This is a genomic window from Pseudoxanthomonas sp. SGT-18 (assembly GCF_003931645.1).
In the GTDB taxonomy this organism is placed as follows: domain Bacteria; phylum Pseudomonadota; class Gammaproteobacteria; order Xanthomonadales; family Xanthomonadaceae; genus Pseudoxanthomonas.
This window is the reverse complement of the sequence record NZ_RRYJ01000002.1, coordinates 274,667-330,753: the sequence shown is the minus strand read 5'-3', so window position 1 is coordinate 330,753 and position 56,087 is coordinate 274,667. Positions and strand designations below refer to the sequence as shown.

The following is a 56,087-nucleotide window of genomic DNA, read 5'->3' as shown; positions in this document are numbered from 1 at the left end:
GCCCTGCCCGGCTTCGTCGCCACGCATGGCCACGAGCCGGAGGTGCGGCGCTGGCTGGACGCGGTGGCGGTTGAAGCCGGAGGCCTGTGCCAGGACGCGATGATCGTGGAAACGCTGCAGGGCTGGATCGACCAGGACCGCAAGCACACCGCGCTCAAGGCGCTGCAGGGCATGGTCTGGGAGGCCGGCTACCGCAACGCCGACTTCACCGCGCCGATCTATCCCGACGCGGCCCAGGCGCTGCAGCGCTGGCACGACCTGGAGCTGCCGCTGTACGTGTACTCGTCCGGCTCGGTGCCGGCGCAGAAGCTGTTCTTCGGCCACAGCGACGCCGGCGACCTCACCGGCCTGTTCTCCGGCTGGTTCGACACCGAGATCGGCGGCAAGCGCGAAGCCACCAGCTACGCCAGGATCGCCGAGGCGATCGGCCTGGCGCCGCGCGAGATCCTGTTCCTGTCCGACGTGGTCGAGGAGCTGGACGCGGCCCGTGCCGCCGGCCTGCACACGGTGCTGGTGGATCGCCCGGAGGATTACCCGGAGCCGCGGCTGGAGGATGCCGCGCACGGGCACACCCGGGTCACCGGCTTCCAGGAAATCGCGCTACCGCGCTGAAGCCGGGCAGGCCCGGGCCAAGGCGGTTTTGCCGTTGCTTTCCCCTGCCGTTGGCGCGAATCGGGCACCGCGGGGCCAGTCTTCCCTTGCACGAAGCAGGCAAGGGGCAAAGGCAGCAGCGCCGTAGTCCCGGCTCAGGGCCGTGCTTCCTCCAGCCGGTAGCGCGTGGAAGCCAGCACCTCGCCCTGCCAGCGGTCGAACGCCCGCACCTCCACGGTGTGCTCGCCCGGCGCCAGGCCCGTGTCCAGCGCGCCGCGCCACAGGTGGGTGGACGCGGTCGCCTCGGGCGAGCGGTCGTAGCCGCGCAGCGACCCGGCCAGGTCGTCGGCCGCGTTCTCCACCAGCAGCCGCGGATCGGCGCGCTCGACGCGCCGCATCGGCTTCCACGGACCGCCGTCGATGCGGTATTCCACCCGGGTTTCCGCGTCGCCCATGAACACGTTGGCGAACACGCCCCAGGCCGGGTAGGCGCCCCGGCGCAGCACCTTCGGCGCGTGCAGCGCCATGGCCCGCGTGAATGCCGGATCGGCGCCATTGGCGCGCGCCGGGCGGTAGTCCAGCGCGTAGTTGCCATCGGGCTCCACGGTCAGCAGCGCGTGGCCGATCGGGGTGCCGTCGCTCATGGTCGCATCCGGGATGCCGCGCGCATCCGGCACCCCTGACCAGAAGGCGCCGCAGACCGCGCCGACGTTGTACTCGTGCAGCGGCGCCGGACCATGCCAGCCATCGGCCGGGCCATGCCAGTAGTGCTGCTGGTTATGGCTGTGCCCGCTCAGCACCAGCACCCGCGGGTGCCGGCGCAGCAGCGCGAACAGGCGCTCGCGGTCGGCGGCGCGGAAGGCGCCGCGGCCGCGGTCGAACAGCGGGATGTGCATGCCCAGCACCAGCAGGCGCTCGCGCGGCAGCTGCGCCAGGTAGGCCTCGATGAAGCGGAACTGGTCCTCGCGCAGGCCGCCGGCGTAGCCGGCGCCCTGGCCGGGCGTGGCCACCACGTCGTCCAGCAGCACGAACGCGGCCGCGCCCTCCTCCACCGCATAGGTGTCCGGTCCGTAGATGCGTTCCCAGGCACCGAGCGAGGCCTCGTCCGAGGCCGGGGCGTGGTCGAGGTCGTGGTTGCCGGGGACATGGAACCACGGCACGCCGAGCTGCGTGGTCACCGCGTTGAGCGCCGGGTAGAGGTCGGTGCGGTCGTCGACCAGGTCACCCAGGGTCACACCCAGCGCCGCGTCCGGCCGGCCCAGCGGTTGGACCACGGCACGCCGGTAGTAGTCGATGTCGCGCTCGTTCTTGACCTGGGTGTCGGTGAACACCAGGGCCTGGAACGCCCCCTCGCGCGGTGCCGCCGGCGCCAGCGCGAAGTCGGCGCGGAAGCGCGCGCCCCGGGCCGGCACCCGCGCCCAGAACGCCGGCAGGCCGTCGTCGCCGGCCAGGAAGCGGTGCCCGGCAGGCTTGACCACGAACACCGCCCTGCCCGGCCGCGCCTGCAGGCGGTAGCGGCCCTGCGCGTCGGTGCGCACGAGCTGCTCGCCGTCGGATACCAGCACGCCTGCCAGGCCGGGCTCGCCGCCGCCGCGGCCGGGACGCCCGTCCTGCTCCTGGTAGACCACGCCGGTTACCTCGACCGCGGCCCGCGCCTGGACCGCCGTGCAGCCCAGCGCGGATACGCAGGCCAGCAGCCATGCGGCGCAATGCTTGGACATCGCCCTGCCTCTTCCGGGGAAAACCGGGGATTCTAGGGCAAGGCCCGGCTCAGCCGCCGGCGCGCTGGGCGTGGCGCTCCTCCAGCACCGCCACCGCGTCGGCCAGCGAGAGGCGCCGGGCATGCAGCAGCACGGTGGTGTGGTAGACCAGGTCGGCCACCTCGCCGAGCAGCTGCTCGTCGTTCTGGGCGACACCCGCCAGTGCCGTCTCCACGCCTTCCTCGCCCACCTTCTGCGCGATCCGGCGCACGCCGGCCTCGAACAGCTTCGTGGTGTAGCTGCCTTGCGGCCGCTCGCGTTCGCGCCGGGCCACCAGCTCGTCGAGCTGGGCCAGGAAGCCGATGTCCGGTTCCAGCGTGCGCGGCGGCGGCACCGCGGCGGCATGCGGGGCCGCCTCGAAGCAGCTGGGACGCTGCAGGTGGCAGGTCGGCCCGTGCGGCCGCGCCAGCACCAGCAGCGCGTCGGCGTCGCAATCGGCCTGGATGTCGACCAGCTCCAGCACGTGGCCGGAGGTCTCGCCCTTGGTCCACAGGCGCTGCTTGCTGCGGCTGTAGAACGTGACCAGGCGGCGCGACAGGGTGGCCTGCAGCGCGTCGCGGTCCATGTAGCCGAGCATCAGCACACGCAGGTTGTCGGCGTCCTGGACGACGACCGGCAGCAGGCCGCCGGACTTGTCCCAGTCCAGGGCCTCGGGGAACACGCCGATGCGGCCTACCGCCGCGGCGCCGGGATCTTCAGACATCACGCACCTCGACCTGCCTTTGCCGCAGGTATTTCTTCAGTTCGGGAATGGCGATCGCGCCGCTGTGGAACACGCTGGCCGCCAGCGCGCCGTCCACGTCGGCACGCTCGAAGGCCTCGGCGAAGTGCTCCGGCGCACCGGCGCCGCCGGAGGCCACCAGCGGCACCCGGCACAGCGCGCGCGCCTGGCGCAGCTGGACGATGTCGTAGCCGCGGCGCACGCCGTCGCTGTCCATGCAGTTGAGCACGATCTCGCCGGCACCCAGGCGCTGGGCCTCGACGATCCAGTCCAGCGTGCGCACGCCCAGCGCCCGGGTCTTGCCGGGGTCGCCGGTGTTGGTGCGCACCCGCCACTGGCCGTCGGCCTCGCGGATGGAGTCGATGCCGACCACCACGCACTGCACGCCGAAGGCGCCGGCCAGCTCGGAGACCAGCTGCGGGCGCTCCAGCGCCGGCGAATTGACCGAGATCTTGTCGGCGCCGGCATGCAGCACCCGGCGCGCGGTCTCCACGTCGCGGATGCCGCCGGCCACGCAGAACGGGATGTCGATCAGCCGCGCCACCCGCTCGACCCAGGCGTAGTCGACCGAACGCCCTTCGGGGCTGGCGCTGATGTCGTAGAACACCAGTTCGTCGGCGCCCTGGTCGCGGTAGCGCAGGGCCAGCTCGACGATGTCGCCCATGTCGACGTGGTCGCGGAAGCGCACGCCCTTGACCACGCGGCCCTCGCGCACGTCCAGGCAGGGAATGATGCGGCGGCTCAGCATGGCACGGCCTCCTCCACCGCCAGCGCATCGGCCAGCTGCAGGCGGCCTTCCAGCAGCGCCCGGCCCAGCACCGCGCCGGCGCAACCTGCCTGGCGCGCGCCGGCCACGTCGGCCGCGTCGCGCACGCCGCCGGAAGCCTGCACCGCCACGCCCGGGGCCAGCCGTGCCAGGTGCGCGTACAGCTCCAGGTTCGGGCCGGACAGCATGCCGTCGCGGGCGATGTCGGTGCACAGCAGGTGGCGCAGCCCGGCCTCGACGAAGCGCGGCAGCAGCTGGTCCAGGGTGACGCCGGCGTCCTCGGTCCAGCCGTGCACCGGCAGCTGCCAGGTGCCGGCTTCGTCCTGGCGGGTGTCCAGGGCCACGGTGATGCGCTCGCCGCCAAACTCGGCAAGCCAGCCGATCACCGTCTCCGGCTGGCGCACCGAAAGCGAGCCGACCACTACCCGCGCGGCGCCGGCATCGAGGATCCGGGCCACGTCGTCGCGGCCGCGCACGCCGCCGCCGGTCTGCACCTGCAGGCCGGTCTCGCGCGCGATCCGCCCCAGCAGCGGCGCCAGGGTGTAACCGCCGGCCTTGGCCGCGTCCAGGTCGACCAGGTGCATCCAGCGCGCACCGGCCTGGGCGAAGGCCGCCGCGCGCGGCAGCGGATCGTCGCCGTACCGGGTCTCGCGCGCGTAGTCGCCCTGGGCCAGGCGCACGACGCGCCCGCCGCGGATGTCCAGCGCCGGATAGACGGTGAAGCCCATCAGAAGTCCATCTCCAGGAAATTGCGGAGGATGCGCGCGCCGGTGCCGGCCGAGCGCTCAGGGTGGAACTGGGCGCCGCAGCGCAGGCCGTCGTGCACGACCGCGGTGAACAGGCTGCCGTGGTCGGTGGCGGCCACCGTGGCGGCGGTGATCGGCGCGGCGTAGCTGTGCACGAAGTAGGCCTTCGCCCCCTCCGCCACCCCGTCCAGCAGCGGCGATTCGCGCAGCTTGCGCAGCCCGTTCCAGCCCATGTGCGGCACCCGGATGCAGGAGACCTGCGGCAGGTGGTGGACCACGCCAGGCAGCAGGCCCAGGCATTCCACGTCGCCCTCGTCCGAGCGTTCGTACAGCAGCTGCATGCCCAGGCAGATGCCCATCAGCGGTACCTGCAGCCGCCGCAGCGGCTCGACCAGGCCCTGCGCATGCAGGCGGCGCATGCCTTCAGGGGCGGCGCCGACGCCCGGCAGGATCACCCGGTCGGCGCGTTCCAGGCCGGCGGCGCCGTCGACCACCTGCGGTTGCATGCCCAGGCGTTCCAGCGCGTAGCAGACCGAGCCGAGGTTGGCGCCGCCGGCATCGATGACGACGACGCGTTTGCCGGCCGCGCTCACAGCACCCCCTTGGTCGACGGCAGGGCGTCGCCCTCGCGGCGGATGGCCTGGCGCAGCGCGCGCGCCAGCGCCTTGAAGCTCGCCTCGATCTTGTGGTGGTCGTTGTCGCCGCTCACGCTGATGTGCAGGTTCAGGCCCGCCGCGTCGCACAGCGAGCGGAAGAAGTGCGGCACCAGCTCGGTCGGCATGTCGCCCACCCGCTCGCGGGCGAAGCTGCCCTGGTAGACCAGGTACGGGCGCCCGCTGAAGTCCAGCGCCGCGCTGGCGTGGGTTTCGTCCATCGGCAGGGTGAAGCCATAGCGGCCGATGCCGCGCTTGTCGCCCAGCGCCTCGCGCAGCGCCTGGCCCAGGGCCAGCGCGGTGTCCTCGATGGTGTGGTGCTCGTCGATGTGCAGGTCGCCCTCGGCCTCGATCTCCAGGGCGAAGCCGCCGTGCTTGCCGATCTGCTCCAGCATGTGGTCGTAGAACGGCAGGCCGGTGTGGATCTTCGGATCGGCCGCGCGGTCCAGGTCGACCGCGACGCGGATCTTCGTTTCCCTGGTGTCGCGCTGGACCACGGCGCGCCGCGGCGCGTCGGCCAGCTCGTGGGCGATGCCGGCCCAGTCCCACTCGCCGCCGAACTGCGGGGTCTTCAACTGGAACGCACGGATGCCGAGGTTGGCGGCGAACTCGTTGTCGGTCGGGCGGTCGCCGACCATCGCCGAGCGCTTCCAGTCGATCGAGCGGTCCTGGATGTAGGGCAGCACCAGGCCGATGCCCGGCTTGCGCGTGGGCTTGTTCTCGTGCGGCCAGCTGGTGTCGATAAGCACGTCGCGGAAGCGGATGCCCTGGCTCTCGAACACCTGCATCATCAGGTTGTGCGGGCCTTCGAAGCTCTCCCGCGGATACTTGTCCGTGCCCAGGCCATCCTGGTTGGAGACCATCACGAACTGGTAGCCGGCGTCGCGCAGCTTCAGCAGGGCCGGGATCACGCCTTCGACGAAGCGCAGCTTCTCGTAGGCGTCGATCTGGAAATCTTCCGGCTCCTCGATCAGGGTGCCGTCGCGGTCGATGAAGAGGATCGGGGTCATGCAGCGGCTTCCAGTGCGGCCAGGATGGCCAGCACGCGTTGGTTCTGTTCGGGGGTGCCGACGGTGATGCGCAGGGCGTCGCCCAGCTGCGGCGCGGCACGCTGGTCGCGCACCACCACGCCGGCGGCCAGCAGGCCGTCGAACGCGGCCTGGGCGTCGTCGAAGCGCACCAGCAGGTAGTTGCCGGAGGACGGATAGACCCGGCGCACGCCCGGCGCGGAGGCCAGCGCCGCGGCCAGCCGCGTACGCTCGCTGCGCACCACCGCCACGCGCTCGGCGGTACGCGCCAGCGCCTCCGGCGACAGGCCGGCGACGGCCAGCTCGGCGCACGGCGTCGGGATCGGATATGGCGCCTGGCAGGCACGCAGCACGCGGATGAGCGAGGGATCGGCGATCAGCGTGCCGATCCGCGCGGCCGCCAGCGCATGCGCCTTGGACAGCGTGCGCAGCACGGCGATGTTGCGGTGGCCGCCCATCAGCGTGGTCGCCGAAGGCTGGTCGGAGAACTCGCCGTAGGCCTCGTCCACCACCACCAGTGCGCGCCCGGCCAGGCGCCCGGCCAGCGCGGCGATGCCTTCAAGCGGCACGTCGCCGCCGGTGGGATTGGACGGACTGCACAGGAAGACCAGCTTGGCATTGCCCTGCTCCGCCGCCGCGGCCACTGCCTCGAGGTCGACGATGAAGCCATCGGGGCCATCGACCAGCGGCACCTCGCGCAGAGGTGCGTTCTGAAGCCGGGCGCTGACCGCGTACATGCCGAACACCGGCGGCGTGGCCACCACCGCGTCGCGCTGCGGCACGCACAGCGCGCGCACCAGCAGGTCGATGGCCTCGTCGCTGCCGCGGCCCACCAGAACCTGCGACGCCTCGCAGCCGTAAAGTCGCGCCAGCGCCTGCACCAGCGCGGCCGGCTGCGGGTCGGGATAGCGGCGGCAGCTGCTGCCCGGATCGGCCGGGTTGGCCCAGGGGCTTTCGTTGGCGTTGAGCCAGATCTCGCCATCCAGCGCGTGGCTGCGCGCGGAACTGTAGCCGCCGAAGCCGCGCAGGTCTTCGCGGACCAGGGAAAGCAGGTCGTCGCTCATGCCGCCGCCCCCTCCAGGCGCAGGGCCACGGCATTGGCGTGCGCATCGAGCCGCTCGGCGCGGGCCATGGTCACCGCGCAGTCGCCGATGGCGAGGATGCCCTCGCGGCTGGCCGCCTGCACGCTGACGAAGTTCTGGAAGCTGGCCACGCTCACCCCGCTCCAGGCACGCGCGGCGCCATTGGTCGGCAGGACATGGTTGGTGCCGCTGCAGTAGTCGCCCAGTGCCTCCGGCGTCCAGTCGCCGAGGAACACCGAACCGGCGGCCTCGACCCGGTCCAGCCACTCGCGGGGCTGGCGCAGTGCAAGGATCAGGTGCTCGGGCGCATAGGTGTTGCTGATGGCGAAGGCCTGGTCAAGCGAATCGACCAGGACCAGGCGCGAGGAGGCCAGCGCCTTGCGCGCGATCTCCGCCCGCGGCAGCGCCTCCAGCTGGCTCGCAAGCTCGGCCTCGACGCGGTCGATCAGGCCGGCGCTGTCGGACAGCAGCAGCACCTGCGAGTCCGGCCCGTGCTCGGCCTGCGACAGCAGGTCCGAGGCCACGTAGGCCGGGTTGGCGCCGTCGTCGGCGATCACCAGCACCTCGGAGGGACCGGCCGGCATGTCGATCGCCGCCGCGCCGCACTGGGCGACCTGGCGCTTGGCCTCGTCCACGTAGCTGTTGCCCGGGCCGAAGATCTTGTCGACCTTGGGCACGCTGGCGGTGCCGAAGGCCAGCGCGGCAATCGCCTGGGCGCCGCCGAGCTTGAACACGCGGTCCACGCCGGCCAGCCGCGCGGCCACCAGCACCGCCGGGTCGGCCGTGCCATCGGCGCGCGGCGGCGTGCACAGCACCACCTGGCGGCAACGCGCCAGCGCGGCCGGCACGCAAAGCATCAGCGCGGTCGAAGGCAGCGGCGCGCTGCCGGCGGGAACGTACAGGCCGACGCGCGGCACCGGGCGGATGATGCGTTCGCAGACCACGCCCGGCGCGGTCTCGACGCTGTAGCCCTTGCCCATGCCGGCACGGTGGAAGGCCTCGATGCGCGAGGCGGCACCGGCCATGGCCCGGCGCAGTTCCGGCGACACGGCGGCTTCGGCCGCGGCGAATTCCTCGGCGCTGACCTCGAAACGCTCCAGTTCGACCTTGTCGAAGCGCGCGGTCAGTTCGCGCAGTGCCTCGTCGCCGCGGCTGCGCACTGACTCGAGCACGGCGGCCACGGCCTGGCGGGTGGCGTCGGCCACGACCTGCACCGGACGCGTCAGCGCGCGGGCGCGCCCGGCCTCGTCCAGCGCGGACCACTGCAGCCGGTTCCAGGCCGGCTGCGCGGGGGTGTTCTGCACGGCGCTCATGCCAGCGACCTCTCCACGCCCAGGACCATCAGCTGGCGCGCACCGGCGCGCTCGAGCTCCTCCAGCTGCTGCCAGCTGATCGTACCTTCGCACATGGCCTGCAGGGTCAGGGCGCCATTGGCCGAGGGCAGCTGCACCAGCGGGCCGGCGTCGGCCAGCAGCCGTTCCAGCGCCGGCAGCGCCTCGCGGTCGGCGTTGAACATCAGCAGCTTGCGCTCGCGCACCTGGAGCACGCCGTCCATGCGCCGCAGCAACATCTGCGCCAGCGCGGCGCGGGCGTCGTCGAAGCCACCGACCGGGCCGGCCAGCACCGCCTCGCTTTCCAGCAGGGTTTCCACCGGCTTGAGCTGGTTGGCCTTGAGGGTGGCGCCGCTGGAGACCAGGTCGCAGATCAGCTCGGCCGTGCCCAGGCGCGGGGCGATCTCGACCGAGCCGGACAGCTCCACCACCTGGGCGTCGATCTGCTGTTCCTGCAGCCAGCGCGAGAGGATGGACGGATAGCTGGTGGCGATGCGCAGGCCGCGGCCGCGCAGCTGCGCGGGGCCGGTCCAGTCCCAGTCCTCCGGCACCGCCAGCATCAGCCGGCACTGGCCAAAGCCCAGGCCGCGCAGTTCGCGGTAGGCCTGCGGCAGGCCAACCTGCGCGCGCGCGCCGGCCTGCTCGTCCAGCTCGTTGCGGCCGACCACGCCCAGATCGCAGACGCCGTCGGCGATCAGGCCGGGGATGTCGTCGTCGCGGACCAGCAGCAGGTCGACCGGGAGGGATTCGCCGTAGCAGAACAGCTTGTCGCGGCTCTCGCGCCAGCTCAGGCCGCAGGCAGCCAGCAGCTTGCGGGCCGGCTCGGCCAGGCGGCCGCTCTTCTGGATGGCGATGCGGAGGCGGTCGCGGGTGGCCGCACCCAGGGGGGGACTCATGGGGATGCTCTCTCGCTGGTGGAAGCGCGCAGGGCGACGGCCCGCGCATAACCGCCGGCACCGCGCTCCAGCGTGCGTGCGACCCGGCCGATGGTGGTGACGCTGACCCCGGTCAGCTCGTAGATCTCGCGATAAGGCACGCCTTGCTGCAGCAGCGGCACCACGTGCCAGCGGTCGGTCATGGCCTCCAGCTCCGCCGGAGTGCACAGGTCCAGCAGGAAGGCACGGACGGCCTCCGGCTCGTCCAGCCGGGCAAGGATCGCCGACAACTGCGCCAGACGCTCCTCGAACCCTTCTTCCCCGCCCTTGACCCGCCGTTTCATTCCGAACCAATGTATTAACGCGTTAGCACATTAGAACACGCAGGCCGGACCCAGGTCAAACCGCCTGGCTGGCTGCAAGTCGACCGGGGATGCGGGGAGGCGCCGCGCGCGATCCGGGGCAGGCCTCGCCCCGCCGGGAAGGCCCGGAATGCAAGGATTCCGGCAAGTCGCCCCTGCCCGCTCCCGGAAGAGCAGGAAGACCCGGGCGGCGGGGCGTGCAAGGGTCGCCGCCGGTGCGGCTCAGCCGGCCAGCGCCTCCAGCAGCGCGCCGGAAGCCACCAGCTGGACCATGGTGGCGACCTCGCCGTCCAGCGCGCGATCGCGGTCCAGGAACGGCACCGCCTCGCGGATGCGGGCATGGGCCCGGGCCACCGCCGTGCCGGGGTGGAAGGCGTCGGCCGCGGCCAGCTGCGCGCGCAGTTCCTCGACCTCGGCCAGGAAGCGCGCGCGCAGCGGCGCATCCGGCTCCGGGCCACCCTGCACCTTGGCCGCCAGTGCCTGGGCATCGGCGCGCCGGGCCAGCGCGCGGGCGGCGTTGATCATGTCCCGGCGCAGGTCCAGCGCCTGGGCCGCGGTGTACAGCTCCAGCGCCAGCACCTTGCCCAGGCCCTCGACCATGGCCAGCACGTGGCGCGCCTCGTTGGCACCCATCGACACATGGTCCTCGGCATTGGCGCTGGTCGGCACCGAGTACACCGAGGCCGGGTGGGCGCGGCTGGCCAGGTCGTTGACGATCGCCGCGGCGGTGTACTGCACGATCATGTGGCCGGATTCGGTGCCGTCCTCGTTGCCGATCAGGAACGCCGGCAGGCCGTCGTTGGTGGCCGGATCGACCAGCTTGTTCAGCCGGCGCTCGGAGATCGAAGCCAGGGTCGGGATCGCCGCCTTGAGGTAGCTGAGCGCCAGCGCCAGCGGCATGCCGTGGAAGTGGCCGGCGGAGATCACCTGCTCCTCCACGTGCGCCGCGTCGGCCTTGTCCGGGAACACCAGCGGGTTGTCGGTGACCGCGTTGAGCTCGATGTCGAGCACCCGCGCCGCCTGCGCGGCGGCATCGCGCACCGCGCCGTGCACCTGGGGGATGCAGCGCAGCGAATAGCTGTCCTGCGGCTGGTGCTTCTTGCCGCCGCGGAACGGCAGGAAGCGCTGGTAGAACTTCTCGCGCCCGTGGCGCTGGTCGGCCGGCACCCAGTCCCAGCCGATATCGAAACGCAGCCCGCGCGACTCCTCCGTGTCCCAGCTCGATGGCAGCCACGGCCGGAACTTCGGCACCAGGTGGTACGGGATGTCGGCCAGGGTCGAGCCGGAAAGCAGGCGCCGCAGGTTGGCCGCCACCTGCACCTGGCCCGGGTGCGGGCGCAGCGCGTGCACCTCCTCGGCGAACGCGCCCAGGCGCCCGGCGAAGGCGTCGATGGTCATGGCCGCGGCCAGGTCGGCCGTGTCCAGCATCAGCTCCAGCCGGTGCAGCGCCAGCACGCCCATGGCCAGCATCTGCGCGGTGCCGTTGTTCAGCGCCAGGCCTTCCTTGTACGACAGCGACACCGGCTCCAGCCCGGCGCGGCGCAGCGCCTCGGCGCCCGGCATGCGCCGCCCCTCGAAGAACGCCTCGCCGCCGCCCAGCAGGACGATGGCCAGGTGCGACAGCGGCGCCAGGTCGCCGGAGGCGCCGACCGATCCCAGCTGCGGCACCACCGGCACGATGCCGGCGTTGAGCATGGCCGCCATCGCCTCCAGGGTCTGCACCCGGATGCCGGAATGGCCCTTGAGCAGGGTGTTGAGGCGGATGCACAGCATCGCCCGCACCACGTCCGCGGCCATCGGCTCGCCGACGCACACGGCGTGGGTGACGATCAGGTTGCGCTGCAGCTCCTCGTGCAGGGAGCGCCCCGAAGGCGCCGCGCCGGGCAGTTCGTCGCGCAGCGGATGCGCGCCCAGCAGCTTGTCGGCGTTGCTGCCGAAGCCGGTGGACACGCCGTAGATCGGTTCCTCGCGGCGCACCTGCTCGGCGAGGAAGTCCGCCGCGCGCGCCACCGCCTGCAAGGCCTCCGGATCCAGCGCGACCTTCGCGCCTTGGGCCACGGCCACCAGCTGGCCGCGGGTCAGGGATTGCCCGTCGAGACGGATCGTCGTCATGCGCCTGCCTGTTGCGCTGTGCGATGAGGAAGGCGCCGGCGTGCCCGGCGCCGGGAGGCACCGGCCCGCGGCATGGCGGGCCGGGCGGATGGCTCAGCGCCCGGCCAGGGCGCGGGCCTGCTCCAGTTCGACCTTGAGGGTCTCGGCCAGCTCGGCGCGCGGCACGTCGAACTGCTGCTCGCGCACCAGGTCCTTGACCGCGACCACGCCGCGCGCCAGTTCGTCCGGGCCGGCCAGCACCACGAAGCGGATGCCGGCGCGCGAGGCGTACTGGAACTGCTTGCCGATCTTGCGCGGCTCCATCTGCACCTCGGTGTTGATGCCGCCCAGGCGCAGGTGGCGGGCGATGTCCAGGGCGTCGGCCAGCTGGTTCTCGTCCATCAGCGCGACCATGGCCTGCACGCTGCTCTCGGCGATGCCCTCGATCAGCCCGGCCTCGCGCAGCTGCCAGAACAGGCGGGTCAGGCCGATGGAGATGCCCACGCCCGGCAGCTTCGACTTGGTGTAGTGGCTGGCCAGGTCCTCGTAGCGGCCGCCGGAGCAGATCGAGCCGATGCCCGGGTGCTCGACCAGCTGGGTCTCGTAGACGGTACCGGTGTAGTAGTCCAGGCCCCGGGCGATGGAGAAATTCAGGCAGTACGCCGACTCCGGCACGCCCATCGCGCGCACCAGCTCCAGCACCTCGCGCAGTTCGGCGGCGCCGGCGCGCAGCACCTCGCTGGCGCCCTCGCCGGCCTCGGCCAGCACCGCTTCGATCTTCGCCAGTGCGTCGGCGTGCGAGTCCGAACGCACCTCGACGAACGCCAGGATCCGGTCCACGGCCGCGGCCGGCAGGCCGAAGTCCGGGCCGGTCAGGGTCTGGCGCACGTACTCGGGGCCGCGCTTGTCCAGCTTGTCGACCTCGCGCAGGACCAGCGCCTGCTGCTGCGGGTCGGCCACGCCCTGGGCCTCGAAGAAGCCGCGCATCAGCTTGCGGTTGTTGAGCTGCACGCGGAACGCGCCGATCCCCAGCTCGGAAAACACGGCGTGGATCACCGCCAGCACCTCGGCGTCGTAGCGGATGCTCAGCGTGTCCTTGCCGATGACGTCGATGTCGCACTGGTAGAACTCGCGGAAGCGCCCGCGCTGGGCGCGTTCGCCGCGGTACACGCGCTGCATCTGGTAGCGGCGGAACGGGAAGCTCAGCTCGTGCTCGTGCTCGGCCACGTAGCGCGCCAGCGGCACGGTCAGGTCGAAGCGCAGCGCCATCTCCGGCAGCCCGGCCGCCGCGCCCTCGGCCGCGGCGTTGGCCAGCGCGCCGGTGGACTGGACGAAATACACCTGCCGCTCGGTCTCGCCACCGGACTTGGTGAGCAGCACGTCGGACAGTTCGAACACCGGCGTCTCCACCGGCAGGAAGCCGAAGCGTTCATAGTTGCGGCGGATGACGTCGAGCATGCGCTGGAAGGCGATCTGCTCGCGCGGCAGCAGCTCCATGACGCCGGCCGGGGTACGGGGCCTGATCAAGCGGAAAAACTCCTGTGCCAGGGCACGGACGGGATTTGCGATTCTACCGTGTCGGCGGTGCCTGCTGGCGGCGCGTGGATCGCCCCGGCGGGGTACAATGGCGCGCACCCTGTCCTGCGTGCCCGTAATGGCCTGGCCTCCGTTTGATAGCCCCTGCCTCACCCCGCCTCCCGACGAGGCAGGACCGCTGGGCCCCTGCGCGCACTGCCAGGTGCGCCACCTCGCCGTGTGCTCGGTCCTCACCCACGAGGAGATGCACGCGCTGGACGCGGAGGCCAGCAGCCAGCTGCTGGGCCCTGGCGCGGTGCTGGCCCGGCAGGGCGATCCGCGCCGGCACGTGTTCACCGTGGTCCGCGGCGCGCTGCGCATGGTGCGGCTGGCCGCCGACGGCCGCCGCCAGGTGGCCGGCTTCGCCCTGCCGGGCGATTTCGTCGGCCTCAGCGGTTCGCCGACCTACCGCCACGACGTGGAGGCGCTGGGCGAGACCGAGCTGTGCCGCTTCGGCATCGACGCGATGCGGCGCCTGGGCGAGCGCTATCCGCAGCTGCGCGAGAAGCTGTTCGAGCGCGCCTGCGTGGAGCTGGACTCGGCCCGCGACCAGATGATGGCCCTGGCGCGCATGAACCCGATCGAGCGCATGGCCGACTTCCTGCTCAAGCTGGCCGCGCGCGAGGCGCGCGCCGGCAACCCCGGCCCGATGGTAGCGCTGCCGATGCCGCGCGCCGACATCGCCGACCACCTGGGCCTGACCGTGGAAACGGTCAGCCGCTGCCTTACCACCCTGCGCGGCAAGGGCCTGATCGCGGTGCCGGAGACCTACCGCATCGAGATCCTGGATTTCGCCGGGCTCGAGTCCCTGCGCGCGGCCTGATCCGGCGCCGCGCAACCCGCGCTACACCTCCTGCAAGCGCCCCTGCTCCAGCCGCAGCCGCCGCCACGGCAGCGCGGCCGGCACCGGCGCGTGCGAGACCAGCAGCAGGCTGCGCCGCCCCAGCGCCCGCTCCAGGTCCAGCAGCAGGGCTTCGGCGGCGTCCACGTCCAGGCCTTCCAGCGGTTCGTCCAGCAGCAGCAGCGGCCCGGGCCTGAGCAGGGCGCGGGCCAGCGCCAGCCGCCGCGCCTCGCCGCCGGACAACAGCGCCCCACCCTCGCCGGCCTCGCAGTCCAGCCCGCCGGCGGCGCGCACCCGTGCGTCCAGGCGCAGGGCTTCGAGCGCGCGCCACATCGCCGCCTCGCCGGCCTGCGGATCGCCCATCCGCAGGTTGGCGCGCACGCTGCCGGCGAACACCGGCGCGTCCTGCGGCGCCCAGGCCAGGCGCGCATGCCAGTCGGCCTGGTGGAACCGGCGCAGGTCGATCCCGGCCCAGGCGATACGCCCGGCCTGCGGCTCGAGCACGCGCAATACCAGGGCCAGTAGGGTGCTCTTGCCGCTGCCGCTGTCGCCGGCCACCACCACCCGCTCCCCGGGGCGCAGGCGCAGGTCCAGCCCGTCCAGCAGGGCGCGCCCGTCCGGATGGGCGAAACACACCTCTTCCAGGTGCAGCGCGCCGCGCTCCGGCACTGGCACCGGCCGCGGCGGATCGCCCACCGGCGGCGGCTGCGCGACCAGCGCGTGCAGGCGGCGCGCCGAGGCCTGCCCGGCCAGCAACGCCTGCCAGGCCAGGCCGGCACCGGCCCAGGTTTCCAGCAGGGCCAGGGTGGCGAAGCCCAGGGCGGCCGCCTCGACCGCCCCGATCCGCCCCGCGTGCGCGGCCTGCAGCGACAGCGCGAGCATCGCCAGCAAGGTGGCCGCGCCAACCAGCGACATGCCCATTGCGGCGGCGGAAACGCGACGCTGGCGCTGGCGTCCGGCCCGTGCCAGGCGCGCGGCCGCCGCGTCCACCCGCGCCGCCCAGGCCCGGGTGGCGCCCATCGCAGCCAGGTCCGCGGCCCCCTCGATGCCCTCGTGCACCCGCACCCGCAGGCGCTCCTGCAGGCGCACGTCGCGCGCCTCGCGGCGCAACCCGTCCCAGGCCACCGGCAGGGCCGAAGCCGGCCCCAGCAGCAGCATCGCCGCGGCCAGCACCAGGCCGGCTTCCGGCAGGGTCCAGGCCGCCCAGGCGACCGCCGCCAGGCCGAGGCCGAGCATTGCCAGCAGCGGCCCCAGCGCGCGTACCAGCCGCCCTTCCACCTGCGCGATGTCGTCCAGCAACCGCGCCATCAGCGCGCCGGTACGCATCCGTCCCAGCCGCGCAGGGGCCAGCGGCAGGGCGCGGCGGAAGAACCAGCTGCGCAGGTCGCGCGCCAGGCGCAGCATGGCGTCGTGGCCGAGCAGCTTCTCGAAGTACCGCGAGGCGATGCGGGCGAAGGTCAGCGCGCGGATCCCGGCCGAGGGCGAGAAGAAGTTGAAGCCGCTGGCGGCCCCCGCGGCCAGCGCGCAGGCGGTGATGAAGCCGCCGGCCAGGCCCAGCAGCGCGGTGCCGGCCAGCATGGTCGCCAGCAGCACGGCGACCACCGCGGCCATGCGCGCCCGCCGCCCCGGTGGGAACGGCTGCAGCGGGTCCTCGTGCCGGCTCATGGCGCCACCCCCAGCGCCGGGCGGATGCGCCCGGACGGCAGATCCAGCACGCGCCCGGCCCAGCGCATCACCCGCGGGCTGTGGGTGGCCACCAGCACCGCGCAGCCGGGCGCATGGCACGCCAGCGCTTCCAGCAGGGCCGCTTCGGTGCCCGGATCGAGGAACGCGGTCGGTTCGTCCAGCAACAGCAGTTGCGGCCGCCGCAGCAGCGCCCGCGCCAGGGCCACGCGCCGCGCCTCGCCGCCGGACAGGCCGTAGCCGCGCTCGCCGACCGGCGTGTCCAGCCCGCGCGGCAACTGCCGGGCAAAGCGCAGCACCTGGGCAGCCTCGGCCGCGGCGTGCAGGTCGCCCGCATCCTGCGCAGCGGCCAGGCGCAGGTTGCCGGCCAGGCTGTCCTGGAACAGCCAGGGTCGCTGCCCGGCATGGCCGCAACGCACGCCCCCGGCGATCGCGATGCGGCCCTCCAGCGGCGCGACCCAGCCGGCGATGGCCTCCAGCAGCAGGCTCTTGCCGCAGCCGCTGGGCCCGGCGAGGGCCAGCCGTTCGCCGGGCCGCAGCTCGAATTCCAGACCCTCGAACAGCGGCCTGGCCCCGGGCTCGGGTGCCAGGGCCAACGCATGCACCCGCAACAGCGGCGCTGGCCGGGCGCCGGTCGCTGGAGGCTCCGGCGCCGGTTCCGGCGCGTGCGCAGGGGCGGCCACGCCCGGCAACCGGCCAAGCACGTCCTCCACTTCCGCCGCCGCGGCCAGGGCGGCGGCGCGATCGTGGTAATGCGTGCCCAGCCGGCGCATCGGGGCGAAGAAATCCGGCGCCAGCAGCAGGCAGAACAGGCCGGTGCGCAGGTCCGGGGCCAGCTCCAGCGGCAACATGCCCAGGTAGCCGAGGCCGAAATACAGCGCCACCATCGCCACGCTCAGCGAGGCGAAGAATTCCAGCACCGCCGAGGACAGGAAGACGATGCGCAGCACGCGCATGCTGCGCTCGCGCAGGCCCTCCGCCGCGGCGGCGATTCCGGCCAGTTCCGCCTCGCCGCGGCCGTACAGCCGGATCAGGCCCAGCCCGCGCAGGCGGTCGGCGAAATGCCCGCCCATCCGTGCCAGCTCGGCCAGCTGCGCGCGGCTGGCGGATTCGGCGCCCCACCCGACCAGCGCCATCGAGACCGGCAGCAGCGGCGCGGCGAACAGCAGCAGCAGGCCCGGCACGAGGTCGGCGGCGGCCACCGCCAGCAGCAGGACCGGCGGCACCCACGCGACCTCGGCGCGTGCCAGGCGGTACCCGGCGTGGTAGTCGCCGGCCGCCTCGGCATGCGACAGCACCAGTTCGGCCAGCGCCCCGCTGCGCTGGCGGCGCAACCAGCGCGGGCCGCGCGCATGCAGCGCCGCCCATGCGCGCCGGCGCAGTTCTTGGCGCACGCCTTCGGCCAGGTCGCCGGCGGCAATGCCGGCGCGCCAGGCCAGCACCGCGCGCGTAGCCAGGCAGCCCCCCAGCAGCAGGAACAGCGGCAGCGTCCCGTCCAGGCCCCGGCCCCGCGCCAGCACCGCATCCAGCAGCACGGCGATCGCCCAGGCCTGCGGCAACAGCAGCCAGCCGCCGGCCACGGTGCAGGCCACCGCCAGCCGCCGCGCGCCGCGAGCGGCGTCGCCCAGTCCGTCCAGCCAGCGCTCGCGCCGGACGCGGGCGTCCTGGTCGTCGGTTGCGGCTGGATCGGCGGTCACGGCCAACGGCGGTCCCTCGCTCCCGGAATTCCGGCAGTCTAGGGCCGATGGCGTGACCGCAAACGCAAAGAGCGGGCCGTAGCCCGCTCCTTGCGCGTATCCGGCGATGTGGCGGCGCTTACTGCGCCACGCCCTCGCCTTCCTCGACGGCCTTGATCGACAGGCGGATGCGGCCCTGCTTGTCGACTTCCAGCACCTTGACCTTGACCACGTCGCCTTCCTTGAGCTTGTCGGAGACCTTCTCCACGCGCTCGCTGGAGATCTGCGAGACGTGCACCAGGCCGTCCTTGCCCGGCAGGATGGTCACGAACGCGCCGAAGTCCATGATCTTGGCGACCTTGCCCTCGTAGATCCGGCCCGGCTCCACGTCCGAGGTGATCTGCTCGATGCGGGCCTTGGCGGCCTGGGCGGCGGCGGCGTTGACCGAGGCGATGACGATGGTGCCGTCGTCCTGGATGTCGATCTGGGTGCCGGTCTCCTTGGTGATGCCCTGGATGGTGGCGCCCCCCTTGCCGATCACCTCGCGGATCTTGTCCGGGTGGATCTTGATGGTCAGCAGGCGCGGCGCGAACTCCGACAGCTCGGCGCGCGGCGCGGTGATGGCCTTGGCCATCTCGCCGAGGATGTGCAGGCGGCCGGCCTTGGCCTGCTCCAGGGCCTGCTTCATGATCTCCTCGGTGATGCCCTCGATCTTGATGTCCATCTGCAGGGCGGACACGCCGTCGGCGGTGCCGGCGACCTTGAAGTCCATGTCGCCCAGGTGGTCCTCGTCGCCGAGGATGTCCGACAGCACCACGAAGCGGTCGCCTTCCTTCACCAGGCCCATGGCGATGCCCGCCACCGGGGCCTTCACCGGCACGCCGGCGTCCATCAGCGCCAGCGAGCTGCCGCAGACCGAGGCCATGGACGAGGAACCGTTGGACTCGGTGATCTCCGAGACCACGCGCACGGTGTACGGGAACTCCTCGAGGGTCGGCATCACCGCCAGCACGCCGCGCTTGGCCAGGCGGCCGTGGCCGATCTCGCGGCGCTTGGGCGCGCCGAAGCGGCCGCACTCGCCCACCGAGTACGGCGGGAAGTTGTAGTGGAACAGGAAGTTCTCGCGGTACTCGCCGCTGACGGCGTCGATGATCTGGCCGTCGCGGGCGGTGCCCAGGGTGGTGACCACGATGGCCTGGGTCTCGCCGCGGGTGAACATGGCCGAGCCGTGGGTACGCGGCAGCACGCCGGTCTTCACGGTGATCGGGCGCACGGTGTCCAGGGCGCGGCCGTCGATGCGGACCTTGGTCTCCAGGACCGCGTCGCGCATGGTGCGGTACTCCAGCTCGCCGAACTCCTTGGCCACCTCGGCCGGGTCCCAGCCCTCGGCCGCCACGCGCTCGGCCAGCTGCTCGCTGACATCCTTCTTGATCGCGGCGATGGCGTCGCGGCGCTCCAGCTTGTCGCGGATCTTGAAGGCCTCGGCCAGGCGGTTGCCGACGGCCTGCTTCAGCGCGGCGACCAGCGCCTCGTTCTTCGCCGGCGGCACCCAGTCGCTGGGCTTGACGCCGGCCTCGGCGACCAGCTCGTTGATCGCGTTGATGACCTTCTGCATCTCGCGGTGGCCGAAGGTGACCGCGCCGAGCATCACTTCCTCGCTCAGCAGCTGGGCCTCGGACTCGACCATCAGCACGGCGTTGGCGGTGCCGGCGACGACCAGCTCCAGCTTGGACTCGGCCAGCTCGGAGGTGGTCGGGTTGAGGATGTACTGGCCGTCCTTGTAGCCGACCTTGGCGGCGCCGATCGGGCCCTTGAACGGGGTGCCGGCCAGCGACAGCGCCGCGGAGGCGCCGATCAGGGCCGGGATGTCGCCGTCGATCTCCGGGTTCAGCGACATCACCGTGGCGATGATCTGGACCTCGTTCTTGTATTCCTCGGGGAACAGCGGGCGGATCGGGCGGTCGATCAGGCGCGAAACCAGCGTTTCCTTCTCGGTCGGACGGCCTTCGCGCTTGAAGAAGCCGCCGGGGATGCGGCCGCCGGCGTAGAACTTCTCCTGGTAGTCAACGGTGAGCGGGAAGAAGTCCTGGCCTTCACGCGCGCTCTTGGCGGCGACGGCGGTGACCAGCAGTACGGTGTCGTCCATCTTGACGATGACGGCGCCACTGGCCTGGCGGGCGACCTCGCCCGTTTCCAGGGTCACGGTGTGTTTGCCGTACTGGAAGGTTTTGGTGATTTTTGCCACGTCGGTTCCTTGGGGAATCTGCTTGCGATTGACCGGTGACGGCCCTTGCCGGCAACGGGTGGCCGGAGAAGCCCGGCCGCTTGCGGGTGTTGCGCCCCGGTGGTCCCGGGGACGGGCGCCCGCGGTGCTTTGCCGGCGCCCAAATGCAAACCGCGGCGCATCTCTGCGCCGCGGCGGGAAGGTACGTCAGCGACGCAGGCCGAGCTTCTCGATCAGGGCCTTGTAGCGCTCGTTGTCCTTGCGCTTGAGGTAGTCGAGCAGGCTGCGGCGGCGGTTGACCAGCTGCAGCAGGCCACGGCGGCTGTGGTGGTCCTTCTTGTGGATCTTGAAGTGCTCGGTCAGCTGCTCGATGCGGGCGGTCAGCAGGGCGACCTGGACTTCCGGGGAGCCGGTGTCGTTGGCGCCGCGCGCGTTGTCGGCGATGATCTTCTGGGTGTCGATGGACATGGTTTCTCTCTTGGATGCGAGGCTGGCAGGAACGCGCTGGTGCGCACCGCCTGGCCCGCCGCTTGCTTGAAGGCCGCCCTTGGAACCGGCGGGAATGATTGCCTGGGAAAAAAGGCGCGCGAATTGTAACCCCCCGCCGGGGGCCGAACAAGGCAAAACCGGTGCCGCCGGGCGGCCGCCTCAGGCCCCGGCGGTGTTCCTGAACAGCCGTTGCGGCGCCAGCAGCCCGCCCGGCTCCACCCGTCCCAGCCCCAGCGCCTTGCCGTCGGGGCCATGGACCGCCACCGGGTCGGCCGCGGCCCAGGGCCCGCGCAGGCGCTGGCCCTGGCCCAGGCGCGCGGCCTGGGCGGCATCCAGGTCGACCCGCGGGAAGCCCGCCAGGCCCGCCTCCAGCGGCAGCAGGCAGGCCTCGAGCGCGGCTTCGCCGCCCTCCTCCGCGAGCTGCTGCAGCTGCTCCAGGGTGAACATGGCCGGCGCGGTGAAGGGCTCCACCCACAGCCGGCGCAGGCTGGCGATGTGCGCGCCGCAGCCCAGGACCTCGCCCAGGTCGCGGGCCAGGCTGCGGATGTAGGTGCCCGTGCCGCAGGTCACGCGCAGGCGCAGGAAGGCCGGCTGCATCTCCAGCAGCTCGATGGCGTGGACCTGCACCTGGCGCACCGGGGCCTCGATCACCTCGCCGCGGCGGGCGCGGGCGTACAGCGGCTCGCCGCCCTGCTTGAGCGCCGAGTACACCGGGGCGCGCTGCTGCAGGGTGCCGACGAAGCCGGCCAGCGCGCCCACGACCGCGGCATGGTCCAGCCCGGGGACCGGCCGCTGGCGCAGCACCTGGCCGTCGGCATCGTCGGTGTCGGTGGTGGTGCCGAGCACGATCCCGGCCTCGTAGGCCTTGTCCGAGCCCAGCAGCAGGCCGGCCAGCTTGGTGGCCTCGCCGAAGCACAGCGGCAGCAGGCCGGTGGCCAGCGGGTCGAGGCTGCCGGTATGGCCGCCCTTCTCGGCACGGAACAGGCGGCGGGCCGCCTGCAGGGCGGCGTTGGAACTCATCCCCGCGGGCTTGTCCAGCAGCAGGATGCCGTCGAGCGGACGGAACTTGGTCTTGGTGCGGGTCATCGGGCAACGTCCTGGCGGCCGGGTGGCCGGCCCGGGAGGCCGGCGCCGGCCGGGACGGCGTGGAACCTTACTCTTCGGCCGGGGCCGGCGGGTTTTCCTTCAGCAGGATCTCGATGCGCTCGCCGCGGTCGACCGAATCGTCGTAATGGAAGTGCAGCTCCGGCACGTGGCGCAGCTTGACCCGGCGGGCCAGTTCCATGCGCAGCTCGCGCGCCATCTCCTTGAGCGCCTTGACCGCCTCGGCCGAACGGTCCGGCAGCAGCGCGGTGACGAACACCTTGGCATGGGCCAGGTCGCGGGTGACTTCCACGTCGGACACGCTCACCGACGGCAGCCCGTGCTCGCGCACGGCCTCGTGCACCAGGGTGCCCAGTTCGCGGCGCAGCTGCGCCGAGACGCGGTCGGTTCGATGGAAGGATTTGGTCGGCATCTGCGGACTCCTTGCCGGGCGCGGCGCCCGGTCTTGCCTGCGGGCCGGCGGCCCGCCACTGCAGGCCGCCAGGTGGCGGCCCGGAAACGGCGGGACGGCCGCGAGGGCCGTCCCGTCGTCGCGGGCGCCGGCACGGCCTCCATGGCCGCCGGCGCCGCGCAGGTCACAGCGTGCGCTGGACCTCGATGCGCTCGAAGCACTCGATCTGGTCGCCCGGCTTGACGTCGTTGTACTCCTTCACGCCGATGCCGCACTCGGTGCCGCTGCGCACCTCGTCCACGTTCTCCTTGAAGCGGCGCAGCGATTCCAGCTCGCCCTCGAAGATGACCGTGTTGTCGCGCAGCACGCGGATCGGCTTGTTCCGCTTGACCACGCCCTCCACGACCATGCAGCCGGCGACCGCGCCGAACTTGGAGCTGCGGAAGACCTCGCGCACCTCGGCGATGCCGATGATCTCCTCGCGGATCTCCACGCCCAGCAGGCCCGAAGCCACCTGCTTCACCTGGTCGATCACGTCGTAGATGATCGAGAAGTAGCGCAGGTCCACGCCGTTGGCCTCGATGATCTTGCGGGCCGAGGCGTCGGCGCGGACGTTGAAGCCGATCACGGTGGCCTTGGTGGTCACGGCGATGTTGGCGTCGGACTCGGTGATGCCGCCCACGCCGGAGCTGATCACGTTGATCCGGATCTCGTCGTTGGACAGCGCGGTGAGCGACTGCTTGAGCGCCTCCACCGAGCCCTGGACATCGGCCTTGACCAGCAGGTTGAGGACCTGCTGGCCCTCGCCCTTGCCCATCTGCGCCATGATGTCTTCCATGCGGTTGCCCGCGGCCTGGACCAGGCGCGATTCGCGGCGCTTGGCGTCGCGCTGCTGCGCCACGTCCTTGGCCAGGCGCTCGTCCTTGACCACCACGAAGTCGTCGCCGGCGTCCGGCACGCCGGACAGGCCCAGGACCTGCACCGGGATCGACGGGCCGGCCGAGTTCGGCTGGCCGCCGGTCTCGTCGAACAGGGCGCGGACGCGGCCGTAGTGCACGCCGCACACCAGGTAGTCGCCCTTCTTCAGCTGGCCCTGCTGGACCAGCACGGTGGCGACCGGGCCGCGGCCCTTGTCCAGCGCCGACTCGATGACCACGCCGCTGGCGTTGCCGTCCGGCACCGCCTTCAGCTCCAGCAGTTCGGCCTGCAGCGAGATGGCGTCGAGCAGGTCGTCCACGCCCATGCCGGTCTTGGCCGACAGCTCCACCATCTGGGTGTCGCCACCGAAGTCCTCGGCCACGACCTGCTCGTTGAGCAGTTCGTTCTTGACCCGCATCGGGTCGGCCGTGGACTTGTCGATCTTGTTGATCGCCACGATCAGCGGCACGCCGGCCGCCTTCGCGTGCTGGATCGCCTCCTTGGTCTGCGGCATGACGCCGTCGTCGGCCGCGACCACCAGGACCACGATGTCGGTGATCTTGGCGCCGCGCGCGCGCATCGAGGTGAATGCGGCGTGGCCCGGGGTATCCAGGAAGCTGATCACGCCCTTGGGCGTTTCGACGTGGTAGGCGCCGATGTGCTGGGTGATGCCGCCGGCCTCGCCCGAGGCGACCTTGGTGCGGCGGATGTAGTCCAGCAGCGAGGTCTTGCCGTGGTCGACGTGGCCCATGATGGTGACCACCGGCGGACGCGGCGCCGGCTCGCCCTGGGCGCGCTCGACCTGCGCCAGCAGCTCGGTCTCGGCGTCGTCGGTCTCGGCGCGCACGGCCTTGTGGCCCAGCTCTTCGGTGACCAGCACCGCGGTGTCATGGTCGATGGACTGGTTGATGGTGGCCATCACGCCCATCTTGAACAGCGCCTTGACCACGTCGCCGCCCTTCATGGCCAGCTTCTGCGCCAGGTCGGCCACGGTGATCGAGTCGCCGATGGCGACCTCGCGCACCACCGGCGCGGTCGGGCGTTCGAAGCCGCCCACGCCGCCGCCGTTGCCGCCGCCGCGGCTGTCCTGGCGGCGCTGCGGTTTGCCGCCGCGCCCGCCCGGGCGGGCGGTGGAACGGCGTGCGCGGTCGGCGGCCGACAGGTGCAGCTGGCCGGCGAAGCGCGCCGGGGTGTCGTCGTCGTCGGCGATGGCGTGCCCGCCGCGGCCCTTGTGCTTGGGCGCGGCACGGCTGTCCTCGGCCGCGCGCGGCGCCGGGCGCGCCGGACGGGCCGGCGCCGGCTCGGCCGGCTCCGGCTCGGGCGCGGCCTCGCGCTCCTGCTGCCGGGCCGCCTCCTCGGCTGCCTTGCGCTCCTCTTCCTGGCGCTTGCGCTCGGCCTCTTCCTCCTGGCGCTTGCGCTCGGCTTCCTCGGCGCGCTGGCGGTCCAGCTCGGCCAGGCGCTGCTGCTCGGCGAGGTTGCGCTGGCGGGATTCCTCCAGCTTGCGCAGCACCTCGGCGCGCTCGTCGTCCACCGGCGCCTCGGGGGGAGCCGCCTCGGTGGCCTTGATGTAGGTGCGCTTCTGGCGGACCTCGACGGCGACGGTGGTCTTGCTGCGGCCGCCGCCGACGGTCAGTTCCTGCACCTTGCGCCGGGCCAGGGTGATCTTCTTCGGCGCAGCGATCTCTTCGGCCGGAGCCGCCGAGCCCTTGCCGTGGGTACGGCGCAGGAAGCCGAGCAGCTTGATCTTCTCGGCACTGGTCACGACCTGGTCGGGACCGCTGAACTTCATGCCGGCCTCGGCCAGCTGCTCCAGCAGCTTCTCGACCGGGGTGTTGACCAGCTCGGCGAGCTTGCGAATGGTGGTTTGCTGCGACATTCGGATCCTATGCTCTGTTTGGCGCCCCCTCGCCAGAAAGAGCAAGGGAAACGCGGATTCTAAGCCCTGGCGGGTGCAGGGCGGTGTTCATCGCCGGCTCATGCGCCATGCTCCGGGTGCCTGGCGGGGGCGCCGGTGGGGCGTCCCGGCCGTGCCAGCGACATGCTCATGCGCCACGCTCCAGGCGGGCGATCTCCTCGGCGCGGGCCGCCAGGATCAACGCCGCGGCGCGCTCCTCGTCCAGGCCCTCGATGCCGAACTCGACCACCTCGTCGGCGGCCAGGTCGGACAGGTCCTCGGCGGTGCGCACGCCATGGGCGGCCAGGGCGAAGGCGGTGTCCTCGTCCATGCCCTCCAGCGCCAGCAGGTCCTCGGCCGGGGCGTCCCCGGCCTCCTGCTCCTCCACCGCCAGGGCTTCGTTGAGCAGGGCGTCGCGGGCGCGGGCGCGCAGTTCCTCGACGATGTCCTCGTCGAAGCCCTCCACCGCCAGCAGCTCGCCGACCGGGACGTAGGCGATCTCCTCGACCGTGCTGAAGCCCTCGGCCACCAGGATGCCGGCGATCTCCTCGTCGACCTCCAGCTTGTCCATGAACAGCTGGCGGGCCACGGCCTGCTCGGCCTCGCTCTTGGCCTGCACCTGCTCGGCGGTCATCACGTTGAGCTGCCAGCCGGTGAGGCGGCTGGCCAGGCGCACGTTCTGGCCACCCTTGCCGATGGCCTGGGCCAGGCGGTCCTCGGCCACGGCCAGGTCCATCGAGTGCTTCTCTTCGTCGACGATGATCGACTGCACCTCGGCCGGCGCCATCGCGTTGATGACGAAGTTGGCCGGGTTCTCGTTCCACAGCACGATGTCCACGCGCTCGCCGTTGAGCTCGTTGGACACGGCCTGCACGCGCGAGCCGCGCATGCCGATGCACGCGCCGATCGGATCGGTGCGGTTGTCGTGGGCGATCACCGCGATCTTGGCGCGGTCGCCCGGGTCGCGGGCGCAGGCCTTGATCTCGACCAGGCCCTGGCCGACTTCCGGCACCTCGAGCTTGAACAGCTCGATCATGAACTCCGGCGCGGCGCGGCTGATGAACAGCTGCGGGCCGCGGGGCTCGCTGCGGACCTCGTACAGGTAGCCGCGGACGCGGTCGCCGGCGCGCAGCACGTCGCGCGGGATGCCCTTGTCCTTCGGGATGAAGCCCTCGGCGTTGCCGCCCAGGTCGACGTAGACGTTGCCGCGCTCCACGCGCTTGACCACGCCGGTCACCAGCTCGCCGACGCGGTCCTTCCAGGCGTCCACGACCTGCTGGCGCTCGGCCTCGCGCACGCGCTGCACGATCACCTGCTTGGCGGCCTGCGCGGCGATGCGGCCGAACTCGGGGTTCTCGATCTGCTCCTCGATGTAGTCGCCGACCTCGACGCCGTCGGCCTCGTCGACCGCGTCCATCAGGCGGATCTGCCGGTCCGGCGACTCCATCACCACGTCGTCGGCCACCACTTCCCAGCGGCGGAAGGTCTCGTAGCTGCCGTCCTTGCGGTCGATCGAAACGCGGGTCAGCACGTCCTGGTCGACGTAGCGCTTCTTGGCGGCCGAAGCCAGGGCCGCCTCGAGCGCCTCGAAGATCACTTCGCGCGGCACGCCCTTTTCGTTGGCGACCGCGTCAACTACCAGCAGAAGTTCCTTGCTCATCTGTTTACTCCGCGTGCGGCTTGCCGGCCGCCGGCTTGTTGGAATGCTTGCCCGAATTGCCGCCCTTGCCGGGCTTCTTGCCTGGCGCCAGGCCCAGCGCCTCCCAGTCGGGCACCAGGCGGGCCTTGTCGATGTTGTCCAGCTCCACCACGAACTCCGCGCCGTCCAGGGCGAAGGCCACCTGGCCATTTTCCACCCTCAGGATCGTGCCTTGCAGCCTGCGGCGGCCTTCCTGCGGCAGCTTCAGCCCGACCTTGGCCTGCTGGCCGGCGAAACGGGCGAAATGCGCGGCGGTGAACAGCGGCCGGTCCATGCCCGGCGAGGACACCTCGAGGGTGTAGTTGCCGGAGATCGGGTCGGCCACGTCCAGCTGCGCGGACACCTCGCGGCTGACCGCCTCGCAGTCGTCGATGGTGACGGTGCGCTCCGGCTCGCCGCCGTCGGCGGCCGGCACGTCGATGTACAGGCGCAGGGTCGCGCCGCCCGGTGCCGGGAGGTATTCGACGCCCAGCAGCTCCAGCCCGAGCGACTCCACGGTCGGGGCGAGCAACTGGACGATTTCGCTGGTCTTTTCGCTCATCTTCGGCGGCAACTCCAACGCGGTGGGACGGGGCACGGCCTGCCGGCCGCATAAACGACAAGAGGCCCTTGCGGGCCTCTTGTGCTCGAGAGCCCTGTCGGGCTTCTCATCCGATGGTGCTGGAATCGGCGCAACGGCGGGAACATGCGCCGTTGCAAGCCCAGTCTTGAGGATCCCGCAGCCCTGGAAACCCAGGAACACCGCACAACCTCGAAACATGGTAGCGGGGGCAGGATTTGAACCTGCGACCTTCGGGTTATGAGCCCGACGAGCTGCCAGACTGCTCCACCCCGCATCAGAAGCGGAATTATGCCGGCTATCGCGCCTTGATGCAAGGCCCTTGCCGCATCTTCCGGAGCCTGCCCCGTGCCGGCGGCCTGCTCCCCGGAGCCGGCCGCGCGGCCGTCCCGGAACGCGGAGATTATACATGAACGAGCCGCGCGGATGGCCAGTCCGCGCACCCGGAAGACGCGGCGCGGCATCGCGCCCGCCTGCCCTGCAACGCAAAAGCCCCCGGGAAACCGGGGGCTTTTGCGTGTTCCGCGCGGAGCGGCGCGTCCTCACATGAAGGCGCGCTGGCACCACACCATGATCGGATCCCAGGCCAGGCCGAGGGCGAACAGGCCCACCGCGTTGACGCCCAGCACCACGCCAAGCACGCGGTCGTTGTGCGCCGCCAGCGGGGCGCCGGCCGGCTCGTCGAAGAACATGACCTTGATCACGCGCAGGTAGTAGTACGCGCCGACCACCGCCGCGACCACGCCGAGGATGGCCAGCCACAGCATGCCGCCCTGCAGCGCCGCGCGCAGCACGGCCAGCTTGGTCCAGAAGCCCAGCAGCGGCGGCACGCCGGCCAGCGAGGCCATCACCAGCAGCATCAGCAGCGCCATCCACGGGCTGCGCGCGGCCAGGCCCTTGAAGTCGTCGATGTTGTCCGCCTCGAAGCCCTTGCGCGACAGCGCGATGATCACGCCGAAGGCCGCGGCCGACATGATCGCGTAGCCGATGGTGTAGAACAGCGCCGCGGTGTAGCCGACCTGGTCGCCGCCGGCCAGGCCCATCAGCAGGTAGCCGATGTGCGAGACCGTCGAATAGGCCAGCATGCGCTTGATGTTGGTCTGGGCCAGCGCCATCAGGTTGCCGACCACCAGCGACACCGCCGACAGGCCGGCCAGCAGCCACTTCCATTCCGGCGCCAGCGGGCCCACGCCCATCTCCAGCAGGCGCCAGGCCATGCCGAAGGCGGCCAGCTTGGGCGCGGTGCTGACGAACAGCGCGACCGGGGCGGTGGCGCCCTGGTAGACGTCCGGCAGCCACATGTGGAACGGGGCGGCGCCCAGCTTGAAGGCCACGCCGGCGACCATGAACGCGGTGCCGGTCAGCAGCAGCGTGCGCTCGTCGCTGCCCTCGATCGAGGCGCGGATGGCGTCCAGGTGCAGGGTGCCGGTGGCGCCGTAGACCAGCGACATGCCGTACAGCAGCAGGCCGGAGGCCAGCGAGCCGAGCACGATGTACTTCATCGCCGCCTCGGTGGCGCGGCCGTTGTCGCGGTCGGCGGCGACCAGGGCGTACGAGCTCAGCGCCAGCAGCTCCAGGCCCAGGTAGACGACCACCAGGCTGCCGGCCGAGACCAGCATCATCATGCCGGCGGTGGCGAACAGCACCAGCACCGGCAGCTCGCCCTGGTACAGGTTGCGCTCGCGCAGGTAGCTCCAGCCGTAGACCAGGGTCAGGCCGCTCATCAGCACGATGGCGAGCTTCATGACGTCGGCGGCGGTGTCGCGCACGAACATGCCGGACATCACTTCGCCCTGCCCGCCCACGCCGGTGGCCAGCATCGCCAGCACCACGGCCAGCACCAGCACCGACAGGAAGTGCGTCCACACCTTGTGGCGCGCGTTGATGAACAGGTCGACGATCAACAGGGCGAAGGCACCGCCGATCAGCACCAGCTCGGGCAGCAACGGCACCAGCTCGGCGGCGGACGGCATCGCGAGGGACGTGGTCATCTTCGAAGAATCCTTACAGCTTGCTGGTGGCGATCTGGGTCGCCAGGTGCGCGATCGACGGTTCCATCAGGTCGGTCAGCGGCTTGGGCCACAGGCCGAACAGCAGGGTGCCGGCGGCGAACACGCCCAGCACCAGCACTTCGCGTGCGTTGATGTCCTTCAGCTCGGCCACGTGCGCATTGGCGACCTCGCCGAAGAACACGCGGCGGTACAGCCACAGGGTGTAGGCGGCCGCGGTGATCAGGGTCGTGGCCGCCAGCAGCGCCACCACCGGGTGCTTCTGGAAGCTGGCCAGCACCACCATGAACTCGCCGACGAAGCCGCTGGTGCCCGGCAGGCCCGCGTTGGCCATGAAGAACAGCATGGCGAAGGTGGCGAACCACGGCATCACGTTGGCCACGCCGCCGTAGTCGGCGATGCGGCGGGTGTGCATGCGGTCGTACAGCACGCCGATGCAGGAGAACATCGCGCCGGAGACGAAGCCGTGCGAGATCATCTGCATCATCGCGCCCTGCAGGCCCAGGCGGGCGGCGTCGACCGAGCCGAAGTCGCGCACCAGGGTGAAGGCGATGAAGCTGCCCAGGGTGACGAAGCCCATGTGCGCCACGGAGGAGTACGCCACCAGCTTCTTCATGTCGTCCTGGACCAGGGCGACCAGGCCGACGTAGATCACCGCGATCAGCGACAGGGCGATGATCAGCCAGGCCCACTCGTGGCCGGCGTCCGGGGTGATCGGCAGGTTGAAGCGCAGGAAACCGTAGCCGCCGATCTTCAGCGCGATCGCGGCCAGGATCACCGAACCGGCGGTCGGCGCCTCCACGTGCGCGTCCGGCAGCCAGGTGTGCACCGGGAACATCGGCACCTTCACCGCGAAGGCGATGGCGAAGGCGAAGAAGATCCAGGTCTGCTCCTTCGCGCTCAGCGGCAGCGCGTACAGGTCGGCCAGCTGGAAGCTGCCGCCCTTGATGTACAGGTAGATCAGCGCCACCAGCATCAGCACCGAGCCGAGGAAGGTGTACAGGAAGAACTTCATCGCCGCGTAGATGCGGCGCGGACCACCCCAGACGCCGATGATCAGGAACATCGGGATCAGCATGGCCTCGAAGAACACGTAGAACAGGATCGCGTCGGTGGCGGCGAAGATGCCGACCGTCACGCCCTCCAGGATCAGGAACGAGGCCACGTACTGGTTGACCCGCTTCTGGATCGACTCCCAGGCACCGATCAGCGCCAGCGGGGTGACGATGGTCGTCAGCAGGATCAGGGCGACGGCGATGCCGTCGGCGCCCAGGTTGTAGTGGATGTCGTAGGCCGGGATCCAGGCATGGCTCTCGACGAACTGCAGCCCGGGGGCGGCATAGTCGAACCCGGTCACCAGGCCCACGCTCAGGACCAGGGTCAGCAGGGCCACGCCCAGCGCGGACCAGCGTGCGGCCGCGGGCCGGTCGCCCAGCGCCAGCACCAGCGCACCGCCGATGATCGGCAGCCAGATCAGGACACTCAACAGGTGGTTCGCCACGTCGTGTTCTTCCGTGCAGTCAGTTCATTGCCAGTAACGCATGAGCACGGCCAGCAGTGCGATGAGGCCGATGATCATGGCGAAGGCATAGTGGTAGAGGTAACCGGACTGGGTGCGGCGCAGCAGCGCGGCGGCCAGGCCGATCACGCGGGCGCTGCCGTTGACGAACAGGCCGTCCACGATCTTGCTGTCGATCCAGCGCGACACGCGGCCCAGCGCCAGGCCGCCGCCGGCGAAGCCCTTGATCCACAGGTGGTCGAAGCCGTACTTCTCCTCCAGCACGCGCACCAGCGGGTGCAGCGAGCGGCGCAGGCGGCCCGGGACGTCCGGCTTCCACAGGTACAGCACCGCGGCGAGCACGAAGCCGGCGACGGTCAGCCAGAAGGCCGGCATCAGCATGCCGTGCAGCGCGTAGGCCACCGGGCCGTGCCAGTACTCGCGGCCGACCGCGGCGACGGTGTCGCGCGCCGGATCCAGGAAGTCGATCACGCCGGTGAAGAAGTTCACGGCCTGGCCCGGGACCAGCGCCTCGGCGTGGTGGCCGCGCCAGTCGGTGCCGAACAGCATCGGGCCGATGGTGAAGAAGCCGATCAGGATCGACGGGATCGCCAGCAGGACCAGCGGCACGGTCACCACCCACGGCGACTCGTGCGGCTCGTGCGCGCCGTGGTGGCCGTGGTCGTCGTGGCCATGGCCGTCGGCACGCGCGTCGTGGCCGCCCTGGGCCTCGGCGTCGGCGTGCGCGGCCGCGCCATGGGCGTGCTCGTCGTGGTGGGCGACGGCGTCGCGGAAGCGCTCCGGGCCATGGAAGGTCAGGAACAGCAGGCGGAAGCTGTAGAAGCTGGTGACGACCACGCCGCCGATCACCGCCCAGTAGCCGTAGGTGGCCACCCAGGAGCCGGCCTCGTGGGCGTGGTGCGCCGCGGCCTCGATGATGGTGTCCTTGGAGTAGAAGCCCGAGAAGAACGGGGTACCGACCAGGGCCAGGGTGCCGATCACGCTGGTCCAGTAGGTGACGGGCATGTACTTGCGCAGGCCGCCCATCTTGCGCATGTCCTGCTCGTGGTGCATGCCGATGATCACCGAGCCGGCGGCCAGGAACAGCAGCGCCTTGAAGAAGGCGTGGGTCATCAGGTGGAACACCGCCGCCGAGTAGGCCGACACGCCCAGGGCGACGGTCATGTAGCCCAGCTGCGACAGGGTCGAGTACGCGACCACGCGCTTGATGTCGTTCTGCACGATGCCGATCAGGCCGGTGAAGAACGCGGTGGTGGCGCCCACGAACAGGACGAAGTCCAGGGTCGCCTGCGACAGCTCGAACAGCGGCGACATGCGCGCCACCATGAAGATGCCGGCGGTCACCATGGTCGCGGCGTGGATCAGCGCCGAGATCGGGGTCGGGCCTTCCATCGAGTCCGGCAGCCACACGTGCAGCGGCACCTGCGCCGACTTGCCCATGGCGCCGATGAACAGGCACACGCAGATGATGGTGGCCACGCCCCAGGAATGGCCCTCGATGACCTGCACTTCCATGCCCTGCAGCATCGGCGCGCGGGCGAACACGGTGGCGTAGTCCAGGGTGCCGAACCACCACAGGATCGCGGCGATGCCCAGCAGGAAGCCGAAGTCGCCGACGCGGTTGACGATGAACGCCTTCATGTTGGCGAACACCGCGCTCGGGCGCTTGAACCAGAAGCCGATCAGCAGGTACGAGACCAGGCCCACCGCTTCCCAGCCGAAGAACAGCTGCAGGAAGTTGTTGCCCATGACCAGCATGAGCATCGAGAAGGTGAACAGCGAGATGTAGCTGAAGAAGCGCTGGTAGCCGGGGTCGTCGGCCATGTAGCCGATGGTGTACACGTGCACCAGCAGCGAGACGAAGGTGACGACCACCATCATCATCGCGGTCAGGCGGTCGACCATGAAGCCGACGTGGGCCGAGTAGCCGCCGACGTCGAAGAAGGTGTAGACGTTCTCGTTGAACGGCGCGGCGCCGCCGGCGACCAGCTGGTACAGGACCCAGCACGAGAGCGCGCAGCTGACCGCCACGCCCAGGATGGTCGCCGACTGCGCGCCCCTGCGGCCGACCTGGCGCCCGAACAGACCCGCGATGATGCTGCCCAGCAACGGGGCCAGGACGATCAGCAGCAGGTGGGTTTTGGAGATGATCATGGTTGCCGTCTAAGTTCCAGTACGTGCCGTTCGTGCCGTGATGCCGGTGGATCGAGCCGCCGGCCGCGCATGCCGCCACTTCCAATTCCGCCCGGCCTGGGCCGGGTCGGGCGCCGCCGGGGCGGCGCCCTTCGTCTTTGTCGCCCGCCGCTTTCGCGGCGTCCCTACCCGCCCCGGGGCGTCAGCCCTTGAGCGAATCCACCTCGGCGACGTTGATGGTGCCGCGGGTACGGAACAGCGCCACCAGGATCGCCAGGCCGATCGCCGCTTCCGCGGCCGCGACCGTCAGGATGAAGAACACGAAGAGCTGCCCCGCCGCATCGCCCAGCTCGCGCGAGAACGCGATGAAGTTGATGTTGACCGACAGCAGCATCAGCTCGATCGACATCAGCAGGACGATGATGTTCTTGCGGTTGAGGAAGATGCCCGCGAGGCTGATGCAGAACAGCACCGCGCCCAGCGCCAGCATGTGTCCGAGGGTGATCATGCCTGGCCCTCCCCTTCGGCCTTGGGTGCAAGCGGCGCCGGCTTCTCCGCCGGCATGGACACCATGCGCAGGCGGTCGGCGGCCCGGACCCGCGACTGCTCGGAGGCGTTCTGGGTCTTGATGCCGGTGCGCTTGCGCAGGGTGATCATCACCGCCGCGATCACCGCCACGGTCAGGATCACCGCGGCGAACTCGAACGGCAGGATGTACTCGGTGAACAGGGTCTCGGCCAGCCAGCGGGTGTTGGACGTCTCGGCCGCCAGCGCCGCGGCGTTGTCCGCCGGGAACGGGCTGGCCGAGCGGGCCTTGACGCCGATCAGCGCCAGCACCTGCACCAGCATCACCACCGCGACCACCAGGCCGACCGGCAGGAACCGGACCCAGCCCTCCCGGATCGCGGCGACGTCGATGTCCAGCATCATCACCACGAACAGGAACAGCACCATCACCGCGCCGACGTACACCAGGATCAGGGCCACGCCGAGGAACTCGGCACCGACCAGCAGCCAGGTGCAGGCCACGGAGAAGAAGGTGAGGATCAGGCACAGCACCGCGTTGACCGGGTTGCGCACGCTGATCACGGCGCCGGCCGAGGCCACGGCCACGGCGGCGAAGGCATAGAAAGCGATCTTGATCCAGTCCATCGTGGCCTCAGCGGTAGGCGGCGTCGGCGGCGCGACGCTCGGCGATCTCCGCCTCGAGGCGGTCGCCGATGGCGAGCAGCTGCGGCTTGGTGACGATGTTCTCGCCGCGCTTCTCGAAGTGGTATTCCATCACGTGCGTCTCCACGATCGAATCCACCGGGCAGCTTTCCTCGCAGAAGCCGCAGTAGATGCACTTGAACAGGTCGATGTCGTAGCGCGTGGTGCGGCGGGTGCCGTCCTCGCGCCGCGCGGAGTCGATGGTGATGGCCAGCGCCGGGCACACCGCCTCGCACAGCTTGCAGGCGATGCAGCGCTCCTCGCCGTTCGGGTAGCGCCGCAGCGCGTGCAGGCCGCGGAAGCGCGGCGACTGCGGGAACTTCTCCATCGGGTACATCATCGTGTACTTGGGACGGAACAGGTACCGCAGGGTCAGCCCCAGGCCCTGGATCAGCTCCAGCAGCAGCAGGCTCTTGAAGTAGTGGACGACTTTGTTCATCGGATCAGGCGCCCTTCTCGAACACGCCAAAGAACACCAGCAGAGCGGTCACCGCGATCCAGAAGATCGTCAACGGGATGAAGACCTTCCAGCCCAGACGCATGATCTGGTCGTAGCGGTAGCGCGGGAAGCTGGCGCGGAACCAGATGTATGCGCTGGCGAAGAACACCACCTTGGCCAGCAGCCACGGCCAGCCGCCCTTCCAGACCCAGTCGATCCACGGCGAAACGTCCGCCGTGACCCAGCCCTGGATCGGGCTCAGCCAGCCGCCGAGGAAGAAGATCGAGATCAGGAAGCTGACCAGGATCATGTTGGCGTACTCGGCCAGGAAGAACAGCGCGAACGCCGAACCGGAGTACTCCACCATGTGGCCGGCCACGATCTCCGACTCGCCCTCGACCACGTCGAACGGCGCGCGGTTGGTCTCGGCCACGCCGGACACCCAGTACACGACGAACAGCGGCAGCAGCGGCAGCCAGAACCACTCGAAGAAGCCGGCGTTGCCCGACTGCGCCATGACGATGTCGGTCAGGTTGAGGCTGCCGGCGGCGATCAGCACGCCCACCAGGGCGAAGCCCATGGCGATCTCGTAGCTGACCACCTGGGCGGCCGAGCGCATCGCGCCGAGGAAGGCGTACTTCGAGTTGGAGGCCCAGCCGGCGATGATGATGCCGTACACGCCCATCGAGGTCATCGCCAGCAGGTACAGCAGGCCGGCGTTGGCGTTGGACAGGACCAGCTGGTAGTCGAACGGCACCACCGCCCAGGCGGCGAAGGCCGGCGCCAGTACGATCAACGGCGCGATGACGTACATCACCTTGTGCGCGTTGGCCGGACGGATGACCTCCTTGAACAGCAGCTTGAAGACGTCCGCGAACGCCTGGAAGATGCCCATGCCCACGTACATGGGCCCGTGGCGCACGTGCATCCAGCCGATTAGCTTGCGCTCCCAGACCACGTAGAACGCCACGGCGATGATCACCGGCATGGCGATGGTCAGGACCTTCAGCACGATCCACAGCGCCGGGCCCAGTTCGCCCAGGCCGTAGAACCACTCGCGCAGCGGACCGACCGCGTTGATCAGCAGCTCGTTCATGCCTTCACCACCTCGACCCGGCCAGCGCCCAGCGGCGCGGTGGCGCCGTGGCCACCTTCAATCCATGCCGCACCCGCGGCCACCCGCGCATCGACCACGGCCGGCAGGGTGGCCGTGCCATGCGCGCCCTTGACCTTGACCACCGCGCCGGACTCGATGCCGGCGGCGTCCGCCGGGTTGAGCACGATGCGCGGGGCGACGTTGAGCGGATGCGCCTGCAGCGCGGCCGCGCGGCGCACCACCGCGTCGGTGCGGTAGATCGCCGGGACCAGGGCCAGCTCCAAGGCGCCCTCGCCCGCCGCGCCGGCCGAGCCGGCGCGCACCTGCACCTGGCGGCCGCCTTCCAGCATCGCGCGTGCGCCGGCCAGGTCGGTGAACTCGAAGCCGGCCAGCCCCAGCTCGCCGCCGAGCGCGCGCAGCACGCGCCAGCCCTCGCGGGCCTGGCCCGGCAGGCGGCCGGCCGCGTGCGCGGACTGCTCGACGCCGTTGAGGTTGGTCAGCGTGGCCTCGATCTCCGGCAGCAGGCCGATCGGCAGGATCACGTCGGCCACCGCGCGGGTGGACTCGCAGGCGAAGTGGCTGAAGGCCACGACCTTTGCAGCGTTCAGCGCCTTCAGCCCGGAGGCGGTGTCGGCGAAGTCCAGGCCCGGCTCGATGCCGTACAGCACGTAGGCGCGGCGCGGCTCGGCGAACATGCCGGCGACGTCGCGGGCGGCCGGCAGCACGCCGGCGCGGGCCAGGCCCACGGCGTTGGCGCCCTGCGGGATGCGGCACAGCGCCGCGCCGGTGGCGGCGGCGAAGTCGCGCGCGGCGGCGCGGATCGCGGCGGCCTGCGGGTGGTTCTCGGCGATGGCGCCGACGATCACCACCGGGCGGGTCGCGCCCTGCAGCGCGCCGCGCAGCTCGGCCCCGCCCAGCACCTCGGCGATGCGCGACGGCGGCACGATGTGCTTGCCGGCGGCGGCGAAGGTGAAGTCGAAGTCGACCGGGTTGACCACGTGGATGCGCGCACCGCGCTTGGTCTGTGCCTTGCGCAGGCGGGCGTGCAGCAGCGGCAGCTCGTGGCGGATGTTGGAACCGACCACGACGACCACGTCGGCCTGCTCGATCTCGGCGACCGGCAGGGCGAACGGCTCGGCGACCGCGGCGTCGGAGAAGTCGCGGTTGGCGATGCGGTGGTCGATGTTGGCGGTGCCCAGGCCGGCCGCCAGCGCGGCCAGCAGGCCGCCCTCCTCGTTCGAGGTCGCCGGGTGCACCAGCACGCCCAGGTCGTCGCCCTTGTTCTCGCGCAGGATCGCGGCGGCGGCGGACAGGGCCTCGGCCCAGGTCGCCTCCTTCCACTCCCCGCCCTGCTTGACCAGCGGCACGGTGGCGCGGTCGGCGGCGTTCAGGCCCTGGTGCGAATAGCGGTCGCGGTCGGACAGCCAGCACTCGTTGACCAGCTCGTTCTCGCGCGGCACGGCGCGCAGCACCTCGCCGCGGCGGCTGTGCAGGAACAGGTTCGAGCCCAGCGCGTCGTGGTAGCCCAGCGACTCCTTGGCGATCAGCTCCCACGGACGGGCGCGGAACTGGAACACCTTGTTGGTCAGCGCGCCGACCGGGCACACGTCGATGACGTTGCCGGACAGCTCGGTGGTCAGCGGCTTGCCGTCGTAGGTGCCGATCTGCAGGTTCTCGCCGCGGTACATGCCGCCCAGCTCGTACGTACCGGCGATCTCGCCGGTGAAGCGCACGCAGCGGGTGCACTGGATGCAGCGGGTCATCTCGGTGGCGACCAGCGGGCCGATGTCCTCGTCCGGCACCACGCGCTTGCGCTCGACGAAACGGCTGACCGAGCGGCCATAGCCCAGCGACAGGTCCTGCAGCTCGCACTCGCCGCCCTGGTCGCAGACCGGGCAGTCCAGCGGGTGGTTGATCAGCAGGAACTCCAGCACGTTGCGCTGCGACTTGAGGGCCTTCTCGTTGCGGGTGAAGACCTTCATGCCGTCCATCACCGGCGTGGCGCAGGCCGGCGACGGCTTCGGCGCGGCGCGGCCGCCGACCTCGGTGTCGACCAGGCACATGCGGCAGTTGGCGGCGATGGCCAGCTTGTCGTGGTAGCAGAAACGCGGGATCGGGATGCCGGCCTTGTCGGCAACCTGGATGATCATCGACCCCTTGGGCGCGGCCAGCTCGACGCCGTCGATGAAGACGGTGACGTGGTCCGGCGGAAGGTTCGGGTTGACGGGCTGCGCACTCACGCGGCCACCTCCACGTTGGAGCGGACGACCGTGCCGTTGCGCTCGTCGTCGACGAGGAAGCGCTTGTTCACGATCGCGTATTCGAATTCATGCCAGAAGTGGCGCAGGAAGCCCTGCACCGGCCACGCGGCGGCCTCGCCGAACGCGCAGATGGTGTGGCCCTCGATCTGCCCCGCCGCGGTGCGCAGCATGTGCAGGTCGTCCAGCGTCGCCTCCAGGTTGGCGATGCGGGTCAGCATGCGGTACATCCAGCCGGTGCCCTCGCGGCACGGCGTGCACTGGCCGCAGCTCTCCTTGTAGTAGAAGCGGGCGATGCGCTGGCAGGCGCGCACCATGCAGGTGGTGTGGTCCATGACGATGACCGCGCCCGAACCCAGGCCGGAACCGGCCTTCTGGATCGAGTCGTAGTCCATGGTCAGGCCCATCATCACCTCGCCCGGCAACACCGGCATCGACGAGCCGCCCGGGATCACCGCCTTGATGCGGTTGCCGTTGCGGATGCCGCCGGCCATCTCCAGCAGCTCGGTGAACGGGGTGCCGAGGCGGATCTCGTAGTTGCCCGGGCGCGCGACGTGGCCGGAGACCGAGAAGATCTTGCAGCCGCCGTTGTTCGGCTTGCCCAGGCCCATGAACCACTCCGGGCCGTTGCGGATGATCGCCGGCACCGAGGCGTAGGTCTCGGTGTTGTTGATCGTGGTCGGCTTGCCGTACAGGCCGAAGTTGGCCGGGAACGGCGGCTTGAAGCGCGGCTGGCCCTTCTTGCCCTCCAGCGACTCCATCAGCGCGGTTTCCTCGCCGCAGATGTAGGCGCCGGCGCCGAGGGCGTTGTAGATGTCGATGTCCACGCCCGAGCCGAGGATGTCCTTGCCCAGCCAGCCGTGCTTGTAGGCCTCGGCCAGGGCTTCCTCAAGGTGCTCGAACGGCTCGTGGTGGAACTCGCCGCGCAGGTAGTTGTAGCCCACGGTCGCGCCGGTCGCGTAGCAGGCGATGGCCATGCCCTCGATCACCGCGTGCGGGTTGAAGCGCAGGATGTCGCGGTCCTTGCAGGTGCCCGGCTCGGACTCGTCCGAGTTGCAGAGGATGTACTTCTGCATGTCGCCCTTGGGCATGAAGCTCCACTTCAGGCCGGTCGGGAAGCCAGCGCCGCCGCGGCCGCGCAGGCCGGACTGCTTGACCATCTCGATGATGTCGGCCGGCGGGATCTTCTCGGTCAGGATCTTGCGCAGCGCCTGGTAGCCGCCGGTCTTGAGGTAGTTCTCGTACGACCAGGGCTTGTCGAAGTGCAGCGTCGTGTAGACCGCCTGGTGCTCCTTCGGCGCGGGGCCGACCGGGCCGTAGCCCTCGGAAATCTTCGGGTGATGTGCCATCTGCGCCGGCCTCACTTCAGTCCGTCGAGCAGCTCGTCCACCTTCTCGGGGGTGAGCTTCTCGTGGTAATGGCCGTTGATCACGACCACCGGGGCGCCGCAGCACGCGGCCACGCACTCTTCCTCGCGCTTGAGGTAGACGCGGCCGTCGGCGGTGGATTCGCCCAGCTTGCAGCCCAGCTTCTTCTCGGCGTGCTCGACCAGCTCCTGCGCGCCGTTGAGCCAGCAGCTGATGTTGGTGCAGAACGCAACGTTGTTGCGGCCCACCGGCTGGGTCTCGAACATCGAGTAGAAGGTGGCGACCTCGTAGGCCCACACCGGCGGGATGTCCAGGTACTTGGCGACGGCGGCGATCAGTTCGTCGCTCAGCCAGCCCCCGTTCTGTTCCTGGGCCGCGTGCAGGCCCTGCAGCACCGCCGACCGCTTGCGGTCCGGCGGGAACTTGGTCAGCCAGTGGTCGATGTGCGCGCGCGTCGCGTCGCTCAGCACGACCATCGGGTCGACGTTGCGCGCGTTCTCGAAGTTACCGGTGGCCTTCATCGATCCACCTCACCAAACACAAGGTCATAAGTACCGATCATGGCCACGACGTCGGCCAGCATGTGGCCGCGCACGATCTCGTCCATGGACGACAGGTGCGCGAAGCCCGGGGCGCGCAGGTGCACGCGGAACGGCTTGTTGGCGCCGTCGGAGACCAGGTAGCAGCCGAACTCGCCCTTCGGCGCCTCGACCGCGGCGTAGGTCTCGCCGGCCGGCACGCAGTAGCCCTCGGAGAACAGCTTGAAGTGGTGGATCAGGGCTTCCATGTCGTCCTTCATCTCCTCCCGCTTGGGAGGGGCGACCTTGTAGTTCCTGACCATCACCGGGCCCGGGTTTTCCTTCAGCCACTTCACGCACTGGGCGATGATGCGGTTGGACTGGCGCATCTCGGCGATGCGGACCAGGTAGCGGTCGTAGCAGTCGCCGTTGACGCCCACCGGGATGTCGAAGTCCACCGCGTCGTACTTGGCGTACGGCTGCTTCTTGCGCAGGTCCCAGGCGATGCCCGAGCCGCGCAGCATCACGCCGGTCATGCCCCAGGCATAGGCCTGCTCCGGGGTGACCACGCCGATGCCGACGGTACGCTGCTTCCAGATGCGGTTGTCGGTCAGCAGCGTCTCGTACTCGTCGACGCGCTTGGGGAACTCGCGGGTGAAGTGCTCGAGGTAGTCCAGGAGCGAACCCTCGCGGGCCTCGTTGAAGCGCTTGAGCTTGGCGCCCTTGTGCCAGGGCGACTCCTTGTACTTCGGCATCCGGTCCGGCAGGTCGCGGTAGACGCCGCCGGGACGGTAGTAGGCCGCGTGCATGCGCGCGCCGCTGACCGCCTCGTAGACGTCCATCAGCTCCTCGCGCTCGCGGAACGCGTACAGGAACACCGCCATCGCGCCCAGGTCCAGCGCGTTGGAGCCGACCCACATCAGGTGGTTCAGGATGCGGGTGATCTCGTCGAACATGGTGCGGATGTACTGGGCGCGCTCGGGCGCCTCGATCCCCAGCAGGGTCTCGATCGCGCGCACGTAGGCGTGCTCGTTGCACATCATCGACACGTAGTCCAGCCGGTCCATGTACGGGATCGACTGGTTGAACGGCTTGGACTCGGCCAGCTTCTCGGTGCCGCGGTGGAGCAGGCCCACGTGCGGGTCGGCGCGGACGATGGTCTCGCCGTCCATTTCCAGGATCAGGCGCAGCACGCCGTGCGCGGCCGGGTGCTGCGGGCCGAAGTTCATCGTGTAGTTGCGGATCTCCTGCCGCAGCGCGGAGGAGTCGCCGGCCGGCGCCTGGCCGGGCTGGCTGTGGCTGTCGGTAAGCATCTGGGCGCTCACTTGGCGGCCTCCCGTTGTGCGGCCTCGCCTGCGGCGGTCTGGTAGCGGGCGTCGTCGCGGATCACGCGCGGCACGCCGACGCGCGGCTCGACCGAGGTCACCGGCTCGTAGACCACGCGCTTGCGCTGCTCGTCGTAGCGGACCTCGACGTTGCCGATCAGCGGGAAGTCCTTGCGGAACGGATGGCCGACGAAACCGTAGTCCGTCATGATCCGGCGCAGGTCCGGATGGCCTTCGAAGACGATGCCGTACAGGTCGAACGCCTCGCGCTCGAACCAGTTGGCGCCGCGCCACACCGGGGTCAGCGACGGCACCACCGGCAGCGAGTCGTCCTCGGCGAAGCAGCGCACGCGCAGGCGGCAGTTGTTGGCGTAGGACAGCAGGTGGGCGACCGCGGCGAAGCGGCGCTCCGGCGCCAGCACCGGCAGCGAGCCGGCCGGGCCCTGCTCCATGGGCTTCTCGCCCCAGCCGAAGCGGCCCGGGCCCTTGCCCTCGACGCCGCGGCTGAAGCCGGTGGAGGACACGTCCTCGGTATCCCACTCGTCGCTGCCGTAGCCCATGTAGTCGACGCCACACAGGTCGGTGAGCTGCTCGAAGCCGAACTCGTCGCGCAGGGCGTGGCAGGTGGCCAGCAGGTCCTGGGCGGAAACCTCGAGGGTGACTTCACCACGGGGCTCGGCCACGGTGACCGTGGCGCCGGGGAATCGGTCGCGCAGTCGCTGGGCGAAGGTGGCAGCTGGCTCGGCCATGGGGCTTGGCGTTTCCGTCGTTCGTGCGCGCCGGGGCGCGCGGTGGATCAGGTAGGAGGGTCAGCGGGCGATGGTGTTGTTCTTGTTCGCCGCCACCGTCTGGGTGCGCCAGATCTTCTTCTGCAGCTGCAGGATGCCGTAGACCAGCGCCTCGGCGGTCGGCGGGCAGCCGGGCACGTAGATGTCCACCGGCACGATGCGGTCGCAGCCGCGCACCACGGAGTAGGAGTAGTGGTAGTAGCCGCCGCCGTTGGCGCAGCTGCCCATGGAGATGACCCACTTCGGGTCGGGCATCTGGTCGTAGACCTTGCGCAGCGCCGGGGCCATCTTGTTGACCAGGGTGCCGGCCACGATCATCACGTCGGACTGGCGCGGCGACGGGCGGAACACCACGCCGTAACGGTCCAGGTCCAGGCGCGCGGCGCCGGCGTGCATCATCTCGACCGCGCAGCAGGCCAGGCCGAAGGTCATCGGCCACATCGAGCCGGTGCGGGCCCAGTTGACCAGGGCGTCGACGCTGGTGGTGACGTAGCCCTTCTCCAGCAGCGGGTTCTCGCCGGCGGGCCGCAGGATGTCCTCGACCCGGCCCTCGGGCATCGGGTTGGTCATCAGGCGGTCGATGGTTTGGATCACTCCCATTCGAGCGCTCCCTTCTTCCAGACGTAGACGAAGCCGAGGAAGAGCATCCCCACGAACAGGGCCATGGTGACCAGCGCGCGCGGCCCCAGGTCCTGGAACACGAGGGTCCACGGCACGATGAAGATGATTTCCAGGTCGAAGACGATGAACTGGATCGCGATGAGGTAGTAGCGCACGTCGAACTTCATGCGCGCGTCCTCGAAGGCCTCGAAGCCGCACTCGTACGGCGACAGCTTCTCGGCGTCCGGACGGCGCGGTCCGAGCACGCGGCCAACGATGATCAGCGCGATGCCGATCCCGGTGGCCACGATCAGGAACAGCAGGGTCGGCAGGTATTGGGCCAGCACGTGTGGTTCTCTCTTGCCTCTGCCCTGGAGCGGGCTTGGGTGGGCGGTGGCGGCCGCGTCAGCGGCTCCCCTCGCCTGTCCTGCCGCGGCCTGGCCGCGGAACTTGCCAATGCGCCGCGCGGCACGGGAGACCCCGGCCGCGCGGTTGTGCATAGCAGCGGGATTGTAGCGTCCGCGGCGATAAGGGTAAACGCTTTGGACGTTTGTCGCCGCCTCCGCAACTTTCCCGCGGAAACAAAGAAGCCCGCCGAAGCGGGCCGTCTTCGCCCGGCGCACGCGCCGGGACCATGTAGTTGGTGCCCAAGAGGGGACTCGAACCCCTACGACTCTCGTCGCTACCACCTCAAGGTAGTGCGTCTACCAATTCCGCCACCTGGGCCTGAAACCTTCACCGCGCCGCCTGGCGCGGTGGCGCATTGTACGCGTTACTGCTGCGGCTGCGTAGCCGTTCCGGCGGCATTTTCTTCCTGCGCCGGGGCCGGGACCTCGCCCGCCGCCGGCGTGGCGGCCGGGACCTCGGAAGCAGCCGGCGGGGCCGGCAGCTCGCCCGGGGCCGCGACGGGCGCCGCCGGGACCTCGAGCTGGCCCATCACGCCCAGGTCCTGCTGCACCACCGGGCGGGCGCTGTGGGTGGCGTACCAGGCCATGAACAGGCTGATGCCGAAGAACACCACGGCCAGCCACTTGGTGCTCTTGGACAGGAAGTTGGACGCGCCGCGCGCGCCGAACACGGTGCCGGAGGCGCCCGCGCCGAAGCCGGAGCCGGCGGCCGCGCCGGCGCCGCGCTGCAGCAGGATCAGCACGATCATGGCGATCGCCACCAGCACGTACACCACGTTGAGGATCAGCATCAGCATTGTCAGGGTCTCGCTTACCGCGCCGCCGCAGCGGCCCGGGCAATGGCCAGGAAATCGGCGGCCACCAGGGAGGCGCCGCCGATCAGCCCGCCGTCCACGTCCGGCTGCGCGCACAGCGCGCCGGCGTTGTCGGGCTTCACGCTGCCCCCGTACAGGATGGGCAGCGAATCGGCGATTCTAGCATCGTGCGCGGCGATCTGGCGACGGATGAAGGCGTGCATCTCCTGGGCCTGCTCCGGGCTGGCGGTGCGGCCGGTGCCGATCGCCCAGCACGGCTCGTAGGCGACCACCGCCGATTCGAAGCCCCCCACCCCGACCAGGTCCAGCACAGGCTGCAGCTGGGCGGCGATGACGTCCTGGGCGCGGCCGGCCTCGCGGTCCTCCAGGTGCTCGCCCATGCACAGCACCGGCACCAGCCCGGCCTGCAGGCAGGCCTGGAACTTGCGCGCGACCAGCTCGCTGCTCTCGGCGTGGTAGCGGCGGCGCTCGGAATGGCCGCACAGCGCGTAGCGGGCGCCCACGTCGGCCACCATCCGCGCCGAGACCTCGCCGGTGTAGGCGCCTTCCATGTTGGGGCTCACGTCCTGGGCGCCGAACACCAGGGCCGAGCCCTCGAAGTCCTCGATCAGGTCGCCCAGGTAGGGCATCGGCGGCATGACCACCAGTTCCACGCCCGGGACCGGGGCCTGCGCGGCGACCTCGGCCACCAGCGAGGTCGCGAAGTCCCGCGTTCCATAGAGCTTCCAGTTGCCGGCGACGATCCTGCGACGCATGCCTGCTCCCGAATCAGCGGTTGGGGCGCGGAAGAATACCCTGCGGTACGGAAAAGCGCCCCCTGACAACGCTGGACAGGGGGCGCTTCCACCCAGGTGGTGCTTACTTGAGCTTGATCTCGCGCAGGCGCTGCTCGAGGAAGCCCTGGGCGGTGATCGGCTCCGGATAGCGGCTGGGGTTGTCCGCGCTCACGCAGGACGGCAGCACGTCGATCAGGAAATCCGGGTTCGGGTGCAGGAAGAACGGCACCGAGTAGCGCGGCTTGCGCGCCTCCTCGCCCGGGGGGTTGACCACGCGGTGGATGGTCGACGGGTACACGTGGTTGGTCAGGCGCTCGAGCATGTCGCCGATGTTGACCACGATGGTGTCGCCCTCGGAGGTGAACGGCACCCACTCACCCTCGTGCGAGCGCACTTCCAGGCCCGCGGCGCTGGCGCCGACCAGCAGGGTGATGAAGTTGATGTCGCCGTGGGCGCCGGCGCGCACGTTGGGGATGTCGTCGGCGGTGATCGGCGGGTAGTGGATCGGGCGCAGGATCGAGTTGCCGAAGTTGGTCTTGTCGGCGAAGAAGTCCTCCGGCAGGCCGATGTGCAGCGCCAGCGCGCTCAGCACGCGCGAGCCCAGCGAATCCAGCGCCTGGTACAGGGCGTAGCCGTACTCGCGGAACTCCGGCACCTCCTCCGGCCACAGGTTCGGCGGCATGTACTGGCGGTACTTGGAGTCGTCCGGGATCTCGCGGCCGATGTGCCAGAACTCCTTGAGGTCGTAGTGCTGGCTGCCCTTGGCGGTTTCCACGCCGAACGGGGTGTAGCCGCGCGCGCCGCCGCCGCCGGGCACGTGGTACTTCTTCTTCACCTCCTCCGGGAGGGCGAAGAACTTCTTGAAGGCGGCGTAGGCGTTGTCGATCAGTTCCGGCGGGATGCCGTGGTTGCTGATGCCGGCAAAGCCCCACTCGCGGTAGGCCGCACCGAGCTCGGCGACGAAGGCCTCGCGGTCGGTGTCGTAGCGGGTGATGTCGAAGGTGGGGATACGGGCGGACATTAAGGGGAATACTCCGGGGTGGTGCGGCGCCGGCCACCCGGCCGGCGCCTTGGGGATCTGCCGGCTCAGCCGGCCGCCTGGCGCACGGCCGAGGCAAGGGTGTCGAGGGTGGCCTGCATCAGCGCGGCGTCGTCGGCTTCCACCGTGACCCGCACCACCGGCTCGGTGCCGGAGGGACGCAGGAAGGCGCGGCCGCGGCCCTGCACCGCCGCCTGGGCCTGCTCCAGCGCCTGGCGCACGCCCGGCGCGGCGACCACGTCGGCCGCCCTGGCGCCGTCCAGGCGCACGTTGACCGTGGCCTGCGGCACCACCGACAGGCCTTCCAGGGCCTGGTCCAGGCGCTTGCCGGCGCGGCGCAGGGCGTCGAGCACCTGCAGCGCGCTGACGATGGCGTCGCCGGTGGTGGCGCGGTCCAGGCACAGCAGGTGGCCGGAGGCCTCGCCGCCGAGCACGCCGCCGCCCTCGACCAGGGCCTGGTGCACGTAGCGGTCGCCGACCTTGGCGCGCAGGAACGGGATGCCGGCCTGCGCCAGCGCCTTCTCCAGGCCGTAGTTGGTCATCAGCGTGCCGACCACCGGGCCGCGCAGGCGGCCGCTGGCCTGCCAGTCGCGCGCCAGCACGTACAGCAGGCCGTCGCCGTCGACCGTGCGGCCGGCGGCGTCGACCATCAGCACGCGGTCGCCGTCGCCGTCGAAGGCGATGCCCAGGTCGGCACCGGCCTCCACGACCTTGGCCGCGAGGTTGCCGATGTGCATCGAGCCGACGCCGTCGTTGATGTTGATGCCGTCCGGGGCGGCGCCGATGGCGGTCACCTCCGCGCCCAGCTCGCGGAACATCAGCGGGGCGATGTGGTACGTGGCGCCGTGGGCGCAGTCGAGCACCACCTTCAGCCCGCGCAGGTCGAAGCCGCGCGGCACCGAGGCCTTGCAGAACTCGATGTAGCGGCCGACCGCGTCGCGCGCGCGCGCCACCTTGCCCAGCTGCCCGGACTCGACCGTGGCGAACGGCGCGTCCAGCGCGGCCTCGATCGCCAGCTCGGTGGCGTCGTCCAGCTTCTCGCCCTCGGCGGAGAAGAACTTGATGCCGTTGTCGTAGTGCGGGTTGTGCGAGGCGCTGATGACGATGCCGGCGTCCGCGCCCAGGGTACGGGTCAGGAACGCCACCGCCGGGGTCGGCATCGGCCCCAGCATCTGCACGTTGACCCCGGCCGCGACCAGGCCGGCCTCCAGGGCCGACTCGAACATGTAGCCGGAGATACGGGTGTCCTTGCCGATCACCACGGTCGGGCGGGCCTGGCCGCCGGCGGCCAGCACCCGGCCAAGGGCATTGCCCAGGCGCAGGACGAAGTCGGCGGAAATCGGCCCCTGCCCGACCCGGCCGCGAATGCCGTCGGTCCCGAAATAGCGGCGGGAACTGCTCATGCTGCGTCCAGCGCCCCGTCGTCGGGCTTGGGCTGGCGCATCAGCATGGCCAGCAGGGTGGCCAGGCGGTCGCGCAGCTCGCGGCGGTCGCAGATCTGGTCGATGGCGCCGTGCTCGAGCAGGAACTCCGAGCGCTGGAAGCCCTCGGGCAGCTTCTCGCGCACGGTCTGCTCGATCACGCGCGGGCCGGCGAAGCCGATCAGCGCCTCCGGCTCGGCGATGTTGAGGTCGCCCAGCATCGCGAACGAGGCCGACACGCCGCCGGTGGTCGGATGGGTCAGCACCGAGATGTAGGGGATGCCGGCCGCGCGCAGGCGGCCCAGGGCCGCCGAGGTCTTGGCCATCTGCATCAGCGAGAACAGGCTTTCCTGCATGCGCGCGCCGCCGGAGGCGGAGAAGTTGACGAACGGGGCGCCGATCTCCAGCGCGCGCTCGGCGGCCAGGGTGAACTTCTCGCCCACCACCGAGCCCATCGAGCCGCCCATGTAGGCGAAGTCGAACGAGCTGGCCACCAGCGGCCGGCCCTTGAGGCGGCCCTCCATGGCGACCAGGGCGTCGTACTCGCCGGTGGCCTTCTGGGTGGCCTTGATGCGGTCGGCGTAGCGCTTCTGGTCGCGGAACTTGAGCACGTCGGTCGGCGCCAGGTTGGGGGCGATCTCGGTGGTGCTACCGGGGTCGAACAGCGAGGCCAGGCGCGCGCGGGCACGGATGGGCATGTGGAAGGCGCACTTGGGGCACACCTCCAGGTTCTCCTCCAGCTCCGGGCGGTAGAGCGCGGCGCCGCAGCGGTCGCACTTCTCCCACAGGCCCTCGGGGACGCTGCGCTTGCGGGTGGAGGCGCTTTCGGTGCGGATGCCGGAGGGCATCAGTTTGCTGAGCCAGCTCATGCGGGGCGGTCGTTTCCGTTCAGCGGCCGGGGCGGCCGGTAAAGGCGGACAGTCTAGCCCAGCACCCCCTCCCCCCGCGCATGAAACCATTTCCGTACCAATACGTATGGTACGCTCCTGCCCCCGCCCCCGATCCATGTTCCCACCGCAATGACGCCCGCGCTGATGCGCCACGGCATGAACCTGTGGCCCCCGTTCCTGTTCACCGGCATCCACGTCGCCGAGCTGGCGCCGGACTGGCGCCATGCCCGGGTCGAGCTGCGCCTGCGCCCCTGGAACCGCAACTACGTCGGCACCCACTTCGGCGGCAGCCTGTTCGCCATGACCGACCCGTTCTGGATGCTGTTGCTGATGCACTGCCTGGGCCGGGACTACTACGTGTGGGACCGCGAGGGCCGGATTGAATTCCTGCGCCCGGGGCGCAGCACCGTCTCCACCGAATTCCGCATCGACGACGCGGTGCTGGAGCAGATCCGGGCCGCCACCGCCGGCGGCGACAAGTACCTGCACTGGTTCGCCAACGACGTGGTCGACACCGAGGGCCAGGTCGTGGCCCGGGTGCACAAGCAGGTCTACGTGCGGCGCAAGCCCGACCGGCGCCCGGCCCCGGGCGGCTGAAGCGGCCGACCGGCGACGGCATCCTCCACGCCGCCACCGCCGCGGCCAGCAGCCTGCCGGCTTCCGGGTCCGGGGGCGGTCCCCGACCCGCCCGGACCATGCGGGTGGCGCTATACAATCCGCGCCATGACCCCCGCCGCCCCTGCGCCGTCGCGCGCCTCGCTGCAACGCCTGTTCCTCACCGGACTGCTGACCCTGTTGCCGCTGTGGCTGACCTGGGTGGTGATCAAGTTCGTGTTCGTGCTGCTGTCCGGGATCAGCAGCCCCTGGGTGGGGCCGCTGTCGCGGCGCATCGCCGCCTCCTTCCCCGGCTACCTGGACTGGGTCCAGGTGGTGTGGGTGCAGAACACCATCGCCATGCTCGCCACCCTGCTGGTGATCCTGGGGGTGGGCGTGCTGGCCCGGCGCGTGGTCGGCCAGCGCCTGCTGCGCTGGTTCGAGGCGCTGATCGCGCGGGTGCCGCTGGCCAACGTGATCTACACCAGCGCGCGCAAGCTGCTGGACATCCTGCAGACCAAGCCCGGCAGCACCCAGCGCGTGGTCCTGATCGACTTCCCGCACCGGGAGATGAAGTCCATCGGCCTGGTCACCCGGGTGCTGCGCGAGGAAGGCACCGGGCGCGAGCTGGCCGCGGTGTACGTGCCGACCACGCCCAACCCCACCTCCGGCTACCTGGAGGTGGTGCCGGTGGAACTGCTCACGCCCACCGACTGGACCGTGGACCAGGCCATGAGCTTCATCATCTCCGGCGGCGCGGTGGCCCCGGAAAGCATGCCCTTCACCCGCGCGGGGGAGCGCTGATGGAAGCGGCCGTGTTCGCCCGTCCGCTGCAGGACCGCGCGGTGCGGCTGTTCATCGTGCTGGCCGCGTTCTTCTGCGCCAACGCGGTGCTGGCCGAGTTCATCGGGGTCAAGATCTTCGCCCTGGAGGACACCCTCGGCCTGGCCCCGTTCGAATGGAACCTGTTCGGCCAGAGCGGCTCGCTGAGCTTCACCGCCGGCACCCTGCTGTGGCCGGTGGTGTTCGTGATGACCGACACCATCAACGAGTTCTTCGGCCGCCGCGGGGTGCGCTTCATTTCCTGGCTGGCGGCCGCGCTGATCGGCTACGGCTTCCTGTTCGCCTTCGCCGCGATCTGGCTGGCCCCGGCCGGCTGGTGGCGCGAGGCCGCGGTGGCCCAGGGCGTGCCGGACTACCAGGCCGCGTTCGCCGCGGTGTTCGGCCAGGGCCTGTGGACCATTGCCGGCTCGCTGACCGCGTTCATGGTCGGCCAGCTGGTCGACGTGGCCGTGTTCCATCGCATCCGCCGCGCCACCGGCGAGCGCCACGTATGGCTGCGCGCCACCGGCTCGACCGCGGTCTCGCAGCTGGTGGACAGCTTCGTGGTGATCTGGATCGCCTTCGTGCTTGGCCCGCAGAAGTGGCCGACCTCGCTGTTCCTGGCGGTCAGCACCCTCAACTACGCCTACAAGATGCTGTGCGCGATCGCCCTGATCCCGCTGCTGTACCTGATGCGGCGGGCGATCATCGCCTACCTGGGCGCCGAGCGCGCCCGCCAGCTGCGCGAGCAGGCGGCGGCCTGACCCCCGCCTTCCGGCATATCCCGGGGCCGCCCCGGGCACGCTAGGCTGCAGCCAGTCCCTGGACTGGAGCCGCGCCGATGCTGCGACTGTTGCCCTTGCTGATGCTTGCCGGCACCCCGGCCGCGCAGGACGTGCACGACGTGCCGGAGCAGGTGCAGGCGCTGCTGCGCGACTACCAGGGCCAGGTGCCCGGCGCCTCGGTGCTGGTGCTGCGCGACGGCGAGCCGCTGCTGCGCGCCGCCTGGGGCATGGCCGACCTGGAGGCCGGGGTGCCGGCCACCCCGCGCAGCTGCTACCGCCTGGCCTCGCTGACCAAGCAGTTCACCGCCGCGGCGATCCTGCTGCTGGCCCAGGACGGGCGGCTGTCGCTGCACGATCCGGCCAGGCGCTGGCTGCCCTCGCTGCCGCCGGCGGCCGCGGCGGTCACCCTGCACCACCTGCTGTCGCACACCTCCGGCCTGGTCGACTACGAGGACGTGCTGCCGGCGGGCCTCGACCGCCAGGTGCACGACGCCGACGTGCTGGCCATCCTCGGAGGCCAGGACCGCACCTACTTCCCGCCCGGCAGCGCCTACCGCTACAGCAACAGCGGCTACGCCCTGCTGGCGCTGGTGGTCGAGCGCGCCTCGGGGCAGGACTTCCCGGCGTTCCTGCGCGAACGCATCTTCGCGCCGTTGGGCATGGCCACCGCCGTGGCCCATCGCGAAGGCCACGACACCGTCGCCCACCGCGCCTGGGGCTACAGCCAGGCCGGCGGCGCCTGGGTGCGCACCGACCAGAGCCCGACCAGCGCGGTGCTGGGCGACGGCGGCATCTACGCCTCGGTCGACGACCTGGCGCGCTGGGAGGCGGCGCTGCACGACGACCGCCTGCTGCGCCAGCCCTGGCGCGGGCTGATGTTCGCCCCGCACACGGCCACCGACGAGCCCGACGTGCCGCACTACGGCTATGGCTGGCGCCTCAACGGCGACAGCACCTGGCACAGCGGCGAGAGCATCGGCTTCCGCAACGCCATCGTGCGCTGGCCGCGGCAGCGCCTGGCGGTGGTCGTGCTGAGCAACCGCGACGAACCCGGCCCCTATCCGCTGGCGCTGGCCCTGGGCCGCCTGTACGGCGCGCCCGCGGCCGGCGCCGGGCCCTGACTCGGATTTTCCCGCCCCCGGCACCCGCCATCCGCCGATGGCGCCGCCGGCCGACCGGTCCGCATCATCCAGGAGTTCCAACGGAGGAGACGAATTCTGTAGATCCGCTCGCTGTCCAAGACCTACGCCAACGGCGTACAGGCACTGAAGGACGTGTCGCTGGACATCCCCAGGGGCATGTTCGGCCTGCTGGGCCCCAACGGCGCCGGCAAATCCACCCTGATGCGCACCATCGCCACCCTGCAGGAGCCGGACAGCGGCAGCATCACCCTCGACGGCCTGGACGTGCTCGCCAACAAGGAACAGGCGCGCAAGCGCCTGGGCTACCTGCCGCAGGACTTCGGCGTGTACCCGAAGGTCTCGGCCGAGGCGATGCTGGACCACTTCGCCGTGCTCAAGGGCGTGACCGCGCGCGGCGAGCGCAGGGAGCTGGTGCAGGCGCTGCTGCAGCAGGTCAACCTGTGGAACGTGCGCAAGCGCAAGCTCGGCACCTTCTCCGGCGGCATGCGCCAGCGCTTCGGCATCGCCCAGGCGCTGATCGGCCAACCCTCGCTGGTGATCGTCGACGAACCCACCGCCGGCCTGGACCCGGAGGAGCGCAACCGCTTCCTCAACCTGCTGGCGGAGATCGGCGAGAACACGGTGGTGATCCTGTCCACCCACATCGTCGAGGACGTGACCGACCTGTGCCCGCGCATGGCCATCATCGCCGCCGGCCAGGTACGCCTGGCCGGCGAGCCGCGCGAGGCGATCCGTTCGCTGGAAGGCCGGATCTGGCGCAAGCGGGTGGAGAAGGAGGAGCTGGACCGCCTGGCGCACGAGCACGCGGTGCTGTCCTCGCGCCTGGTCGCCGGCAAGCCGGTGGTGCACGTGCTCGCCGACAGCGACCCCGGCGACGGCTTCGCCGCGGTCCCGGCCAGCCTGGAAGACGTCTACTTCGGCGAGCTGCGCCAGGTCGCGCTGGCTTCCGCCCCGGCAAAGGCGGCCTGAGCCATGTTGCGCCACATCCTGTCCTTCGAAGGGCGCCTGCTGCTGCGCAACGGCGTGTTCTGGATCGTGCTTGCGGTGTTCGGCCTGTTCGGCTTCGCCAGCATGGCCTCGGACAACGTCAGCTTCGGCGGCGGCGTCGGCAACATCATGCGCAACGCGCCGGCGGTGGTGGTCAGCCTGCTGTGCGCCTTCAGCGTGCTGAGCGTGCTGCTGTCGACCATCTTCGTGGCCGGCATCGCCCTGCGCGACTTCGAGCAGCGCACCGCGGAGCTGTTCTTCGCCACCCCTCTGCGCAAGCGCGACTACCTGCTCGGCCGCTTCGGCGGTGGTTTCCTCGCCAGCCTGGCGATCATGCTGGTCATCGCCTTCGGGCTTTGGCTGGGCAGCCTGATGCCGTGGCTGGACCCGGAGCGCCTCGGCCCCACGCCCTGGTCCGCCTACGCCTGGGCGTTCGCGGTGCTGGTGGTGCCCAACCTGCTGTTCCTGTCGGCGCTGCTGTTCCTGCTGGCCACGCTGACCCGCTCGATGCTCTACACCTACATCGGCGCGATCGCCTTCATCGTGCTGTGGACGGTCTCCAGCTCGCTGACCTCGGACCTGGACACGCGCTGGATCGCGGCGCTGGTCGATCCGTCCGGTGGCGCGGCCGTGGACGAGCACATCCGCTACTGGTCCAGCGCCCAGTACAACACCCAGCTGCCGCAGCTGGGCGGCCTGCTGCTGGGCAACCGCCTCCTGTGGCTGGGCGTGAGCGCGCTGCTGCTGGCTGCCGCCTTCCGCCTGTTCCGCGCCGACCGCGAAGGCCTGGTCCTGCGCCGACGCAAGGGCGCGGCCGCGGCTGCGACGGCGCCGGCCGCGCCTGCCGGCCGTGGGCCTGCGCGAGGGCCTGGCCGCGCGCTGGACCCAGTACCGCAGGCTGGCCGCGTTCGACCTGCGCGCCTCGCTGCTGGGCGCGCCGTTCCTGGTCATGCTGCTGCTGGGCCTGCTGGTGATCCTGGTCGCCCTGATGTTCGGCGACAACATCTACGGCACCGAGCTGTACCCGGTGACCCGGCAGATGCTCGGCACCATCCGCGGCAGCATGAGCCTGTTCCTGGTCGTCGTGGTGACGTTCTACGCCGGCGAGCTGGTCTGGCGCGAACGCGGCGCGCGCGTGGCCGAGGCCACCGATGCCTACGCCCTGCCCGACTGGATCCCGCTGGCCTCGAAGCTGACGGCGCTGGCCGGTCTGGTGCTGGCCATGTACCTGGGCGGCGCGCTGTTCACCCTCGCCTGGCAGCTGGGCCACGGCATCACCGCGATCGAGCCGCTGCTGTACCTGAAGGGCATCGCCCTGGACGCCCTCGGCTTCATGCTGATGGCGGCGCTGGCGGTGTTCCTGCAGGCGGTGTCGGGCAACAAGTTCATCGGCTACCTGCTGATGATCGTGTTCCTGGTCGCGCAGGCGGCGAAGGGCATGCTGCACTTCGACCACCTGCTGTACAGTTACAACGCCACCACCCCGCTGCCGTATTCGGACATGAACGGCTACGGCCACTTCCTGGGCGCGCACCTGACCGTGCGTGCCTACTGGGCCGCCCTGGCCGTGGCCCTGCTGGCCGTGGCCCTGCTGTTCTGGCCGCGCGGCACCTCGCTGCACTGGCGCGACCGCCTGCGCCAGGCGCGGGCGCGGCTGCGCGCGCCGGTGGCGGCCACCCTGGCGGCCTCGCTGCTGGCCTTCGCCGGGCTCGGCGGCTGGATCTTCTACAACACCAACATCCGCAACGAGTACGTGCCCGGCGACCTGGCCAAGGAGCGCGCGGCCGACTACGAGAAGCGCTACCGCCAGTACAACCCTCACCGTGCAGGCGGAGAAGGTCTCCACCGACGGCAAGGGCAAGGAAACCCAGGAACCGGTGGACGTGATGGTCGACATCGGCGTGTTCGCCCGTCCGCCGGGCGGCAGCGAGGCCGACGAGAAGGTGCTGTACCTGGCCAAGCACCGCCTCACCCAGGCGGAAACCACGCTGGAGCTGGTGGTCGACGAACTGCCCTACGAGGCCGGCGTGGACCCGTACAACAAGCTGATCGACCGCGCTTCCGGCGACAACCGCAAGAAGGTCACCGTGGTGCAGTGAGCCAAGGTTCCCGGCCCCGCATGGCGCGGGGCCGGAACCCATCCGGCTTGCGCGGCCCGCCTGCCGCGCGGCGGGCGCCGCCTCAGCGCAGGTCGCCGATCACCACCTGGGCGGCGTTGTGGCCCGGCGCGCCGGTCACGCCGCCGCCGGGATGGGTGCCGGAGCCGCACAGGTACAGGCCCGGGATGGCCCCGCGGTAGTGCGCCTGGCCCAGCATCGGCCGCGCCGAGAACAGCTGGTTGAGGCTCAGCGCACCATGGAAGATGTCGCCGCCGACCAGGCCGAACTCGCGTTCCAGGTCCAGCGGCGAAAGTACCTGCCGGCCCAGCACCGAGGCGGCGAAGCCCGGCGCGTAGCGGTCCACGGTGGCGATCATCAGGTCGGCCACTTCGTCGCGGTGGTCGTCCCAGCTGCGGCCGCCGGGAAGTTCCGGCGCCACGTGCTGGCAGAACAGGCTGGCCACGTGCATTCCCGGCGGCGCCAGCGAATCGTCCAGGCTCGAGGGCACCAGCATCTCGACGATGGGCTCGCGCGACCAGCCGTGCTCGCGGGCGTCGCGCCAGGCGCGGTCCATGTAGTCCAGGCTGGGCGCCAGGATGATGCCGGCGGTCAGGTGCTCGCCCTCTCCCGGCAACGCAAGGAAGTCGGGGGCCCGCGACAGCGCCACGTTCATGCGGAACGTGCCTGAGCCGCAGCGCCAGTTGCGCATGCGCTCGGCGGTGGCCGGCGGTACCGCGCCGGCCGGCAGCAGGCGCTGGTACAGCAGCTTCGGGTTGACGTTGGCCACCACCGCGCGGGCGCGCAAGGTCTCGCCCGCCGCGGTGACCACGCCGGTGGCGCGCCCGCCCTCGACCAGGATCCGCTCCACGCCCTGGCCGGTGTGGATTTCCGCGCCGGCCGCCTCGGCCGCGCGCGCCATCGCCCGGGTGATGGCGCCCATGCCACCGATGGCGTGGCCCCAGGCGCCCTTGACCCCGTTGGCCTGGCCGAACACGTGGTGCAGCAGCACGTAGGCGGTGCCCGGGGCGTACGGGCTGGCGTAGTTGCCGACGATGCCGTCGAAGCCGAACAGGGCCTTGATCGGCCCGCTCTCGAACCAGCGGTCCAGGTATTCGGCGGCGGAAATGGTGAACAGGTCCAGCAGGTCCTGGCGCAGCGCCGGCTCCAGCGCATGCAACTGCCGGCCCAGCCGTGCGGTGCGCAGCAGCTCCGGCAGCGCCTGCAGCCAGCCACCGTCGGTGACGTTGGGCGGCGGCTGCAGCGCCAGCGCGCGCAGCACGTCGGCCATCGCCTCCAGCCGCGCCTCGTAGGCCGGCAATGCCTCGGCGTCGTGGCGGGAGAACTTCGCGACCTCTTCGGCCGTGCGCCCGCCGCCGGTGAGCAGGTAGCGGCCGTCGGGCAGCGGCAGGAAGTTGTTGCGCCGGCGCAGGACGATGCGCAGGCCGTGGCCGTGCAGGTCCAGGTCCTCGATCACCTTCGGCTGCAGCAGCGAGACCGTGTACGAGGCCACCGAGTTGCGGAAGCCGGGATGGAACTCCTCGGTGACCGCCGCGCCGCCGACCACGCCGCGGCGCTCGAGCACGGTCACCTTCAGCCCGGCCCGGGCCAGGTAGGCGGCGCAGACCAGGCCGTTGTGGCCGCCGCCGACCAGGAGCACGTCACGCCGCGCGTCTTCGTTCCGCATGCGCGCAGGTATACCACCGGCCACCGGAGCCGCGCCTCAGACCGCCAGGCGGGTACCGGGCCGTGGCAGTTCCACCCGCGCCCCGAAGCGGCGGCCGAGTTCGCCGGCCAGTGCCTGGCGCGCGGGGTCCTCGCCGTGCACCAGGGCCACCGGCGGGGTGCCGCGGAACTGGCCGTACCACTGCAGCAGCCCGCGCTGGTCGGTATGGGCCGACAGGCCGCCGACGGTGTGTACCTGCGCCGCCACCCGCAGCTCCTGGCCGTGGATGCGCACCCAGGGCGCGCGCTCGACCAGGCGCCGGCCGAG

At 71.0% G+C, this 56,087-nt stretch carries 52 protein-coding genes and 2 tRNA genes (2 of these 54 running past the window's edge); 8 read left to right on the top strand and 46 right to left on the bottom strand.

From position 1 onward, the window contains the following. Positions 1-612 carry the 3' portion of an acireductone synthase gene (mtnC, locus tag EIM47_RS04565; RefSeq protein WP_019399718.1) on the top strand. 87 nt of this gene lie to the left of the window's left edge, so the window shows 612 of its 699 coding nt (coding positions 88-699); its start codon lies beyond the left edge, outside the window; the stop codon is at positions 610-612. A gap of 134 nt (positions 613-746) precedes the next feature. Here mtnC and EIM47_RS04560 read toward each other — a convergent pair whose 3' ends face one another. The 12 genes from EIM47_RS04560 to hisS all read right to left on the bottom strand — a co-directional run bounded on the left by EIM47_RS04560 (position 747) and on the right by hisS (position 13,533). Next, positions 747-2,312 (bottom strand): calcineurin-like phosphoesterase family protein, encoded by a 1,566-nt coding sequence (locus EIM47_RS04560; RefSeq protein WP_019399717.1) that lies wholly within the window; start codon positions 2,310-2,312, stop codon positions 747-749. Between the two features lie 49 nt (positions 2,313-2,361). Continuing rightward, on the bottom strand, positions 2,362-3,054 hold the full coding sequence (gene hisIE / locus EIM47_RS04555) for a bifunctional phosphoribosyl-AMP cyclohydrolase/phosphoribosyl-ATP diphosphatase HisIE (protein WP_051403638.1): 693 nt from the start codon (positions 3,052-3,054) through the stop codon (positions 2,362-2,364). After that, positions 3,047-3,820 carry an imidazole glycerol phosphate synthase subunit HisF gene (gene hisF, locus EIM47_RS04550; RefSeq protein ID WP_125076256.1) on the bottom strand — a complete coding sequence of 258 codons (774 nt, stop codon included), beginning with the start codon at positions 3,818-3,820 and terminating at the stop codon, positions 3,047-3,049. The genes hisIE and hisF overlap by 8 nt, the downstream gene beginning before the upstream one ends. Then, positions 3,814-4,566, bottom strand: a complete 753-nt coding sequence (hisA, locus tag EIM47_RS04545; protein ID WP_028914698.1) for a 1-(5-phosphoribosyl)-5-[(5-phosphoribosylamino)methylideneamino]imidazole-4-carboxamide isomerase — start codon at positions 4,564-4,566, stop codon at positions 3,814-3,816. The genes hisF and hisA overlap by 7 nt, the downstream gene beginning before the upstream one ends. Further along, positions 4,566-5,177, bottom strand: a complete 612-nt coding sequence (hisH, locus tag EIM47_RS04540) for an imidazole glycerol phosphate synthase subunit HisH (RefSeq protein ID WP_028914699.1) — start codon at positions 5,175-5,177, stop codon at positions 4,566-4,568. The genes hisA and hisH overlap by 1 nt, the downstream gene beginning before the upstream one ends. Further along, positions 5,174-6,247 carry a bifunctional histidinol-phosphatase/imidazoleglycerol-phosphate dehydratase HisB gene (gene hisB / locus EIM47_RS04535; RefSeq protein WP_019399712.1) on the bottom strand — a complete coding sequence of 358 codons (1,074 nt, stop codon included), beginning with the start codon at positions 6,245-6,247 and terminating at the stop codon, positions 5,174-5,176. The genes hisH and hisB overlap by 4 nt, the downstream gene beginning before the upstream one ends. Then, positions 6,244-7,329 carry a histidinol-phosphate transaminase gene (hisC, locus tag EIM47_RS04530; protein WP_125076255.1) on the bottom strand — a complete coding sequence of 362 codons (1,086 nt, stop codon included), beginning with the start codon at positions 7,327-7,329 and terminating at the stop codon, positions 6,244-6,246. Before hisC ends, hisB begins: the two co-directional genes overlap by 4 nt. Continuing rightward, positions 7,326-8,660 carry a histidinol dehydrogenase gene (gene hisD / locus EIM47_RS04525; RefSeq protein WP_125076254.1) on the bottom strand — a complete coding sequence of 445 codons (1,335 nt, stop codon included), beginning with the start codon at positions 8,658-8,660 and terminating at the stop codon, positions 7,326-7,328. Before hisD ends, hisC begins: the two co-directional genes overlap by 4 nt. Further along, positions 8,657-9,574, bottom strand: coding sequence for an ATP phosphoribosyltransferase (hisG, locus tag EIM47_RS04520; RefSeq protein ID WP_019399709.1), 918 nt, complete (start codon positions 9,572-9,574; stop codon positions 8,657-8,659). Before hisG ends, hisD begins: the two co-directional genes overlap by 4 nt. Continuing rightward, the gene (locus EIM47_RS04515) at positions 9,571-9,897 is read right to left on the bottom strand and encodes a YerC/YecD family TrpR-related protein (RefSeq protein ID WP_028914702.1); all 327 of its coding nucleotides are present in this window, start codon (positions 9,895-9,897) and stop codon (positions 9,571-9,573) included. Before EIM47_RS04515 ends, hisG begins: the two co-directional genes overlap by 4 nt. A 240-nt stretch (positions 9,898-10,137) precedes the next feature. Further along, positions 10,138-12,027, bottom strand: coding sequence for an aromatic amino acid lyase (locus EIM47_RS04510; RefSeq protein WP_125076253.1), 1,890 nt, complete (start codon positions 12,025-12,027; stop codon positions 10,138-10,140). A 93-nt stretch (positions 12,028-12,120) separates the two neighbouring features. Continuing rightward, the gene (hisS, locus tag EIM47_RS04505) at positions 12,121-13,533 is read right to left on the bottom strand and encodes a histidine--tRNA ligase (protein WP_125076252.1); all 1,413 of its coding nucleotides are present in this window, start codon (positions 13,531-13,533) and stop codon (positions 12,121-12,123) included. Positions 13,534-13,744: 211 nt separating this feature from the next. On the opposite strand from hisS, the gene EIM47_RS04500 reads away from it, so the two are divergent. Then, on the top strand, positions 13,745-14,404 hold the full coding sequence (locus EIM47_RS04500; RefSeq protein WP_019399705.1) for a helix-turn-helix domain-containing protein: 660 nt from the start codon (positions 13,745-13,747) through the stop codon (positions 14,402-14,404). 21 nt (positions 14,405-14,425) lie between these two features. On the opposite strand, the gene cydC is transcribed toward EIM47_RS04500, so the two are convergent. The 30 genes from cydC to accD all read right to left on the bottom strand — a co-directional run bounded on the left by cydC (position 14,426) and on the right by accD (position 47,647). Beyond that, on the bottom strand, positions 14,426-16,087 hold the full coding sequence (gene cydC / locus EIM47_RS04495) for a thiol reductant ABC exporter subunit CydC (protein WP_125076251.1): 1,662 nt from the start codon (positions 16,085-16,087) through the stop codon (positions 14,426-14,428). Then, the gene (cydD, locus tag EIM47_RS04490; protein ID WP_125076250.1) at positions 16,084-17,808 is read right to left on the bottom strand and encodes a thiol reductant ABC exporter subunit CydD; all 1,725 of its coding nucleotides are present in this window, start codon (positions 17,806-17,808) and stop codon (positions 16,084-16,086) included. Before cydD ends, cydC begins: the two co-directional genes overlap by 4 nt. A gap of 112 nt (positions 17,809-17,920) precedes the next feature. Further along, positions 17,921-20,026: a polyribonucleotide nucleotidyltransferase gene (pnp, locus tag EIM47_RS04485; protein ID WP_019399702.1), complete on the bottom strand. Its 2,106-nt coding sequence runs from the start codon at positions 20,024-20,026 to the stop codon at positions 17,921-17,923. A 186-nt stretch (positions 20,027-20,212) separates the two neighbouring features. After that, a complete protein-coding gene (rpsO, locus tag EIM47_RS04480; protein ID WP_019399701.1) occupies positions 20,213-20,473 on the bottom strand; it encodes a 30S ribosomal protein S15 in 261 nt (86 codons plus the stop codon). 180 nt (positions 20,474-20,653) lie between these two features. Further along, a complete protein-coding gene (truB, locus tag EIM47_RS04475) occupies positions 20,654-21,580 on the bottom strand; it encodes a tRNA pseudouridine(55) synthase TruB (RefSeq protein ID WP_019399700.1) in 927 nt (308 codons plus the stop codon). A gap of 67 nt (positions 21,581-21,647) precedes the next feature. Beyond that, positions 21,648-22,010 (bottom strand): 30S ribosome-binding factor RbfA, encoded by a 363-nt coding sequence (rbfA, locus tag EIM47_RS04470; protein ID WP_125076249.1) that lies wholly within the window; start codon positions 22,008-22,010, stop codon positions 21,648-21,650. Positions 22,011-22,173: 163 nt separating this feature from the next. Then, positions 22,174-24,783, bottom strand: a complete 2,610-nt coding sequence (gene infB / locus EIM47_RS04465; protein WP_125076248.1) for a translation initiation factor IF-2 — start codon at positions 24,781-24,783, stop codon at positions 22,174-22,176. A 166-nt stretch (positions 24,784-24,949) separates the two neighbouring features. Continuing rightward, entirely contained in the window at positions 24,950-26,461 is a 1,512-nt protein-coding gene (nusA, locus tag EIM47_RS04460; RefSeq protein ID WP_019398054.1) for a transcription termination factor NusA, read from the bottom strand. Between the two features lie 4 nt (positions 26,462-26,465). Then, positions 26,466-27,041, bottom strand: coding sequence for a ribosome maturation factor RimP (gene rimP / locus EIM47_RS04455; protein WP_158675197.1), 576 nt, complete (start codon positions 27,039-27,041; stop codon positions 26,466-26,468). A gap of 218 nt (positions 27,042-27,259) precedes the next feature. Further along, positions 27,260-27,336: transfer RNA gene (locus EIM47_RS04450), tRNA-Met, on the bottom strand. 265 nt (positions 27,337-27,601) lie between these two features. Next, entirely contained in the window at positions 27,602-29,050 is a 1,449-nt protein-coding gene (gene nuoN, locus EIM47_RS04445) for an NADH-quinone oxidoreductase subunit NuoN (protein ID WP_026010401.1), read from the bottom strand. Positions 29,051-29,063: 13 nt separating this feature from the next. Next, positions 29,064-30,569 (bottom strand): NADH-quinone oxidoreductase subunit M, encoded by a 1,506-nt coding sequence (locus EIM47_RS04440; RefSeq protein WP_019398057.1) that lies wholly within the window; start codon positions 30,567-30,569, stop codon positions 29,064-29,066. 24 nt (positions 30,570-30,593) lie between these two features. Beyond that, a complete protein-coding gene (gene nuoL / locus EIM47_RS04435; RefSeq protein ID WP_019398058.1) occupies positions 30,594-32,741 on the bottom strand; it encodes an NADH-quinone oxidoreductase subunit L in 2,148 nt (715 codons plus the stop codon). Positions 32,742-32,922: 181 nt separating this feature from the next. Then, on the bottom strand, positions 32,923-33,228 hold the full coding sequence (gene nuoK / locus EIM47_RS04430) for an NADH-quinone oxidoreductase subunit NuoK (protein WP_028914711.1): 306 nt from the start codon (positions 33,226-33,228) through the stop codon (positions 32,923-32,925). Beyond that, the gene (locus EIM47_RS04425; RefSeq protein WP_019398060.1) at positions 33,225-33,872 is read right to left on the bottom strand and encodes an NADH-quinone oxidoreductase subunit J; all 648 of its coding nucleotides are present in this window, start codon (positions 33,870-33,872) and stop codon (positions 33,225-33,227) included. The genes nuoK and EIM47_RS04425 overlap by 4 nt, the downstream gene beginning before the upstream one ends. 7 nt (positions 33,873-33,879) lie before the next feature. Beyond that, complete coding sequence (gene nuoI, locus EIM47_RS04420; protein ID WP_028914712.1) at positions 33,880-34,368, bottom strand: NADH-quinone oxidoreductase subunit NuoI; 489 nt, start codon at positions 34,366-34,368, stop codon at positions 33,880-33,882. 4 nt (positions 34,369-34,372) lie between these two features. Continuing rightward, positions 34,373-35,464: an NADH-quinone oxidoreductase subunit NuoH gene (gene nuoH / locus EIM47_RS04415; RefSeq protein WP_019398062.1), complete on the bottom strand. Its 1,092-nt coding sequence runs from the start codon at positions 35,462-35,464 to the stop codon at positions 34,373-34,375. After that, positions 35,461-37,704, bottom strand: coding sequence for an NADH-quinone oxidoreductase subunit NuoG (gene nuoG, locus EIM47_RS04410; RefSeq protein WP_028914713.1), 2,244 nt, complete (start codon positions 37,702-37,704; stop codon positions 35,461-35,463). Before nuoG ends, nuoH begins: the two co-directional genes overlap by 4 nt. Beyond that, entirely contained in the window at positions 37,701-39,071 is a 1,371-nt protein-coding gene (nuoF, locus tag EIM47_RS04405; protein ID WP_019398064.1) for an NADH-quinone oxidoreductase subunit NuoF, read from the bottom strand. The genes nuoG and nuoF overlap by 4 nt, the downstream gene beginning before the upstream one ends. Before the next feature lie 11 nt (positions 39,072-39,082). After that, positions 39,083-39,610 carry an NADH-quinone oxidoreductase subunit NuoE gene (nuoE, locus tag EIM47_RS04400; RefSeq protein WP_019398065.1) on the bottom strand — a complete coding sequence of 176 codons (528 nt, stop codon included), beginning with the start codon at positions 39,608-39,610 and terminating at the stop codon, positions 39,083-39,085. Next, positions 39,607-40,920: an NADH-quinone oxidoreductase subunit D gene (locus EIM47_RS04395; RefSeq protein ID WP_050992146.1), complete on the bottom strand. Its 1,314-nt coding sequence runs from the start codon at positions 40,918-40,920 to the stop codon at positions 39,607-39,609. Before EIM47_RS04395 ends, nuoE begins: the two co-directional genes overlap by 4 nt. 8 nt (positions 40,921-40,928) lie before the next feature. Next, the gene (locus EIM47_RS04390) at positions 40,929-41,681 is read right to left on the bottom strand and encodes an NADH-quinone oxidoreductase subunit C (protein ID WP_028914714.1); all 753 of its coding nucleotides are present in this window, start codon (positions 41,679-41,681) and stop codon (positions 40,929-40,931) included. Positions 41,682-41,741: 60 nt separating this feature from the next. Further along, complete coding sequence (locus EIM47_RS04385) at positions 41,742-42,320, bottom strand: NADH-quinone oxidoreductase subunit B (RefSeq protein ID WP_026010402.1); 579 nt, start codon at positions 42,318-42,320, stop codon at positions 41,742-41,744. Next, positions 42,311-42,667: an NADH-quinone oxidoreductase subunit A gene (locus tag EIM47_RS04380; RefSeq protein ID WP_019398069.1), complete on the bottom strand. Its 357-nt coding sequence runs from the start codon at positions 42,665-42,667 to the stop codon at positions 42,311-42,313. The genes EIM47_RS04385 and EIM47_RS04380 overlap by 10 nt, the downstream gene beginning before the upstream one ends. Positions 42,668-42,961: 294 nt before the next feature. Then, positions 42,962-43,046, bottom strand: a tRNA-Leu gene (locus EIM47_RS04375). 46 nt (positions 43,047-43,092) lie between these two features. Beyond that, positions 43,093-43,524, bottom strand: coding sequence for a preprotein translocase subunit SecG (gene secG / locus EIM47_RS04370; RefSeq protein ID WP_037034456.1), 432 nt, complete (start codon positions 43,522-43,524; stop codon positions 43,093-43,095). A 14-nt stretch (positions 43,525-43,538) separates the two neighbouring features. After that, positions 43,539-44,297 (bottom strand): triose-phosphate isomerase, encoded by a 759-nt coding sequence (tpiA, locus tag EIM47_RS04365; RefSeq protein WP_019398071.1) that lies wholly within the window; start codon positions 44,295-44,297, stop codon positions 43,539-43,541. Between the two features lie 103 nt (positions 44,298-44,400). After that, positions 44,401-45,339, bottom strand: a complete 939-nt coding sequence (locus EIM47_RS04360; RefSeq protein ID WP_019398072.1) for a 2-oxoglutarate and iron-dependent oxygenase domain-containing protein — start codon at positions 45,337-45,339, stop codon at positions 44,401-44,403. A gap of 65 nt (positions 45,340-45,404) precedes the next feature. Then, entirely contained in the window at positions 45,405-46,760 is a 1,356-nt protein-coding gene (glmM, locus tag EIM47_RS04355; RefSeq protein ID WP_019398073.1) for a phosphoglucosamine mutase, read from the bottom strand. Further along, positions 46,757-47,647 carry an acetyl-CoA carboxylase, carboxyltransferase subunit beta gene (gene accD, locus EIM47_RS04350; RefSeq protein ID WP_026010403.1) on the bottom strand — a complete coding sequence of 297 codons (891 nt, stop codon included), beginning with the start codon at positions 47,645-47,647 and terminating at the stop codon, positions 46,757-46,759. Before accD ends, glmM begins: the two co-directional genes overlap by 4 nt. 150 nt (positions 47,648-47,797) lie before the next feature. Between accD and EIM47_RS04345 the strand changes: the two genes are divergently transcribed. The 5 genes from EIM47_RS04345 to EIM47_RS04325 all read left to right on the top strand — a co-directional run bounded on the left by EIM47_RS04345 (position 47,798) and on the right by EIM47_RS04325 (position 51,980). Next, positions 47,798-48,265 carry a DUF4442 domain-containing protein gene (locus EIM47_RS04345; protein ID WP_019398075.1) on the top strand — a complete coding sequence of 156 codons (468 nt, stop codon included), beginning with the start codon at positions 47,798-47,800 and terminating at the stop codon, positions 48,263-48,265. 126 nt (positions 48,266-48,391) lie between these two features. Further along, the gene (locus EIM47_RS04340; RefSeq protein ID WP_125076246.1) at positions 48,392-49,066 is read left to right on the top strand and encodes a DUF502 domain-containing protein; all 675 of its coding nucleotides are present in this window, start codon (positions 48,392-48,394) and stop codon (positions 49,064-49,066) included. Next, a complete protein-coding gene (locus EIM47_RS04335; RefSeq protein ID WP_125076245.1) occupies positions 49,066-49,848 on the top strand; it encodes a queuosine precursor transporter in 783 nt (260 codons plus the stop codon). Before EIM47_RS04340 ends, EIM47_RS04335 begins: the two co-directional genes overlap by 1 nt. A gap of 77 nt (positions 49,849-49,925) precedes the next feature. Then, complete coding sequence (locus tag EIM47_RS04330; RefSeq protein WP_125076244.1) at positions 49,926-50,990, top strand: serine hydrolase domain-containing protein; 1,065 nt, start codon at positions 49,926-49,928, stop codon at positions 50,988-50,990. 102 nt (positions 50,991-51,092) lie between these two features. Beyond that, complete coding sequence (locus EIM47_RS04325) at positions 51,093-51,980, top strand: ABC transporter ATP-binding protein (RefSeq protein ID WP_240626164.1); 888 nt, start codon at positions 51,093-51,095, stop codon at positions 51,978-51,980. Here EIM47_RS04325 and EIM47_RS16175 read toward each other — a convergent pair. Beyond that, positions 51,923-52,201: a hypothetical protein gene (locus tag EIM47_RS16175; protein WP_164514541.1), complete on the bottom strand. Its 279-nt coding sequence runs from the start codon at positions 52,199-52,201 to the stop codon at positions 51,923-51,925. The genes EIM47_RS04325 and EIM47_RS16175 overlap by 58 nt on opposite strands. A gap of 315 nt (positions 52,202-52,516) precedes the next feature. Then, positions 52,517-52,642 carry a hypothetical protein gene (locus tag EIM47_RS16090; RefSeq protein ID WP_276312174.1) on the bottom strand — a complete coding sequence of 42 codons (126 nt, stop codon included), beginning with the start codon at positions 52,640-52,642 and terminating at the stop codon, positions 52,517-52,519. 206 nt (positions 52,643-52,848) lie between these two features. Between EIM47_RS16090 and EIM47_RS04315 the strand changes: the two genes are divergently transcribed. Then, positions 52,849-54,297 carry a hypothetical protein gene (locus EIM47_RS04315; protein ID WP_125076242.1) on the top strand — a complete coding sequence of 483 codons (1,449 nt, stop codon included), beginning with the start codon at positions 52,849-52,851 and terminating at the stop codon, positions 54,295-54,297. Here the strand turns inward: EIM47_RS04315 and EIM47_RS04310 are convergent. Together EIM47_RS04310 and EIM47_RS04305 are read right to left on the bottom strand one after the other, a co-directional pair. Further along, entirely contained in the window at positions 54,180-55,781 is a 1,602-nt protein-coding gene (locus tag EIM47_RS04310; RefSeq protein ID WP_125076241.1) for an NAD(P)/FAD-dependent oxidoreductase, read from the bottom strand. The genes EIM47_RS04315 and EIM47_RS04310 overlap by 118 nt on opposite strands. Before the next feature lie 36 nt (positions 55,782-55,817). Beyond that, a protein-coding gene (locus EIM47_RS04305) for an MBL fold metallo-hydrolase (protein ID WP_125076240.1) crosses the window boundary here: on the bottom strand, positions 55,818-56,087 show its 3' portion. The gene runs 1,104 nt beyond the window's last position; the window shows 270 of its 1,374 coding nt (coding positions 1,105-1,374); its start codon lies beyond the right edge, outside the window; it ends in the stop codon at positions 55,818-55,820.

Coding starts and splice junctions, on each gene's coding strand:
- EIM47_RS04560 (WP_019399717.1), bottom strand. CDS start 2,312: ATGTCCAAGCATTGCGCCGCATGGCTGCTGGCCTGCGTATCCGCGCTG.
- hisIE (WP_051403638.1), bottom strand. CDS start 3,054: ATGTCTGAAGATCCCGGCGCCGCGGCGGTAGGCCGCATCGGCGTGTTC.
- hisF (WP_125076256.1), bottom strand. CDS start 3,820: ATGCTGAGCCGCCGCATCATTCCCTGCCTGGACGTGCGCGAGGGCCGC.
- hisA (WP_028914698.1), bottom strand. CDS start 4,566: ATGGGCTTCACCGTCTATCCGGCGCTGGACATCCGCGGCGGGCGCGTC.
- hisB (WP_019399712.1), bottom strand. CDS start 6,247: ATGACCCCGATCCTCTTCATCGACCGCGACGGCACCCTGATCGAGGAG.
- hisC (WP_125076255.1), bottom strand. CDS start 7,329: ATGAGCGACGACCTGCTTTCCCTGGTCCGCGAAGACCTGCGCGGCTTC.
- hisD (WP_125076254.1), bottom strand. CDS start 8,660: ATGAGCGCCGTGCAGAACACCCCCGCGCAGCCGGCCTGGAACCGGCTG.
- hisG (WP_019399709.1), bottom strand. CDS start 9,574: ATGAGTCCCCCCCTGGGTGCGGCCACCCGCGACCGCCTCCGCATCGCC.
- EIM47_RS04515 (WP_028914702.1), bottom strand. CDS start 9,897: ATGAAACGGCGGGTCAAGGGCGGGGAAGAAGGGTTCGAGGAGCGTCTG.
- EIM47_RS04510 (WP_125076253.1), bottom strand. CDS start 12,027: ATGACGACGATCCGTCTCGACGGGCAATCCCTGACCCGCGGCCAGCTG.
- cydC (WP_125076251.1), bottom strand. CDS start 16,087: ATGAGCCGGCACGAGGACCCGCTGCAGCCGTTCCCACCGGGGCGGCGG.
- rpsO (WP_019399701.1), bottom strand. CDS start 20,473: ATGTCCATCGACACCCAGAAGATCATCGCCGACAACGCGCGCGGCGCC.
- truB (WP_019399700.1), bottom strand. CDS start 21,580: ATGACCCGCACCAAGACCAAGTTCCGTCCGCTCGACGGCATCCTGCTG.
- rbfA (WP_125076249.1), bottom strand. CDS start 22,010: ATGCCGACCAAATCCTTCCATCGAACCGACCGCGTCTCGGCGCAGCTG.
- infB (WP_125076248.1), bottom strand. CDS start 24,783: ATGTCGCAGCAAACCACCATTCGCAAGCTCGCCGAGCTGGTCAACACC.
- nusA (WP_019398054.1), bottom strand. CDS start 26,461: ATGAGCAAGGAACTTCTGCTGGTAGTTGACGCGGTCGCCAACGAAAAG.
- rimP (WP_158675197.1), bottom strand. CDS start 27,041: ATGAGCGAAAAGACCAGCGAAATCGTCCAGTTGCTCGCCCCGACCGTG.
- nuoN (WP_026010401.1), bottom strand. CDS start 29,050: ATGACCACGTCCCTCGCGATGCCGTCCGCCGCCGAGCTGGTGCCGTTG.
- nuoL (WP_019398058.1), bottom strand. CDS start 32,741: ATGATCATCTCCAAAACCCACCTGCTGCTGATCGTCCTGGCCCCGTTG.
- nuoK (WP_028914711.1), bottom strand. CDS start 33,228: ATGATCACCCTCGGACACATGCTGGCGCTGGGCGCGGTGCTGTTCTGC.
- EIM47_RS04425 (WP_019398060.1), bottom strand. CDS start 33,872: ATGGACTGGATCAAGATCGCTTTCTATGCCTTCGCCGCCGTGGCCGTG.
- nuoI (WP_028914712.1), bottom strand. CDS start 34,368: ATGAACAAAGTCGTCCACTACTTCAAGAGCCTGCTGCTGCTGGAGCTG.
- nuoH (WP_019398062.1), bottom strand. CDS start 35,464: ATGAACGAGCTGCTGATCAACGCGGTCGGTCCGCTGCGCGAGTGGTTC.
- nuoF (WP_019398064.1), bottom strand. CDS start 39,071: ATGGCACATCACCCGAAGATTTCCGAGGGCTACGGCCCGGTCGGCCCC.
- nuoE (WP_019398065.1), bottom strand. CDS start 39,610: ATGAAGGCCACCGGTAACTTCGAGAACGCGCGCAACGTCGACCCGATG.
- EIM47_RS04395 (WP_050992146.1), bottom strand. CDS start 40,920: ATGCTTACCGACAGCCACAGCCAGCCCGGCCAGGCGCCGGCCGGCGAC.
- EIM47_RS04390 (WP_028914714.1), bottom strand. CDS start 41,681: ATGGCCGAGCCAGCTGCCACCTTCGCCCAGCGACTGCGCGACCGATTC.
- EIM47_RS04385 (WP_026010402.1), bottom strand. CDS start 42,320: ATGGGAGTGATCCAAACCATCGACCGCCTGATGACCAACCCGATGCCC.
- secG (WP_037034456.1), bottom strand. CDS start 43,524: ATGCTGATGCTGATCCTCAACGTGGTGTACGTGCTGGTGGCGATCGCC.
- tpiA (WP_019398071.1), bottom strand. CDS start 44,297: ATGCGTCGCAGGATCGTCGCCGGCAACTGGAAGCTCTATGGAACGCGG.
- EIM47_RS04360 (WP_019398072.1), bottom strand. CDS start 45,339: ATGTCCGCCCGTATCCCCACCTTCGACATCACCCGCTACGACACCGAC.
- glmM (WP_019398073.1), bottom strand. CDS start 46,760: ATGAGCAGTTCCCGCCGCTATTTCGGGACCGACGGCATTCGCGGCCGG.
- accD (WP_026010403.1), bottom strand. CDS start 47,647: ATGAGCTGGCTCAGCAAACTGATGCCCTCCGGCATCCGCACCGAAAGC.
- EIM47_RS04345 (WP_019398075.1), top strand. CDS start 47,798: ATGACGCCCGCGCTGATGCGCCACGGCATGAACCTGTGGCCCCCGTTC.
- EIM47_RS04340 (WP_125076246.1), top strand. CDS start 48,392: ATGACCCCCGCCGCCCCTGCGCCGTCGCGCGCCTCGCTGCAACGCCTG.
- EIM47_RS04335 (WP_125076245.1), top strand. CDS start 49,066: ATGGAAGCGGCCGTGTTCGCCCGTCCGCTGCAGGACCGCGCGGTGCGG.
- EIM47_RS04330 (WP_125076244.1), top strand. CDS start 49,926: ATGCTGCGACTGTTGCCCTTGCTGATGCTTGCCGGCACCCCGGCCGCG.
- EIM47_RS16175 (WP_164514541.1), bottom strand. CDS start 52,201: ATGGTCGACAGCAGCACGCTCAGCACGCTGAAGGCGCACAGCAGGCTG.
- EIM47_RS16090 (WP_276312174.1), bottom strand. CDS start 52,642: ATGTGCTCGTCCACGGCCGCGCCACCGGACGGATCGACCAGCGCCGCG.
- EIM47_RS04310 (WP_125076241.1), bottom strand. CDS start 55,781: ATGCGGAACGAAGACGCGCGGCGTGACGTGCTCCTGGTCGGCGGCGGC.